General features: G+C 67.6%; 48 protein-coding genes, 1 tRNA gene and 1 riboswitch (1 of these 50 running past the window's edge). Of the genes, 22 read left to right on the top strand and 27 right to left on the bottom strand.

Annotation, left to right across the window (positions count from 1 at the left end):
* The 3 genes in view from DZC73_RS00750 to DZC73_RS00740 are tightly spaced (at most 4 nt apart) and all read right to left on the bottom strand, a layout consistent with a single transcriptional unit that may run on beyond the window.
* Positions 1 to 2,475, bottom strand: the 5' portion of a protein-coding gene (locus DZC73_RS00750) for an efflux RND transporter permease subunit (RefSeq protein WP_124538292.1). 699 nt of this gene lie to the left of the window's left edge; the window shows 2,475 of its 3,174 coding nt (coding positions 1-2,475); the start codon lies at positions 2,473 to 2,475; its stop codon lies off the left edge, out of view.
* A 4-nt stretch (positions 2,476 to 2,479) separates the two neighbouring features.
* A complete protein-coding gene (locus DZC73_RS00745; protein WP_124538291.1) occupies positions 2,480 to 3,649 on the bottom strand; it encodes an efflux RND transporter periplasmic adaptor subunit in 1,170 nt (389 codons plus the stop codon).
* Entirely contained in the window at positions 3,646 to 4,332 is a 687-nt protein-coding gene (locus DZC73_RS00740) for a TetR/AcrR family transcriptional regulator (protein ID WP_124538290.1), read from the bottom strand. The genes DZC73_RS00745 and DZC73_RS00740 overlap by 4 nt, the downstream gene beginning before the upstream one ends.
* Before the next feature lie 157 nt (positions 4,333 to 4,489).
* Between DZC73_RS00740 and DZC73_RS00735 the strand changes: the two genes are divergently transcribed.
* From DZC73_RS00735 to DZC73_RS00725, 3 genes are all read left to right on the top strand, one after another.
* Positions 4,490 to 5,053 carry a DUF1439 domain-containing protein gene (locus DZC73_RS00735; RefSeq protein WP_124538289.1) on the top strand — a complete coding sequence of 188 codons (564 nt, stop codon included), beginning with the start codon at positions 4,490 to 4,492 and terminating at the stop codon, positions 5,051 to 5,053.
* Positions 5,054 to 5,261: 208 nt separating this feature from the next.
* Entirely contained in the window at positions 5,262 to 6,782 is a 1,521-nt protein-coding gene (gene adh, locus DZC73_RS00730) for an aldehyde dehydrogenase (RefSeq protein ID WP_124538288.1), read from the top strand.
* Positions 6,783 to 6,879: 97 nt separating this feature from the next.
* Complete coding sequence (locus tag DZC73_RS00725) at positions 6,880 to 7,263, top strand: DUF779 domain-containing protein (RefSeq protein ID WP_124538287.1); 384 nt, start codon at positions 6,880 to 6,882, stop codon at positions 7,261 to 7,263.
* Between the two features lie 22 nt (positions 7,264 to 7,285).
* On the opposite strand, the gene DZC73_RS00720 is transcribed toward DZC73_RS00725, so the two are convergent.
* A complete protein-coding gene (locus DZC73_RS00720; protein WP_124538286.1) occupies positions 7,286 to 8,134 on the bottom strand; it encodes a substrate-binding periplasmic protein in 849 nt (282 codons plus the stop codon).
* Entirely contained in the window at positions 8,118 to 8,606 is a 489-nt protein-coding gene (gene pedF / locus DZC73_RS00715) for a cytochrome c-550 PedF (protein ID WP_124538285.1), read from the bottom strand. Before pedF ends, DZC73_RS00720 begins: the two co-directional genes overlap by 17 nt.
* Before the next feature lie 276 nt (positions 8,607 to 8,882).
* On the opposite strand from pedF, the gene DZC73_RS00710 reads away from it, so the two are divergent.
* The 10 genes from DZC73_RS00710 to DZC73_RS00665 all read left to right on the top strand — a co-directional run bounded on the left by DZC73_RS00710 (position 8,883) and on the right by DZC73_RS00665 (position 18,195).
* Positions 8,883 to 10,964, top strand: a complete 2,082-nt coding sequence (locus DZC73_RS00710) for a sigma-54-dependent Fis family transcriptional regulator (protein WP_124538284.1) — start codon at positions 8,883 to 8,885, stop codon at positions 10,962 to 10,964.
* Positions 10,965 to 11,228: 264 nt separating this feature from the next.
* A complete protein-coding gene (pqqA, locus tag DZC73_RS30645; RefSeq protein ID WP_124539448.1) occupies positions 11,229 to 11,303 on the top strand; it encodes a pyrroloquinoline quinone precursor peptide PqqA in 75 nt (24 codons plus the stop codon).
* Positions 11,304 to 11,357: 54 nt separating this feature from the next.
* A complete protein-coding gene (gene pqqB, locus DZC73_RS00700) occupies positions 11,358 to 12,290 on the top strand; it encodes a pyrroloquinoline quinone biosynthesis protein PqqB (RefSeq protein ID WP_124538283.1) in 933 nt (310 codons plus the stop codon).
* A 2-nt stretch (positions 12,291 to 12,292) separates the two neighbouring features.
* On the top strand, positions 12,293 to 13,048 hold the full coding sequence (gene pqqC / locus DZC73_RS00695; protein WP_124539447.1) for a pyrroloquinoline-quinone synthase PqqC: 756 nt from the start codon (positions 12,293 to 12,295) through the stop codon (positions 13,046 to 13,048).
* Positions 13,045 to 13,311, top strand: coding sequence for a pyrroloquinoline quinone biosynthesis peptide chaperone PqqD (pqqD, locus tag DZC73_RS00690; protein WP_124538282.1), 267 nt, complete (start codon positions 13,045 to 13,047; stop codon positions 13,309 to 13,311). Before pqqC ends, pqqD begins: the two co-directional genes overlap by 4 nt.
* Positions 13,295 to 14,485, top strand: coding sequence for a pyrroloquinoline quinone biosynthesis protein PqqE (gene pqqE / locus DZC73_RS00685; RefSeq protein ID WP_235834940.1), 1,191 nt, complete (start codon positions 13,295 to 13,297; stop codon positions 14,483 to 14,485). Before pqqD ends, pqqE begins: the two co-directional genes overlap by 17 nt.
* A complete protein-coding gene (locus DZC73_RS00680) occupies positions 14,479 to 15,192 on the top strand; it encodes an ATP-binding cassette domain-containing protein (protein WP_124538280.1) in 714 nt (237 codons plus the stop codon). Before pqqE ends, DZC73_RS00680 begins: the two co-directional genes overlap by 7 nt.
* A 21-nt stretch (positions 15,193 to 15,213) precedes the next feature.
* A complete protein-coding gene (locus DZC73_RS00675; RefSeq protein ID WP_124538279.1) occupies positions 15,214 to 16,188 on the top strand; it encodes a PQQ-dependent catabolism-associated beta-propeller protein in 975 nt (324 codons plus the stop codon).
* On the top strand, positions 16,181 to 17,341 hold the full coding sequence (locus DZC73_RS00670) for an ABC transporter substrate-binding protein (protein WP_124538278.1): 1,161 nt from the start codon (positions 16,181 to 16,183) through the stop codon (positions 17,339 to 17,341). The genes DZC73_RS00675 and DZC73_RS00670 overlap by 8 nt, the downstream gene beginning before the upstream one ends.
* A gap of 68 nt (positions 17,342 to 17,409) precedes the next feature.
* Positions 17,410 to 18,195, top strand: a complete 786-nt coding sequence (locus DZC73_RS00665) for an ABC transporter permease (RefSeq protein ID WP_124539446.1) — start codon at positions 17,410 to 17,412, stop codon at positions 18,193 to 18,195.
* Between the two features lie 13 nt (positions 18,196 to 18,208).
* On the opposite strand, the gene DZC73_RS00660 is transcribed toward DZC73_RS00665, so the two are convergent.
* From DZC73_RS00660 to DZC73_RS00635, 6 genes are all read right to left on the bottom strand, one after another.
* The gene (locus DZC73_RS00660) at positions 18,209 to 18,841 is read right to left on the bottom strand and encodes a hypothetical protein (RefSeq protein ID WP_124538277.1); all 633 of its coding nucleotides are present in this window, start codon (positions 18,839 to 18,841) and stop codon (positions 18,209 to 18,211) included.
* 77 nt (positions 18,842 to 18,918) lie between these two features.
* A complete protein-coding gene (locus tag DZC73_RS00655) occupies positions 18,919 to 20,718 on the bottom strand; it encodes a PQQ-dependent methanol/ethanol family dehydrogenase (protein WP_124538276.1) in 1,800 nt (599 codons plus the stop codon).
* Positions 20,719 to 20,917: 199 nt separating this feature from the next.
* Complete coding sequence (locus DZC73_RS00650) at positions 20,918 to 21,493, bottom strand: HD domain-containing protein (RefSeq protein WP_124538275.1); 576 nt, start codon at positions 21,491 to 21,493, stop codon at positions 20,918 to 20,920.
* 87 nt (positions 21,494 to 21,580) lie between these two features.
* Positions 21,581 to 22,318, bottom strand: a complete 738-nt coding sequence (locus tag DZC73_RS00645) for a hypothetical protein (RefSeq protein ID WP_124538274.1) — start codon at positions 22,316 to 22,318, stop codon at positions 21,581 to 21,583.
* A gap of 45 nt (positions 22,319 to 22,363) precedes the next feature.
* Positions 22,364 to 24,670, bottom strand: coding sequence for a hypothetical protein (locus tag DZC73_RS00640; protein ID WP_124538273.1), 2,307 nt, complete (start codon positions 24,668 to 24,670; stop codon positions 22,364 to 22,366).
* A 23-nt stretch (positions 24,671 to 24,693) separates the two neighbouring features.
* Positions 24,694 to 24,882 (bottom strand): hypothetical protein, encoded by a 189-nt coding sequence (locus tag DZC73_RS00635; protein WP_124538272.1) that lies wholly within the window; start codon positions 24,880 to 24,882, stop codon positions 24,694 to 24,696.
* Between the two features lie 299 nt (positions 24,883 to 25,181).
* On the opposite strand from DZC73_RS00635, the gene DZC73_RS00630 reads away from it, so the two are divergent.
* Entirely contained in the window at positions 25,182 to 26,006 is an 825-nt protein-coding gene (locus tag DZC73_RS00630) for an undecaprenyl-diphosphate phosphatase (RefSeq protein WP_124538271.1), read from the top strand.
* A gap of 6 nt (positions 26,007 to 26,012) precedes the next feature.
* Here DZC73_RS00630 and trmB read toward each other — a convergent pair whose 3' ends face one another.
* On the bottom strand, positions 26,013 to 26,711 hold the full coding sequence (trmB, locus tag DZC73_RS00625) for a tRNA (guanosine(46)-N7)-methyltransferase TrmB (RefSeq protein ID WP_124538270.1): 699 nt from the start codon (positions 26,709 to 26,711) through the stop codon (positions 26,013 to 26,015).
* Between the two features lie 48 nt (positions 26,712 to 26,759).
* On the opposite strand from trmB, the gene DZC73_RS00620 reads away from it, so the two are divergent.
* Together DZC73_RS00620 and DZC73_RS00615 are read left to right on the top strand one after the other, a co-directional pair.
* Positions 26,760 to 26,833: transfer RNA gene (locus DZC73_RS00620), tRNA-Gly, on the top strand.
* Positions 26,834 to 26,901: 68 nt separating this feature from the next.
* On the top strand, positions 26,902 to 27,816 hold the full coding sequence (locus DZC73_RS00615; RefSeq protein ID WP_124538269.1) for a GGDEF domain-containing protein: 915 nt from the start codon (positions 26,902 to 26,904) through the stop codon (positions 27,814 to 27,816).
* Between the two features lie 18 nt (positions 27,817 to 27,834).
* Here the strand turns inward: DZC73_RS00615 and DZC73_RS00610 are convergent, their stop codons facing one another.
* The 6 genes from DZC73_RS00610 to gabT all read right to left on the bottom strand — a co-directional run bounded on the left by DZC73_RS00610 (position 27,835) and on the right by gabT (position 35,000).
* Positions 27,835 to 29,313 carry an NAD-dependent succinate-semialdehyde dehydrogenase gene (locus DZC73_RS00610; protein WP_124538268.1) on the bottom strand — a complete coding sequence of 493 codons (1,479 nt, stop codon included), beginning with the start codon at positions 29,311 to 29,313 and terminating at the stop codon, positions 27,835 to 27,837.
* 97 nt (positions 29,314 to 29,410) lie between these two features.
* Complete coding sequence (locus tag DZC73_RS00605; protein WP_407924079.1) at positions 29,411 to 30,241, bottom strand: ABC transporter permease; 831 nt, start codon at positions 30,239 to 30,241, stop codon at positions 29,411 to 29,413.
* Positions 30,242 to 30,246: 5 nt separating this feature from the next.
* The gene (locus DZC73_RS00600; protein WP_235834939.1) at positions 30,247 to 31,488 is read right to left on the bottom strand and encodes an ABC transporter permease; all 1,242 of its coding nucleotides are present in this window, start codon (positions 31,486 to 31,488) and stop codon (positions 30,247 to 30,249) included.
* On the bottom strand, positions 31,485 to 32,516 hold the full coding sequence (locus tag DZC73_RS00595) for an ABC transporter substrate-binding protein (protein WP_124538266.1): 1,032 nt from the start codon (positions 32,514 to 32,516) through the stop codon (positions 31,485 to 31,487). The genes DZC73_RS00600 and DZC73_RS00595 overlap by 4 nt, the downstream gene beginning before the upstream one ends.
* Positions 32,517 to 32,565: 49 nt before the next feature.
* A complete protein-coding gene (locus DZC73_RS00590; protein ID WP_124539444.1) occupies positions 32,566 to 33,678 on the bottom strand; it encodes an ABC transporter ATP-binding protein in 1,113 nt (370 codons plus the stop codon).
* 29 nt (positions 33,679 to 33,707) lie between these two features.
* Complete coding sequence (gabT, locus tag DZC73_RS00585) at positions 33,708 to 35,000, bottom strand: 4-aminobutyrate--2-oxoglutarate transaminase (RefSeq protein WP_124538265.1); 1,293 nt, start codon at positions 34,998 to 35,000, stop codon at positions 33,708 to 33,710.
* Between the two features lie 155 nt (positions 35,001 to 35,155).
* Here gabT and DZC73_RS00580 point away from each other — a divergent pair, with 155 nt between their 5' ends.
* Positions 35,156 to 36,571 (top strand): aminotransferase-like domain-containing protein, encoded by a 1,416-nt coding sequence (locus tag DZC73_RS00580; RefSeq protein WP_124538264.1) that lies wholly within the window; start codon positions 35,156 to 35,158, stop codon positions 36,569 to 36,571.
* 116 nt (positions 36,572 to 36,687) lie between these two features.
* Positions 36,688 to 39,315: an alanine--tRNA ligase gene (gene alaS, locus DZC73_RS00575; protein WP_124538263.1), complete on the top strand. Its 2,628-nt coding sequence runs from the start codon at positions 36,688 to 36,690 to the stop codon at positions 39,313 to 39,315.
* Between the two features lie 63 nt (positions 39,316 to 39,378).
* Here the strand turns inward: alaS and DZC73_RS30415 are convergent, their stop codons facing one another.
* Positions 39,379 to 40,944, bottom strand: coding sequence for a methyl-accepting chemotaxis protein (locus DZC73_RS30415; protein WP_124538262.1), 1,566 nt, complete (start codon positions 40,942 to 40,944; stop codon positions 39,379 to 39,381).
* A gap of 139 nt (positions 40,945 to 41,083) precedes the next feature.
* Positions 41,084 to 42,388, bottom strand: a complete 1,305-nt coding sequence (locus tag DZC73_RS00565) for a D-amino acid dehydrogenase (protein WP_328589480.1) — start codon at positions 42,386 to 42,388, stop codon at positions 41,084 to 41,086.
* Positions 42,387 to 42,495: riboswitch (glycine riboswitch) on the bottom strand. (Overlaps the previous gene by 2 nt.)
* Positions 42,496 to 42,739: 244 nt before the next feature.
* Here DZC73_RS00565 and pal point away from each other — a divergent pair.
* The gene (gene pal / locus DZC73_RS00560; RefSeq protein WP_124538260.1) at positions 42,740 to 43,279 is read left to right on the top strand and encodes a peptidoglycan-associated lipoprotein Pal; all 540 of its coding nucleotides are present in this window, start codon (positions 42,740 to 42,742) and stop codon (positions 43,277 to 43,279) included.
* 1 nt (position 43,280) lies between these two features.
* Here pal and DZC73_RS00555 read toward each other — a convergent pair whose 3' ends face one another.
* Genes DZC73_RS00555 through DZC73_RS00545 form a run of 3 tightly spaced genes read right to left on the bottom strand, consistent with a single transcriptional unit; the run spans position 43,281 to position 49,286 of the window.
* Positions 43,281 to 44,753 carry a cellulase family glycosylhydrolase gene (locus DZC73_RS00555; RefSeq protein WP_124538259.1) on the bottom strand — a complete coding sequence of 491 codons (1,473 nt, stop codon included), beginning with the start codon at positions 44,751 to 44,753 and terminating at the stop codon, positions 43,281 to 43,283.
* Between the two features lie 30 nt (positions 44,754 to 44,783).
* Positions 44,784 to 46,556: a carbohydrate-binding protein gene (locus tag DZC73_RS00550; protein WP_124538258.1), complete on the bottom strand. Its 1,773-nt coding sequence runs from the start codon at positions 46,554 to 46,556 to the stop codon at positions 44,784 to 44,786.
* Between the two features lie 42 nt (positions 46,557 to 46,598).
* The gene (locus tag DZC73_RS00545) at positions 46,599 to 49,286 is read right to left on the bottom strand and encodes a glycoside hydrolase family 9 protein (protein ID WP_124538257.1); all 2,688 of its coding nucleotides are present in this window, start codon (positions 49,284 to 49,286) and stop codon (positions 46,599 to 46,601) included.
* 264 nt (positions 49,287 to 49,550) lie between these two features.
* Between DZC73_RS00545 and DZC73_RS00540 the strand changes: the two genes are divergently transcribed.
* From DZC73_RS00540 to DZC73_RS00530, 3 genes are all read left to right on the top strand, one after another.
* Entirely contained in the window at positions 49,551 to 50,051 is a 501-nt protein-coding gene (locus DZC73_RS00540; protein WP_124538256.1) for a MarR family winged helix-turn-helix transcriptional regulator, read from the top strand.
* A gap of 60 nt (positions 50,052 to 50,111) precedes the next feature.
* Positions 50,112 to 50,984 carry an RNA polymerase sigma-70 factor gene (locus tag DZC73_RS00535; RefSeq protein WP_124538255.1) on the top strand — a complete coding sequence of 291 codons (873 nt, stop codon included), beginning with the start codon at positions 50,112 to 50,114 and terminating at the stop codon, positions 50,982 to 50,984.
* A gap of 94 nt (positions 50,985 to 51,078) precedes the next feature.
* Positions 51,079 to 51,540, top strand: coding sequence for a carboxymuconolactone decarboxylase family protein (locus DZC73_RS00530; protein ID WP_124538254.1), 462 nt, complete (start codon positions 51,079 to 51,081; stop codon positions 51,538 to 51,540).
* Here DZC73_RS00530 and DZC73_RS00525 read toward each other — a convergent pair.
* Genes DZC73_RS00525 through DZC73_RS00510 form a run of 4 tightly spaced genes read right to left on the bottom strand, consistent with a single transcriptional unit; the run spans position 51,503 to position 56,827 of the window.
* Entirely contained in the window at positions 51,503 to 52,426 is a 924-nt protein-coding gene (locus DZC73_RS00525; RefSeq protein ID WP_124538253.1) for a ketopantoate reductase family protein, read from the bottom strand. The two genes, DZC73_RS00530 and DZC73_RS00525, sit on opposite strands and share 38 nt — an antisense overlap.
* Before the next feature lie 55 nt (positions 52,427 to 52,481).
* Positions 52,482 to 53,639: an ABC transporter substrate-binding protein gene (locus DZC73_RS00520; RefSeq protein WP_235834938.1), complete on the bottom strand. Its 1,158-nt coding sequence runs from the start codon at positions 53,637 to 53,639 to the stop codon at positions 52,482 to 52,484.
* Positions 53,636 to 54,910, bottom strand: a complete 1,275-nt coding sequence (locus tag DZC73_RS00515; RefSeq protein ID WP_124538252.1) for a YbfB/YjiJ family MFS transporter — start codon at positions 54,908 to 54,910, stop codon at positions 53,636 to 53,638. The genes DZC73_RS00520 and DZC73_RS00515 overlap by 4 nt, the downstream gene beginning before the upstream one ends.
* A gap of 6 nt (positions 54,911 to 54,916) precedes the next feature.
* Positions 54,917 to 56,827 (bottom strand): FAD/NAD(P)-binding protein, encoded by a 1,911-nt coding sequence (locus DZC73_RS00510; protein ID WP_161974404.1) that lies wholly within the window; start codon positions 56,825 to 56,827, stop codon positions 54,917 to 54,919.
* Between the last annotated feature and the right edge of the window lie 132 nt (positions 56,828 to 56,959).

Below are 56,959 nucleotides of genomic sequence, written 5' to 3'. Positions count from 1 at the left end.
ATTCGCGTCGATGTTGATCTCGCGGTTGAGGTCGCGGCGGTTGATCTGGTTCGGTCCGGTGGAGGGCGTCACCTCGGCCACCTGCGACAGGCGCACCACGCGCGGCGAGCCATCGGCCGCGGCGGCCACGTTGATGGGCAGGCGCTGCAGGTCGGCCAGCGAATCGCGGCTGTCGGGCGTGAGCCTCACGTTGACGTCATAGTTCTCGCCGTCGGGCGCGCGCCAGTTGCCGACGGTGGTGCCGGCCACCAGCGTGCGCAGCGTGCTGGCCAGGGCGTTGACGTTCAGGCCGGCGTCGGACGCGGCATCGCGCTTGACCTCGATGGACACGGTGGGCTTGTCGGGCTTGAGCGTGCTGTCCAGGTCCACGATGCCGGGGATGTCGCGCAGCCTGGCCATGATGGTGCCCGACAGCCGTGCCAGCTCATCCAGGTCGCGCCCCTGGATGGAGAACTGCAGGCTCTTGCCGCCGCCCAGGTCGGTCGGGCCGATGTTGGTGACGGTGATGCCCGGGATGCGCGACAGCCGCTCGCGCAGCGGGATGGTCATCTGGTTCAGGCTGCGCGCGCGTTCCTTGCGGTCCACCAGGCGGATGTAGGTCGAGCCGTAGATCTTGCCCTGCGCGTTGCCGCTGTTGATGGTGGTGACGGTGTGGCGCACCTCGGGCATCTCGCGCAGCACGGCGTCGATCTGCTTCGCACGCTGTTCGGTCACCTCCAGCGACGAGCCCACCGGCGTGTAGAAGTTGACCTGCGTCTCCGACAGGTCCGCCTTCGGGATGAACTCCGCGCCCAGCATCGGGATGATGAAGAAGCTGGCGATGAAGGTCGCGAAGGCGATGCCGATGGTCGCGAGCTTGTGCTTGAGCGACCAGCCGAGGATGGCCTGGTAGGCGTCAGACATCTTCTCGGTGAGCACGTCGAACAGGTGCGTCACCCGGCCGATGGTCTTGTCGTACAGCGTCACCGGTTTGCCGCGTGGGCCGCCGTGGGCCTGCGGGTCGTGCCAGACGCTGGACAGCATCGGGTCCAGCGTGAAGCTCACGAACATGGAGATGAGCACGGCCGCCACGATGGTGATGCCGAACTCGTGGAAGAACTTGCCCACGATGCCACCCATGAAGCCGATGGGCAGGAACACCGCCACGATGGACAGCGTGGTCGCCAGCACCGCCAGGCCGATCTCGTTCGTGCCGGCCAGCGCCGCGTCGTGCGCGCTCTTGCCCATCTGCACGTGGCGCACGATGTTCTCGCGCACCACGATGGCATCGTCGATCAGCAGGCCCACGCACAGGCTGAGCGCCATCATCGTGATGCCGTTGATGGTGAAGCCGAAGGCGTACATGAACAGGAAGGTGCCGATCAGCGCGATGGGCAGCGTGAGCCCCGTGATGACGGTGGAGCGCCACGAGTTCAGGAACAGGAACACGATGAGCACCGTGAGCGCCGCGCCTTCAAACAGCGTGCGCTTCACGTTGGCCACCGACACGCGGATGGAGCGCGAGTTGTCGCGGTTGACCTCCACCTTCACGCCGGGCGGCACCAGGGCCTTCACGTCGGCCAGCGCCGCCTGCAGGCCATCGACCACCGCGATGGTGTTCTCGCCTTGCGACTTCTGCACCGACAGGAGCACCGTGCGCTGGCCGTTGTAGAGCGCGAGGGTCTCCAGCTCCTGCGGGCCGTCGACCACGTCGGCCACCTGCCACAGCTTGATGGGCGTGCCGTTGCGGCGGGCGACCACGATCTCGCGGAAGTCCTCCGGGCGCTTGAGCCGGGCGTTGATCTGCACCACGGTTTCCTGCTCGCGCGAGCGCAGCGAGCCCATGGGCAGTTCCTGGTTCTCGCTCTTCACGGCCGCCACGACCTGGTCCGCGCCGATGCCCAGCGCCTCCAGCGCCGCCGGCTTGATGTAGAGGTTGACCTGGCGCGACACGCCGCCCACCACGCTCACCGAGCCCACGCCGCGCACGTTCTCCAGGCGCTTTTGCAGCACCTGCGTGGCCCAGGTTGTCAGCTCCTGCGGCGACTTCTTTCCGTCGGTGGCGAGCACCGCGACGTTGAAGATCGGCGTGCTGGCCGGGTCGAAGCGCGAGATGCGAGGTTCCTTCACTTCGTCGCGAAGGTTGGGGCGCACCAGGGCCACCTTCTCGCGCACGTCATCGGCGGCCTTGCGCCCGTCGATGTCGAGGTTGAACTCGATGATGACGACCGAGGTGCCTTCGTACGAGCGCGAGTACAGCGAGTTGATGCCCGCCACCGTGTTGACGGCTTCCTCGATCTTCTTGGTGACCTCGGCCTCGACGATTTCGGGCGAGGCGCCGGGGTAGTCCATCTGCACCACGACCGTCGGGAAGTCGACGTTCGGGAACTGGTCCACGGCCAGGCGCTGGTAGCTGAACATGCCCAGCACCACGAAGGCAAGCATGACCATCACGGCCATGACCGGGTTGGAAATGGAGACGCGGGTGAACCACATGGCGTCAGACCGCCGAGGCGCGCGATGCGGCGGGCGTGGGCACGACAGCGCCCAGCTTCACCGGCGTGCCGTCGCGCACGGCGCCCACGCTGCCGCGCAGGACGGTGGCGTTCTCCGGCAGGCCGCCGGTGATCTCGACCACCTGTTCCACCTTGCCGTCGATCAATGCATTGCCACGCGCGCCCAGCGTGACGCTGCGCTGCGAGACACGGCCGTTGTCGACCACCAGGACGTAGGGCCGTGCCTGGTCCACACGCACGGCGGTGGTGGGCACGGCCAGCGCGCGGCTGCGCTGCAGGTCGATCTGCCCCTTGGCGAAGAGGCCCTGGCGAAGCGCCGGGTTGCTTTGCAGCGCGAGGTAGACCATCACGGCACGCGTGCCGCTCTGGGTGCTCGGGTTGATGCGGGCCACCGTGGCCGCAGCCGGTTCGCGCAGGCCGTCGACGAGCAACTGCGCCGCCTGGCCCACCTTCACTTCGACCACGTCTTCAGGGGCGACAGCCGCTTCCAGCTCGATGCGCGACAAGTCCACCACCTCGATGATCTTGGTGTCCACCGCCATGCGTTCGCCCGGCTGCGCCAGGCGCTGCGACACGATGCCGGCGATGGGTGCGACCAGCACCGCATCCGCACGCGACTTCTTGGCCAGCGCCACGGCCGCTGCGGCTGCCTCGTAGTTGGCACGGGCCGCGGCCTCGTTGGAAATCGAGGTTTCCAGCCCGGTGGAGGAGATGAACCCCTGCTTCACCAGCGCCTGGTTGTTCTCCAGCGCCCGCTTGGCGATGTCCAGCTGCGCCTTGGCCGAGTCCGCCGTCTGCTCGGCCTGCCGCAGCCGCCAGTCGTATTCGGTGGTGTCGAGTTGGCCGATGACCTGGCCGGCCTTCACCGTGTCGCCTTCGCGCACCGACAGCGACTTCACCTCGGCGGCGACCTTGGCCTTGACCACGGCCGTGTTCACCGCCTTGAGCCCGCCGGAGACGGCCAGGGTGCGCGTGAGGTCCACCGGCCGCACGGCCAGCACGTCGGAGGCCGACAGTTCCAGCTGCAAGGGCACCTTGGCCGATGCCGCGGCGGCCGCGTTCTCCAGCTGCCGCGCCTTCATGGAACGGGCGGCCAGGCCGCCCACGAGCAATACCGCGACGACCGTGATCGTCCAGGGAATCCAGCGCTTCATGCGACTCTCTTCAGCTTCTTGTTCTGGGGTTCGGAAGTATCGCCTTCGGGGCGGACTGCCAGCCCACGCATCACCACATCGACGTGCGTGCGGATGAAACTGTGAGGGTCCATCATTTCCCGAATGTGTGCGCAGGCGCCGATGGAGTGCTTGTGCAGGCACATCATCAGCATCGGGAAGATGAGCACGTGCACCGCCTCGAACTGGTTCACGTCGCGCAGTTCACCGGTGTCGATGCCGCGCTGGAGCACGCGCATGAAGAGTTCCTTGCCCGGCTCGATCACTTCCTCGATGTAGAAGCGGGCGAAGTCCGGGAAGTTGCCCATCTCGGTGATGATGATCTTGAAGATGCCCGAGGCCTTGGTGTCGCCCACCCGTTCCCACCAGGTCTGCAGCAGCACCAGCAGCAGCTCGTGGGTGGTGCCCTCGAAGGCGCTGGCGATGGTGGCGCCTTCGGCGATCAGCGCGGAGAGGTTCTCACGCACCACGGCCTTGAGCAGCTCTTCCTTGCTGGGGTAGTAGAGGTACAGGGTGCCCTTGGCGACCCCGGCGCGCGAGGCGACGTCCTCGGTCTTGGTGGCCGCAAAGCCCTTCTCCACGAAGAGCTCCAGCGCCGCCCCGAGCAGTTCCTGCGGGCGGGCCTCCTTGCGGCGTTGGCGGGTGGGGGCGGGTTTGGCGCTCATCGAAGATACTGACTAACCGGTCAGTAATGTAGCGGCCCGCTTGGGAAGGGTCAAGCGCACGGACTTTGCCAGCGTGAGAAGCAACCGTTACCAGCGGTTGCGACATGGCTGGCATATCCTTGCGCCCATTCCAAGTGTCCAACAGTCCGAGGACCGAATGATCCAGACCCGCCGCTCTCTGGCCCTGCTGCTTGCCGGGGCTGTCTCCCTCTTCCTGGCTGCCTGCGCCTCCGTCATGGGGCCCAAGGTGATCACCTTCAGCGAGGCCGACCTGGCCCACGCCCTGGAAAGCCACGGGCCCTACCAGAAGCGCCTGCTCGAAGTGCTGGACGTGCGTGTCAACAAGCCCAGCGTGCACGTGATGCCGGAGGTCAACCGCCTGTCCAGCGACCTCGAGCTCGTCACCACCGAGCGTGTCAGCGGCAAGACCTACGCGGGCAGCATCAGCGTGGACTATGCGCTGCGCTATGACGAACCGTCGCAGTCCATCCGCCTGACGCAGGTGCACGTCAACCGGCTGCAGATCAACAACCTGCCGTCGCCCGAGAAGACCGGGCTGAACCGGCTGGGCGCGCTCGTGGCCGAGCAGTTGCTCAACGACGTGGCCATCTACCGCTTCAAGCCCGGCGACCTGAAGAACGCCGAAGGCTATGGCTACAAGCCGGGCGCGGTCACCGTGACCTCGCGCGGCGTGGAAGTGACGCTGTCTCCCATCCGCTGAGCGCGTCGCCCGCCATGTGGCACACGAGGTGTTCCACGGTGGAACACCTCGTGCGCCATCCGTCGGTATTCACCCTCGCAATCCGGGCCTGATCGGCCGTCTTCTCCTGCCTGCGGGCGCTGGCACGCCATTCGCGTTTGGCGTGCACGCAGCGACGCATCCGCCCCGCCGCCGCTGATGCTCGATGGGGCCCCACCAAGGAGAAGACATGGACATGCTCGAACCCGGCCGCTTCGGCTTCGCGGTCAATTTCAAGAAGCGCTACGGCAACTTCATCAACGGCGAGTGGGTTGCGCCGGCCAAGGGACAGTACTTCGAGAACATCACGCCGGTGACCGGCCGCGCCTTCTGCGAAGTGCCGCGCTCGACCGAGGACGACGTGGAGCGCGCGCTCGACGCGGCGCACGCGGCCAAGGCCACCTGGGGCAAGACCTCGCCGGCGGCCCGCGCGGTGATCCTCAACAAGATCGCCGACCGCATGGAGCAGAACCTGGAGCTGCTGGCCACCGCCGAGACCTGGGACAACGGCAAGCCCATCCGCGAAACGACCTTCGCCGACCTGCCGCTGGCCGTTGATCATTTCCGCTATTTCGCCTCGTGCGTGCGCACGCAGGAAGGCGGCATCAGCGAGATCGACGACCAGACCTACGCCTACCACTTCCACGAACCGCTGGGCGTGGTGGGGCAGATCATTCCCTGGAACTTCCCGCTGCTGATGGCGGTGTGGAAGCTGGCGCCCGCGCTGGCCGCAGGCAACTGCGTGGTGCTCAAGCCGGCGGAGCAGACGCCGGTGTCCATCCTCGTGCTGATGGAGCTCATCCAGGACCTGCTGCCCCCGGGCGTGGTCAACGTGGTCAACGGCTTCGGGCTGGAGGCGGGCAAGCCGCTCGCGTCCAGCAAGCGCATCGCCAAGATCGCCTTCACCGGCGAGACGACGACCGGCCGGCTCATCATGCAGTACGCCAGCCAGAACCTCATTCCCGTCACGCTGGAGCTGGGCGGCAAGTCGCCCAACATCTTCTTCAAGGACGTGCTCGACCGCGACGACGGCTTCCTGGACAAGGCCATCGAAGGCTTCGTGCTCTTCGCGCTGAACCAGGGCGAGGTATGCACCTGCCCCTCGCGCGCACTGGTGCATGAGTCCATCTACGACCAGTTCATGGAGCGTGCCATCAAGCGCGTGGCCGCCATCAAGCAAGGCAACCCGCTGGACATGACGACCATGATCGGCGCGCAGGCCTCCAGCGAGCAACTGGAGAAGATCCTGTCGTACCTGGATCTGGGCAAGCAGGAAGGCGCGAAGTGCCTCATCGGCGGCGAGCGCAACGTGCTGCCGGGTGACCTCGAAGGCGGCTACTACATCAAGCCCACGGTCTTCCGCGGCAACAACAAGATGCGCATCTTCCAGGAAGAGATCTTCGGCCCGGTGGTGTCGGTGACGACCTTCAAGGACGAGGACGAAGCGCTGGCCATCGCCAACGACACGCTGTACGGCCTGGGCGCCGGCGTGTGGTCGCGCGACATGAACACCGCCTTCCGCATGGGCCGCGGCATCCAGGCCGGCCGCGTGTGGACCAACTGCTACCACGCCTATCCGGCACATGCGGCTTTTGGCGGCTACAAGCAGTCGGGCATCGGCCGCGAGAACCACAAGATGATGCTGGACCACTACCAGCAGACCAAGAACCTGCTGGTGAGCTACAGCGAGAAGCCGCTGGGGTTCTTCTGAAGTCTCCAACGACACGCCGGTGACCGAACCAGCCGGCGTCTTCTGTTCGGGCCGGACCATCCCCGATGGGCTGGCCCGGACTGCTTTTTTGGGAGGCATGGCAATGGGCGTCGAACAAGTGGTGGCCACACCTGAGGCGCTGGCCTTGATCGAGCGGTTGAAGGCCCTGCACGGCGACTTGATGTTCCACCAGTCCGGCGGCTGCTGCGATGGCAGCGCACCGATGTGCTATGCGCTGGGCGAATTCCTGGTGGGCGGCAGCGACCGGCTGCTCGGGCGCATCGGCGGGATGCCGTTCTACATCAGCGAGTCGCAGTACGAGTACTGGTGTCACACGCAACTGATCATCGACGTGGTGCCGGGGCGCGGCGGCATGTTCTCGCTGGAGGGGCCGCATGGGTTGCGGTTCCTCACGCGGTCGAGGTTGTATGAGGACTCGGAGTGGGAAGCCCTCGTGGCCGAGGGCCGGGCGGGGCGCTGAGTGCGGCCCCGCCCAGGTCTGATCACGCCACCCAATGCACGCGGTGCGAGGCGAACAGGCTGTTGATCCGGGCTGAAGCCGTCAGCTCGCCCATGGCGGCCTGCAGTGCCTGTGCCAGATCGGTCGACTCCTTCTTGACCGCACATCCGATTGCCCAGCCCGACCGGTTGCCCAGGGGCATGGGCAGCGGTCCGATGCCGAAGCGCGCATCCGCTGCCAGCACCGACTCCAGTTCCGAGGCCAGCCCCGCTGCGGCCAGCACTTCGCCGCTAGCCAGCGCGCGGGCCGCTGCTGCGCCGTCACTGAACTGGGTCCGCAGGCTCTCGCGCAGCACGCCGCCTTCGGCGCCGATCATCAGCCAGCCCGGCAAGGTCTGCCCGGCGACGGCCACCGGCTTTCCGCGCAGCAGATCCATGCGTTCAAGGCGCCCCAGGGCTTCCCTGGACCATGCAATCGCGACGCGTTCGCGGTAGTAGGGCGCGAAGATCTGCACCCGCGGATTGGCATCCATCAGCGGCCGGTCCACCGGCACATGCAGCAGCACGTCCGCAGGACCCCAGCCGAGGTAGTGGCCCTTCCACACCATGTTGCGCAGGTCGTCGTTCATGTTCTCGTCGCCGTGAAAGGGCAGCAGCGTGAGCCGCACGCCCAGCGCCTGCGCGAGCTGGGCGGCGATGTCCACGTCGATGCCTTCGCCGTTCACGTGGAAGGGCGGCATGTCGTGGTACACGCCCACGATCAGGCTGCCGCGCTGGCGGATGCGGTCCAGCGCGCTGCCGCCTTGCGCATGCAGCGGCGGCGAAGCCACGGCCGCCAGGGCCGCAGCCAGCACCTGCCGTCGCGACACCCGCCCCTCAGAACGGCCGTTCACGGCGCGTCTCCAGGTAGCTCTTGATGGCCCACATCGCCTCCTGGTTCAAGGTGCCCTCGAAAGGCGGCATGTAGACCGCGCCGTTGCGCGAGCGGCCCGTGCGGACCGTCTTCACGAAGTAGTCGTCGATCTCCTTGACGCACATCACTTTCTTCTTCTCGTCCTTCTGCGTAGCGCACTCGTTGTCAAGCTTGCGCAGGTCCGGCGCGATGCCGCCGGACACTGCCTCCAGCCCATGGCAGCGCGCGCAGTTCTGGTTGTAGGCCGAGGTGCCGACGCGGATGGCCTTGTCGTTGCGGCGGAACGGGTTCTCGTTGCGCCACGGGGCGCCCAGCGTGGGCAGGTCCTTGGTGTCCACGGCCTGCGGCGTCACGTCGCCGTGTGCGCCGACCCTCTGCGCTGACATGAGGCTGACAGCCAAGGCGCCGAGGACGAATGAAGCGCGAACCAACGCGCGGTGATGAAGTTGCATGAGGTGTCTCCTGTGTCAAGCCGATCGCTCCGACAGCTCTGCGCAAGGCATGTGCCAGAAGATGCATGCAGGTCGCCAGGCCTCGTTCTTCGGCGTTGACCCTAGGACCTGGCCGAGGGCCGTGTTGCAAAGTGGAGCAATTGCGTGACTCGGGCTGCGCCAGTTGATCGGTGCTTTCGAGAACACCCCTGGCACTGTCACAGCTTTGCGCATAGCATGGGTTTCAAGGACGGCGAGTCTCGCCATGACCGTCCTGCACAGTGGACCGGAGACAGCATGACGGCCTCTCATCACGCACCGCAATCGCGGGCCTTGCGCCCGACCGAGCCCGGCATGCTGCCTGCGCCTTGCGACCCGGCGCATGTCGAATCCATCATCCGCTCGCATGAACGCTGCGCAGCATTGGGCCTCACCCGCGTTGACCGCGGCGACCACACGCCGCTCATCCGCACCGACCTCAACCTCGCACGCGAGCGCGCCCTGCGCCTGCACCTGCATGCCGCGCCGGTCATGGAGCTGTTGCTGGAGCAGACCATGGCCACGCAGAGCATGGTGCTGCTGACCGACACGCACGGCACGGTGCTGCACACGGTGGGGCATGACGGCTTCCTGCAGCGCGCGTCCAAGGTCGCGCTGGCACCGGGCGCGAACTGGTCGGAAGCGAGCAAGGGCACCAACGCCATCGGCACCACGCTCATGAACGAGGCGCCCACCGTCGTGCACGGCGAAGAGCATTTCATGCAGGCCAACGGCTTCCTCACCTGTTCGGCCGCGCCCATCTTCGATCCGCGCGGCAACATCCTCGGCGTGCTTGACGTGACGGGCGACCACCGCTCGTACCACATGCACACCATGGGCCTGGTGAAGATGTCGGCCCGCATGATCGAGAACCACTGGCTGGCCGACGACTTCCACCATGCGCTGCGCCTGCACTTCCACTCGCGGCCGGAGTTCATCGGCACGCTGATGGAAGGCATCGTGGCGGTGGGACGCGATGGCCGCTTCCTCGGCGCCAACCGCAGCGCGCTGGACCAGCTGGGCATGAGCTGCTCCGCGCTGCGCATGAACACGCTGGGCGTGCTGTTCGGCACCACGCTGGGTGCGGTGGTGGACCACTTCCGCTCGCCCATGGCCACGCCCATGCCTTTGCAGCTCACCGACGGCCGCCGCCTGCACATGCGCGCGGTGTTCAACTGGCCGACCTGGCATGCAGTGGGCAGCCTGAACGTGGTCGACAACGACGCGCCCACTGCGGCGAACGTGCCTCAGCCTGCCTCCACCGGCAGCTTCTTCGGCGCGGCCTCCGGCGCACGCCCGGCCACGGCGAGCGACGCGGCCACGGCGAGCGCATCGCTGTCGGGCCTGCGCTACCTGCAGACCGGCGACGCGCAGATGGAAGCCGTCATTGCCAAGGTCCGGCGCGTGCTCAACCGCGACATCTCGGTGCTGGTATTGGGCGAGACCGGCACGGGCAAGGAGCTGCTGGCGCGCGCCATCCATCAAGACTCCAACCGTTCGCGGCATCCGTTCGTGGCGGTGAACTGCGCCTCGATTCCCGAGAGCCTCATCGAGTCCGAACTGTTCGGCTATGAAGAGGGCGCCTTCACCGGTGCGCGCCGCAAGGGCGGCGTGGGCAAGATCGTGCAGGCGCACGGCGGCACGCTGTTCCTCGACGAGATCGGCGACATGCCCTTGCCCCTGCAGGCGCGGCTGCTGCGCGTGCTGCAGGAGCGGCAGGTCACGCCGCTGGGCTCATCGAAGTCGGTGCCGGTGGACGTGGCGGTGGTCAGTGCCACGCACCGCAACCTGCGCGACATGATCAGCGCGCAGACCTTCCGCGAAGACCTGTACTACCGCCTCAACGGCCTGGTGGTGCGCGTGCCGGCACTGCGTGAGCGCAGCGACCTCATGGTCATCGTCCACAAGATCCTGCGGGCCGAGGCCAACGGCCTGCCGCCGGAACTCACTGGTGATGTGATCAACCTGCTGCAGGACTGTCACTGGCCCGGCAACATCCGCCAGCTCGCCAACGTCCTGCGCACGGCGACGGTGATGGCCGCGGGCGAGGCCTTCATCACCCGCGAGCACCTCTCGGACGACTTCCTCGAAGACGTGCTGCGGCAGCGCGGCGAGCGCGTCGCTGTGCCGTCGGTGCCGCAGGTGCAGGCCGCTGACGAGGCGGCGCCCGTTGCAGCAGAGGCATCGCCTCCCGCGACGACGCTGGAGGCGATGGAGATCGAGACCATCCGCCGCGCCGTGGACGAAGCCGGCGGCAACATCTCGGTGGCGTCCAAGCGACTGGGCATCAGCCGCAACACCATCTACCGCAAGCTGCGCTGGCGCCAGGGCATTGCATGAGCGCTGTCCCGCGTGATGCGGGACATGCTCCAGCCCGAGACAGTCCAACGGATCAACCGGCAATCCACGCTCCCGCGTGGACCGCTGTGTGGGAAAGCCTTGCCTGCGCGAGTCCGTGAATCGAGGGGTTTCCACGAGAAAGAACGAGGGAACACGGCCTTGGCCGGCATCGGCACATGACTTGCTGAAACAGGGCATCGCCAGGTGGCGGCGCCCCCGCCGAAGCCTGTCGGTATTCCCCTCAACTCAATCGTGGAGAGAGCAATGAACTGGACCAAACCGAGCTACCAGGACTTCCGCTTCGGCTTCGAGATCACGCTGTACATCTCGGCGCGCTGAAGGCATGAAGGCCGTGCCTGGCGTTGGCGCCGCGGCACGGCCTGCCCGCACACCATGAAGATCATCGTTCTCGGATCAGGCGCCGGCGGCGGCTTCCCCCAGTGGAACTGCGACTGCGCGCAGTGTGGCGGCCTTCGGCGAGGCAGCCTGCGCGGCAGTACGCGCACGCAGAGTTCCATCGCGGTTTCCGGCAACGGACGCGACTGGGTGCTGTTCAACGCCTCGCCCGACCTCGGCCATCAACTGCGGCAGACGCCGGCGCTGCATCCGCGCCCGCACGATGGCGCACGGCGGCACAGCCCCATCCGGGCGGTGGTGCTGATGGACGCGCAGATCGACCACGTCACCGGCCTGCTCAGCCTGCGCGAAGGGCCGCCGCTGTCGTTGTACTGCACGCCCAGCGTGTTCGAGGACCTGACGACGGGGCTGCCCATCCTGCCGGTGCTGGAGCACTACTGCGGCGTGCATTGGCATGTGGTGCCGGTGGCGGGCGAGTCCGGCGAAGCGATGTTCGAGATTCCCGACTGCCCCACGCTGCGCTTTCGTGCGGTGGCGATCAACGGCAAGGCGCCGCCCTATTCACCGGCGCGGCGCGACCCGGTGGTGGGCTCCAACATCGCTGTGCTGGTGGAGGACGCGGCCACCGGCGAGCGGCTGTTCTACGCCCCCGGCCTGGCGGAGGTGGGTGATGCCGAACGCGAGTGGATGTCCGGCGCGAGCTGCGTGCTCGTGGACGGCACCTTCTGGCGCGAAGACGAGATGCCCGCAGCCGGCCTCGGCGCCAAGCTCGCGGCCGAGATGGGCCACCTGCCGCAAAGCGGCGACGGCGGAATGATCGCCGCGCTGCGCGAGGTGCAGGCGCAGCGCAAGGTGCTCATCCACATCAACAACAGCAACCCCATCCTCGATGAAGACAGCGCGCAGCGGCATGAGCTCGCGCGGCACGGCATCGAGGTGGCGCACGACGGCATGGAGATCGAACTGTGAACCTGACCATCGACACCTCGAGCGAGGCGGACACGCTCGCACCCTGGTCCCGCGAGGAATTCGACGCGAAGCTGCGGGCGAAGGAGTCGCGCTACCACATCCACCATCCGTTCAACCTGCGCTTGAATGCGGGCGAGCTCCAGCCCTTCCAGGTGCGCGGCTGGGTGGCCAACCGCTTCTACTACCAGGCCTGCATTCCGGTGAAGGATGCGGCCATCCTCTCCAACTGCCCGGACCGCGAGGTGCGGCGCGAGTGGATCGCGCGCATCCTCGACCACGATGGCCGGGGCTCCCACGAAGGTGCCGAGGCGGGGGGCATCGAAGCCTGGCTCAAGCTGGGGCAAGCCTGCGGGTTGCGCGTGCAGGACCTGTGGTCGCACAAGCACGTGGCGCCCGGTGTGCGCTTTGCCTGCAACGCCTACGTGAACTTCGCGCGCGAGGCGCCCTGGCAAGAGGCAGCCATCTCCTCGCTCACCGAGCTCTTCGCGCCGCGTATCCATGCGGACCGGCTGGCCGGCTGGCCCAGCCACTATCCGTGGATCGACGCGCAGGGGCTGGGTTACTTCCGCCAGCGCATCCCACTGGCCACGCGCGACGTGGACCACGGCCTGCGCATCGCGCACGAGTGGTGCAGCACGCGGCGCCGCCAGATGCGGGCGCTGGAGATCCTGCAGTTCAAGCTGGACGTGCTGTGGGCGATGCTCGATGCGATCGAGCGGGCGTATCCGGACGACCTGCCAGAGCAGGAACGGCCATGAGCGTCGTCACCGACTTCCACCCGGCCTTGTCGCCCATGTTCCGCCTGCAGTTCGAGCCGGCGCAGGAGGCCTGGGTGCTGCTGTACCCCGAGGGCATGGTCCGGCTCAGCGACACGGCCGCGGTGGTGCTGCGACGCTGCGACGGATCGGCCAGCGTGGGGCAGATCATCGAGGCCTTGCAGCGCGAGTTTCCCGGCGCCGAGCTCGAAGACGACGTGCGCGGCTTCATCGCCGATGCGCGGCAGCATGGCTGGGTCGCCTGACATGGCTGCGCCGCGTCCGGGGCCGCCGCTGTGGCTGCTGGCTGAACTCACCTACCGCTGCCCGCTGCATTGCGTGTTCTGCTCCAACCCGGTGGACTACGCGCGCCACGATGCCGAGCTGGACACCGGCCAGTGGCTGGACGTGCTGGCGCAGGCGCGGGCGATGGGTGCGGTGCAACTGGGCCTGTCCGGTGGCGAGCCGCTGCTGCGCGACGACCTGGAGGTCATCGTCGAGCATGCGCACCGCCTGGGCTTCTACGTCAACCTCATCACCTCGGGCATCGGGCTGACCGAGGCGCGCGCCAAGGCGCTCAAGCAGGCCGGGCTGGACCACGTGCAGCTCTCGTTCCAGGATTCGACGCGCGAGCTCAACGACTTCCTCTCGTGCACACGGACCTTCGAGCTGAAGTCGCGTGTCGCATCCATCATCAAGGCGCAAGGCTTTCCGATGGTGCTCAACTGCGTGATGCACCGGCACAACCTGCCGCACGTGGGCCGCATCATCGAGATGGCCGAGGCCATGGATGCGCAGTACCTGGAGCTGGCCAACACGCAGTACTACGGCTGGGCCTGGGTCAACCGTGAAGCGCTGATGCCCACCGCCCACGAGCTGATTCAGGCCGAGGAGGAGGTGAACCGGCACCGCGCGCGGCTGGACGGCCGCATGAAGATCCTGTGGGTGTCTCCCGACGTGGTGGAGGCCAGGCCCAAGGCCTGCATGAACGGCTGGGGCGCGGTGTTCATGCTGGTGGCGCCCGATGGCGTGGCCTTGCCCTGCCACAGCGCACGCATGCTGCCGGGGCTGGATGCGCCCTCCGTGAGGGACTTCAGCCTGCGCGAGATCTGGCATGACAGCCGCGCCTTCAACGCCTACCGCGGCGATGCATGGATGAGTGACACCTGCCGCTCCTGCGATGACAAGGGGCATGACTTCGGCGGCTGCCGCTGCCAGGCCTACCTCTTCACCGGCTCGGCCGCGGCCACCGATCCGGCATGCCGCAAGAGCCCGCACCGCGGTGCGGTCGATGCCATGCTGGAGCGGGCGCCGCAGGCCCGGGCGGCCTCGGAGCAACCGCTGCGCTTCGTGCCCAACGCGGCGCGCCAGGCCGGGCTGGTGTACCGCGGCGATGCGAACTCGCTGGCGCTGTCGAGCGAGCCGGAGGCCGCATGCTGAGCGTGCGTGGACTCGTCAAGCGCTATGGTGCGCGGACGGCGCTGGACGGCATCGACCTGGACATCCCTCGCGGCCGCTTCGTGGCACTGCTGGGGCCCAACGGCGCGGGCAAGTCCACGCTGTTCCAGGTGCTCACGGGGCTTTTCGCCTCCGACGCGGGCGAGGTGCAGGTCGATGGCATCGACCTGCGGCGTCATGCTGCACGCGCCCTCGCGCGCATCGGCGTGGTGTTCCAGCAGCCCTCGCTGGACCTGGACCTGAGCCTGGCACGCAACCTTCAACTTCATGCGGACCTGCACGGCCTGCGCTCGCGCCCCGCGCGGCAGCGCATGGCCGAGGGCTGCGAGCGCTTCGGCCTGGCAGACCGCATGCACCGGCCGGTGCGTGAACTGTCCGGCGGGCAGCGCCGCAAGGTCGAGCTCATCCGTGCCGGCCTGCATGAGCCTGGCTTGCTGCTGATGGACGAGGCGACGGCCGGGCTGGATCCGCAGTCGCGCCGCGACCTGCTGGCCGAAATGAACGGCAGCGTGACGCGGCGCGGTGCGTCGGTGCTGTGGGCCACGCACCTGGTGGACGAAGCCGAGGCGGCCGACCGGGTGATGGTGCTGCACCGCGGCCGCGTGCTGGCCGATGGCGCGCCTGCGGAAGTGGCGCAGCGCCTGGGCGGCGGATCGCTGGAGCAGGCCTTCCTGCGCGCCACGGCCTGATCAAACAAGCGGGGGACTTCCATGCGCATCGCCATCGCCCGATGGACACTCTTCATCCTTGCGTCGTGCAATGCCACCGCGCAGGCTGCCACCGGCCTAGTCTACGTCTCCAGCGAGAAGGACCATGCGATCGCCATCATCGACCCGCAGTCGCTTGCCGTGGTGGGCAGCATTCCCACCTGCAAGCGGCCTCGCCACATCCAGCGCCTGCCCGACCGCGCGCGGCTCCTGGTGGCATGCAGCGACTCGAACCGGGCGGACATCGTGGACCTGGCCACGCGCAAGTCGGTCGGCCAGGTGCCGCTGGGTGACGATCCGGAACTCTTCGACCTTTCCGCCGACGGCCGCACCGTCTACGTCTCCAGCGAGGAGGCCGGCGCGCTGCTGATGATCGACACGGCCAGCGGCAAGTTGTTGCGCAGCGTGGAGCTGGGCCAGGAACCCGAAGGCGTGAAGCTGTCTCGCGATGGGCGGACGGTGTTCGTGACCTCGGAAGTGGCCAACCTCGTGCACGTGGTGGATGCGGCCAGCGGGCGCATCGTGAAGAACATTCCCGTGGGCCGGCGGCCGCGCCGCTTTGCACTGAGCGCGGACGGCGGCGAGCTGTGGGTGACCAACGAGATGGGCAGCAGCGTGAGCATCATCTCCACGCGCGATCTCGCGGTGGCGGCGACCATCGACTTCCGCATCGCAGGCATGCGCCCCGATGACATCACGCCCGTCGGCCTGGCCATGTCGCCCGACGGCAGGACGGCCTACGTGGCGCTGGGCCGCGCGAATCACCTGGCGGTCGTCGACGTGGCCAGCCGCCAGGTCACGCGCACCGTGCTCGTGGGCAAGCGGGCATGGGGCGTGGGCCTGAACCGCGACGGCTCGCGGGTGTACGTGGCCAACGGACTGTCGGACGACCTGACGGTGATCGATGCCGTGCAGGGCCGAGCGCTGAAGACGATTCCGGTGGGCCGGGTGCCGCACACGGTGATGGTCGATGATTGATCGGATCGCTCGTTCGTGGCTGTGCATCGCGGGCCTGCTGCTCGCCGGCGCGGTACAGGCTGGTACCTTGACGCTGGGTGTGGTGGAGCGCGCCAACGATCCTCGCCTCGCGCCGGAGCATCTCGCGTCCGGCTACCTGGGCCACCCTGGCGGCCCCATCCGCGATGGTGTCGAGGTCGCGCTCAAGGAATCGAAGTTCTCGCTGGATGCGGCGGGCCTCGGATGGAAGCTCGCTGTCGAGACGCCGTCCAACGTTGCTGAAGCGCGAGAGGCGGCCAAGCGGTTGCAGAAGGCCGGTGCGCAGGCGCTCGTCGCCGACCTTCCTGCCGATGAGTTGCTGGCGCTCGCGCAAGCCACGCAGCTCCCGGTCTTCAACGTCGGCGAGGCGGCCGATGCCCTGCGGCAGCAGCACTGCGGGCCCAACATGTTCCACGTGCTGCCCAGCGAGCGCATGCGCGCCGACGCGATGGCCCAGTTCCTCGCATCGCGCCGCTGGATGCGCATCCTGCTGCTGCACGGACCCAGCGGTGATGACAAGGCGAGGCTGGCCGTGGTCCAGTCGTCGGCGCAACGCCATGGGCTCAAGCTGGCTGCGGTCCGCCCCTTCGAACTCTCCACCGATCCGCGCAAGCGCCAGGCCGGCAATGCCTTGCTGCTGACCTCCGGTGTGGACTACGACGTGGTGTGGGTGGTCGACAGCGACGGCGAGTTCGCGAGATCGCTGCCCTACCGCGCGTCGCTGCCCCGGCCGGTGGTGGGGGATGCCGGCCTCGTCGCACTGGCCTGGGCACCGTACTTCGAGCGCTACGGCGCGCCGCAGCTGGCCCACCGCTTCGAGCGTGCAGCGCACCGGCCGATGCTCGACAACGACTGGGCCGCATGGATGGCCGCGAAGACGGTGGTGCAGGCGGCGTTGTCCAGGCCGCAGTCCGCACTCTCGGTGGATGCCTTGAATGCCGAGGCGCTGGATGGGTTCAAGGGCGTGCGGGTGTCCTACCGGGCGTGGGACCGGCAACTTCGGCAGCCGCTGTTGCTCACCGATGGGCAAGGCGTGATTGCCATGGCGCCGGCGGAGGGCGTGATGCATCCCGCCAACGTGCTGGACACCCTGGGTGCTGATGCGGCGGAGGGGCTGTGCAAGACACCTCATTGAAATCCGCGGTCGATGCGCGATCGCTGCATGGCGATCGGCATCCGCCTGCCGTGCATGCGCTCCTGGCGATGAAGGCCGTGGTCGCGCGCGAGCTGCTGAAGTTCGCCCGCCAATGGACGCGGCTCGTCTCCGCGCTGGTGCGTCCGCTGCTGTGGCTGGTGGTGTTCAGCACCGGATTCCGCAACGTGTTCGGCGTGGCCATCGTCGAGCCGTACGACACCTACGTTCCCTATGACGTCTACATCGCGCCGGGCCTGGTGGGCATGGTGCTGTTGTTCAACGGCATGCAGTCCTCGCTGTCCATGGTGGTGGACCGCGAGCTGGGGGTGATGCGCCTGCTGCTCACCGCGCCGCTGCCCCGGGCGTGGCTGCTGCTGGCCAAGCTGGTGGCCACGGCGGTGCTGTCGCTGGCGCAGGCGCTGGTCTTCGTGGCGGTGGCCGTGGCGATCGGCACCGATCTTCCGTGGTGGGGCCCGCATGTGCCCATGGCCCTGCTCGCCATGGCTTGCACGGCGCTGATGCTCGGCGCGCTGGGATTGATGCTGTCGGTGAGCATCCGCCAGCTGGAGAACTTTGCCGGGGCGATGAACTTCGTCATCTTCCCGATGTACTTCCTGTCCACCGCGCTCTATCCGTTGTGGAAGTTCCAGGAGGCTGATGCGCGGTGGCTGCTGGTGGCGGCGCAGTTCAATCCGTTCACGCATGCCGTCGAGTGGATCCGATTTGCGGCCCATGGCAAGGATCCGGGGATGGCACCGTGGGTGGTCTTGGGCTGCACGCTGGTGTTCTTCGCGGTGGCTTGCGTGGGCTACGACCCGCAGCGCGGCCTGGCGCCGAAGCGGCAAGGGGCATGAGGTGCCGGCGGGATCAGAAGGACAAGTCCATCAGCGACCATCCCAGCGTGAGCAGGGTGCTGCTGCCGTCTTCGCCGCCGCGGCGTCCCACGGTGATGTCGATGGCGTGCTTGTCCCGGCGCAGCCACCAGCGCATGCCCGCATGAGCCAGGTGTTCGCGACGCTGCACGGCCGCCACCTCCGCGAGCAGATCGACGCTGCGTGACACCCGCTGCTGCGTGGCGACGGCCAGCCAGGGCCTGCTGCCGTCGCCGCTGATGTTTTCCACGCCGATGTTGACGTGCACCCACCCCTGTGCAACACGTGCAGACACCGGCACGGCCAGCGTCCACGCGCGTTGCCACATGCGCTGGTCCGCGCCCGACTGCCGCTGCGCACTGCAGGTGGCCGACAGTCCCAGGCCGATGCCGGCACGGTCGGGGTCGATCAAGCCATGCTGGATCTCGAGCTCGATGCCCCGCTCGCGCCGGGGTTCATCGCCGCCCACCCGTTCCGATGACAGGCCGAGCTGCCACGACCACGCCGGCGTGTGGTGGTACTCCAGCTCGAAATCCAGCGCGCGGGACGCACCCGCGCGCTGCCAGCTCAGCGAGGTCTCGAACACGCGCTCGTCATCGCTTTCCTGGATTGCGGTGGCGCTGAGCAAGAAGGGCCGCTCGGCGGCCCTGCAGGTCAAAGCGATCAGGCAGCACGCGGCAAGTGCCGCGTGCTGGAAGAAGGCTCTCACCGAGAGGCCTTCACCGCCGCGCCACCCATCGTCGCGGTCTTCGCCGCATGGGCCGCCGACCCCGGCAGCTTGAACACCCACACCATGCCGCCTTGCTCCAGGTAGTTCACCTTCTTGGCGACGTCTCCGCCCCACAGCGGCACCGCACCGCCCCAACCCGACACGACGGACACGTACTGCTCGCCGTCCTGCTCCCAGGTGACGGGCGGTGCCACCACGCCGGAGCCGGTCTGGTACTGCCACACCACCTTGCCGGTGCGCGCATCCGCGGCCTTCAGGTAGCCCTCGGGCGTGCCCCAGAACACGAGGTTGCCGGCGGTGGTGAGCACGCCGCCCCACAGTGGCGCGCCGTTCTTCACTTCCCACACGATCCTTCCGCTCTTCGGGTCCACGGCGCGCAAGGCACCGATGTAGTCCTCGTTGATCGTCTTGATGGTGAAGCCCGCGCCCAGGTAGGCCGCGCCCTTCTTGTAGGCAATGGGCTCGTTCCAGATCTCCATCGCCCACTCGTTGGCCGGCACGTAGAAGAGCTTCGTGTCGGGGCTGTAGGCCATGGGCATCTGGTTCTTGCCGCCGAGGAAGGACGGCGCGGAAACCACGGACTTGCCCTTGCCGGCATCGCCCGCCGCCGTGGGATCGCCGGGGCGGTTGTCGTCGATGAAGTTGGGGCGGCCCGTCTTCAGGTCGATGCCCGAGGCCCAGGTGATCTTCTTCACGAAGGGAAAGGCGTTCTTCAGCTGTCCCGTGGTCGCATCGAGCACGTAGAAGAAGCCGTTGCGGTCGGCCTTGCCGCCCAGGCGCTGGCCGCCAGCGTCGAAGGTCACGAATTCGTTCACGCCGTCGAAGTCCCAGCCGTCGTTGGGCGTGCCCTGGTAGTGCCACTTGATCTGCCCCGTCTTCACGTCGATGGCGACGGTGGAGCAGGAGTAGAGGTTGTCACCCTTGCGCAGGTGGCTGTTCCACGGCGCGGGGTTGCCGGTGCCGAAGTAGGCCAGGCCCGTCTTCGGGTCGTAGGTGCCGCCCAGCCAGGTGGCTGCGCCGCCGGTCTTCCACAGGTCGCCCGGCCAGGTCTTGCCGGGCGTGCCCGACACGCCGTTCTCGTGCTTGTTGCCGTCCTTGTCGAAGGTGTAGCCCATGTGGCCTTCGACGGTGGGGCGCACCCAGACGAGCTGCCCGGTCTTCGGGTCGCGCGCCTCGACGCGGCCCACCACGCCGAACTCGCCGCCCGAGACGCCGGTCAGCAGCAGGCCGTTGGCGATGATGGGTGCGGCGGTGCTCGAATAGCCCGCGGCGTAGTCGTCGATCCTCTCCTTCCACTCCACTTCGCCGGTGTCCTGGTTCAGGGCCACGATCTGTGCGTCGAGCGTGCTGAAGATGACGAGGTTGTCGTAGAGGGCCGCGCCGCGGTTGACCACATCGCAGCAGGGCATGATGCCGTCGGGCAGCCGGTGCTCGTACTTCCACAGCTTCTTTCCGGTGGCCGCGTCGAGCGCGAAGATGCGCGAGTACGAGGCGGTGACGAACATCTTGCCGTTGTGGATCAGCGGCTGCGATTCCTGGCCGCGCTGCTTCTCGCCGCCGAACGAGAAGGCCCACACCGGCGTGAGCTTGCCGGCGTTGGCTGCATTGACCTGCTTGAGCGGCGAGTAGCGCTGCCCCTGGGTGCCCAGGCCCCAGCTCAGCACGTCGCGGCCGGTCTTGGGGTCGTTCTGGATCATCTGGTCGGTGACGACCGCGTGTGCTGCCATCGAGGCGCCAGCCAGGGCCATGACGATGGGAATGAGCGGGTGCCGCATGGGTGTGTCTCCTGTGAATGAAGGCGTGCTGCGTCGTCAGTGACGCTGCTGCGTTTGCGCAAGCGGCGTGCCACTGGTGCAAAGCCCCTTCAACAAGGAGAAGCGAAGAGATCGGCTGCGGGTAATCCCGCCGCATCACGCCATCACGCGTGCCGGTTCGTGGCGAACTGACACAGTGGCGATGGCGCGATGGAACAGCTCAGGCGGTGACGCTCTTGTAGATGCTCTGCTTGGGCTGCGCGAACAGGCGTCGGAGCATCGGCATGAAGTGCTCGATGGGCAGGGTCTCGGCCTTCGCGTCGAAGGCCGGGTTGTCGTAGAGCGCGCAGAACTCGGCCGTGCGCTCGTGGCAGGGATGCTCGCGGAACGCGTCGCGCATGTCGCGGTCCAGGCCGATGTGGTGGAAGAAGTAGTGGCCCTGGAAGATGCCGTGGTGCTGCACCATCCAGTGGTTGTCCTCGCTCACGAAGGGCTTGAGGATGGCCGCGGCGATGTCCGGGTGGTTGAAGCTGCCTAGCGTGTCGCCGATGTCGTGCAGCAGCGCGCACACCACGTACTCCTCGTCGCGGCCGTCGCGCAGTGCACGTGTCGCGGTCTGCAGGCTGTGGGTGTAGCGGTCCACCGGGAAGCCGCCGTAGTCGCCTTCCAGCAGCTTCAGGTGCGCGACCACGCGCTCGGGCAGCCCTTTCGCGAAGTGCATGAACTCGCCGCCGATGAGCTGCCAGTCCTCGCGGGTGCTGTCCTGCATGCGGGTGAAGTGGGCGCGGTCGGTCACGGTGGTCTCCTGAGTCTGCCCCGCACTGTAGGAGCGCGTGTCAAGGCTTGACTGTCAAGCCTTTGACAAACCGAGGGAAGTCCCTGATCAGAGCCAGCGTGCTTCGTAGCGCCCGCCGACGACGGCGATGGACAGGCCTTGCGTGCCGGGCTCCATGCCACGCCAGGCATGCAGCAGGCCGATGAGCAGGCTCTCGCGCGGGGCGAGGGCGGCGGCCAGGGGCTCGCTGTCGCAGGCGAGCCTTGCATCGGGCACGGCTGCGAGGGTGCAGGCCCCTTGTGCCGTGGCCTCAGGTGCCTGCCAGCTGCCGAGCTCGCGCTGCAAGGTCTCGGCCAGCTGGGCACGTGCGGCCATCATCTGGGCCTGCATCTGCAGGAGGTGGATGGGGGGCGCAGGCGGCGGTGCCGGCCGGGAGTCGCGCGGCGTGGCCGGGGGCCCGAACGCGATGCGAGCAGGCGCGAAGGCGATGCCCTGGATCGCAGGTGCTTCGGCCTGTGCCACCACGGCGGGTGCGGCCGGTGCGATCGTCTTCTTCGTGGCGGGCCGTGCCTTGGGCGGCATCGTCCGGACCGCGGGAGTTCGCGCGACCGTTTCGACCGCAGGCCGGCTCTGGCTTGCGGAGACGAGCCGCATCGACATCGACCGGGCCCGCGGCCTGGCGGGCTCAGGCGCCGGCTTCCACGCGAATGCCACGAACGCTGCATGCGCCGCGACGATGAGCACCACGATCAGGGCAGGAACGCGATGGCCGGACAGGGGCGACACCACCCCCGCCCGGCCTTCGGCCGTGCTGCCAGACTTCCATGAGCCGGCACGGAGCCGCATGGACGGCGCCCCTTCCTCGTTATTCCTCGTGGTGCCCTCGGTCGCTCAGTACTTCACCTCGCCGTCGATCACGCGCGGCGAGTCCGTCACCGTGGGCTTGTCGCCGATGTAGATGGGCGAGGCCGGATCGGACGGGTTCTTCAGCCCCGTGGCATCGGGCAGCGTGCTGCCCGTCGGCAGGGTCAGGCCGGCGGCGCTGCACACCGACACGTCCTTGCGGGCGAAGCGGATCTCGCGGTCCAGCCACTTGGCGAGGTAGGCGCTGCTGCCGCGGGTCAGGCGGCCCAGCGTCTCGTCGAAGGGAATGACGAAGGCCGGCACATAGCGCGACTCGGGCGTGTCGCAGCTCACATGCTGGTTGGTCATGCGCGACACGCACTCGCCGGGGATGCCCCACAGGTCGCCGAAGCCGCCGTACTGCAGCATGATGTTCTTGCCCGCGTACTGGCCGTACTTCGTGCTGTCGGACGGCACGTCCCAGCCCACCTGCAGCGGCGCATCGAAGTTGACGATGGCGCCGGTGGAGTCCTTCACGGCGGCGAACTGGTTCCACTGGTTGGGGCCGGTTTCCCACTGGTAGAACACATCCAGCTCGTCGATCTTGTACTCGCACAGATGGGCGGCGTCACCGCTGCACTGCGCGCTGGCCAGGTTGGTGAACAGCCGGCCGGTGCGCACGCCCCACTGGTACTGCGGGCGGCTGGCGAGGGCATTGGCATCGGTGAAGGTCACCGCGGCGTTGGTGCCGTCACGCATCACGGCATTGCTGCCGTCCATGGTGTAGGTCACCTGCGCGCCGGCGGCCTGCGGCATCCATTGGTTGTAGGTGGAGTCCACGAAGGGCGAGTTGGCCGTCGAGCCGCTGCCGAAGTAGGCGGACAGCGTGCCGGCCGTCGGGCAGTCGCGCAGGCAGTACAGCGTGGCCGGCATCTGCGACGGGTAGACCAGGTCCTGCACGCGGTACAGCACGTTGATCTGCGTGGCGTCGATGACGTCGCCCAGGCCGGCCAGCGGAATGAAGAGCTCGCCGCCCAGCGATTGCGAGAAGCCGCGCACGCCGCCTTGCGGCACGAAGAAGCTGGCGGCCACGGTCTTCTCGCTGTCCAGGTCGCGCGTGTTGCAGCCGCGGTCGCCGCAGTCCATGATGCCGGTGACCTTGAAGGTCCTGGAGGTGTTGTCCCAGTACATCTCGTACTGGTGGTTGTTCTCCGCGCCGGTGAAGAAGTGGCTCGCGTCGTTCACCCACGCGTTGAACTTGATCTTGTCGGCCGAGGCCAGCGTGCGGCTCTGGCGGGTGTACTTCATCAGGCGGCCATCGGCCTTGACGAGCGTGTAGGGCGTCTTGGTCGGCGGGCCGTCATTCGTGTATTGCACGCGCTGCACGGTCGCGCCGTTGGCCAGCACGCCGGACGCTTCCGGCGGCACCCACAGGCCGTAGTAGCCGATCTGGCCGTGCAAGGTCTTGCCGTCGCTGCCGCTGAACTCGATGGAGAAGCCCGACATCAGGCTCACGCGGCTGCCGTCCGCGGCGTCGTACAGGCCATAGCGCCACACCGACATGCCCGTGCCGGCGTCATCGGCCAGGCGGCTGAAGCATTCATCCGAGGCGCCGTCGGAACGGCGGAAGAGGTTCGCGTTGTAGGCGAAGGAGTAGCTCACGCTGTCCGTGCCGTGCGTCATGTGCAGGGCGCCGGCACCGGTGTCGGCACCGCCGGTGGTCATGCGCAGGGCGGTGACGCTGAGCATGGGGCCGTGGTCGCCGCCGCCGTCCATGCCGGTCTCGTAGTAGCTGATGCCGCCGGCGCTGCCGTCGAGGAAGCCGTTCATCATGCAGGGGCCGGTCGCGCCCTTGCCGCAGTAGTCGATGCGGAACACGCCGTAGGGATTGGAGGCGGACGGCGCCTCGGTGGCGAGCGTGTTGAGGAAGATGGTGACCGGCTGGTCCTTCTCGCTCATGTCCACCCAGGTCTTCACGCGCATCGGGTCGCTGTTGGACGTGCGGGTGGAGTTGACGACGGCGCTGAGGTAGGACGGCGCGTTGCTGCTGGAACTGTCGGAGCCCGAGCGGCTGGAGTCAGAACGCGCGTTGGGGTCGCACTTGTTCTTGTCGACCAGGGCGATGTAGTTGCCCTTGTTCACCAGCGCGTCGGGGCGCATGTTGGTGGTGAAGCAGGTGATCATGTTCACCTGCGAGATGCCTTCGGAGGTGGCGTCCTCGACGTGGGTGTTCTGCGCGTCGGTCTTGTAGGGCGAGCTTGCGCCGGGTGCGGCGAAGGCGTTGAACGCAGCGAAAGGCAGGGCGGCGGCGATGTGAAGTGCCAGGGCCTGGCGCTTGAAGGATGAGCGGCTCATGCGTGTCTCCTCGGCTTGCGCGTTCAGTTGGCGTTCTTGGCGGTGACCACCGACACGCTGGCCGGCATGGTGACGCCGTCGACACTTTGTGCCGTCGGGCCGGGAGGCGCAGCGGCGGGTGTGGAGGTCGAACCGCCGCCGCAGGCAGCCAGGCTGAGGGTGAGGGACACAAGGGCTGCCGCGCGTGCGGTGCCGAGGGGGAGTCGATCCATTGAGGACCTCCGTGTGCGTTGTCGACCTTGAAAGACTGAAAGCAATGCGGGCGGCACGGGCCAGACGACAGCCCACCGCGGGCACTGGTGAATCGGCCTGGGGCTGGAGGTCTTGAGGGGGCTCGGTGGCCGGACGTGACGTGCTGCTCGGCCGGCGACGGCCCAGCCGACGAACGGTTTGCAATTCGTCACCAGACGGTTGGCGGGGATGGCGCCGCACGATCGTGCGTGCCTCAGCCGAGTGTCAGGGTTGACCCGGTATCATCCCGCGACTTTTTTCCACGCGAGGGAGCTTCGTTTTGGACATCATGCTGCTGGTGAAGGCCGCGATCATGGGCATCGTCGAGGGCCTGACGGAGTTCTTGCCGATCTCCTCCACCGGACACCTCATCCTCGCAGGCTCGCTCCTGAACTTCACGGGTGAAGCGGCGAAGGTCTTCGACATCGCGATCCAGTCGGGTGCCATCTTCGCGGTCGTGCTCGTGTACTGGCAGCGCGTGCGTGACACCATCACCGGCCTCGGCTCGGACGCGAAAGCCCGCAAGTTCACGCTCAACGTGCTCATCGGCTTCCTGCCGGCCGCCGTCGCCGGCGTGCTGTTCAGCAAGGCCATCAAGGCCCACCTCTTCACGCCGCAGGTCGTGGCCACCACCTTCATCCTCGGTGCGTTCGTGATCCTCTGGGCCGAGCGCCGCACCGCCCGCGCCGTGCGGGTAGAGACGGTCGATGACATGACCCCGCTGGATGCACTGAAGGTGGGCGTGGTGCAGTGCCTGGCCCTCGTGCCGGGCACCAGCCGCTCAGGCTCCACCATCATCGGCGGCATGCTGTTCGGCCTGAGCCGCAAGGCGGCCACCGACTTCAGCTTCTTCCTCGCGATCCCCATCCTCATCGGCGCGGGCATCTACAGCCTCTACAAGGAACGCCACGCCCTGTCGGCCGCCGATGCGCCGATGTTCCTCGTGGGCCTGGTGTTCTCGTTCCTCAGCGCCTGGGTCTGCGTGCGCTGGCTGCTGCGCTACGTGGCGACGCACAACTTCGTGCCGTTCGCGTGGTATCGCATCGTCTTTGGCTTGATCGTGCTGGGCACTTGGTGGACGGGCGCCGTCACCTGGGCAGAATGAAACCCGCTATCGGCGGGTGAACACCAAGTCCCAGACGCTGTGGCCCAGCTTGAGGCCACGGTTCTCGAACTTGGTCAGCGGGCGGTAAGCCGGCTTGGGCGCGTAGCCCTCGGCCGTGTTCTGCAGCAGGGGCTCGGCTGAGAGCACCTCCAGCATCTGCTCGGCATACGGCTGCCAGTCGGTGGCGCAATGCAGGTAGCCCCCGCTGGCGATGCGCGAGCACAGCTTCTGGACGAACTCGGGCTGGATCAGCCGCCGCTTGTTGTGCTTCTTCTTGTGCCACGGGTCGGGGAAGAACACGTGCACCCCGGCCAGGGAGCCGGGCGCGACCATGTGCTCCAGCACCTCCACCGCGTCGTGCTGGACGATGCGGATGTTGGGGATCTGCTGCTCTCCGATCAGCTTGAGCAAGGCGCCCACGCCGGGCGTGTGCACCTCCACGCCGATGAAGTCGGTGCCGGGCATGGCCTGGGCGATGGTGGCCGTGGCCTGGCCCATGCCGAAGCCGATCTCCAGCACCACCGGGGCGCGGCGGCCGAAGGCGGCCTCGACATCCAGCGGCTGGGCGGCATAGGGCAGCACGAAGCGCGGCCCCAGTTCTTCGAGGGCGCGCACCTGGCCCGTGCCCATGCGGCCGGCGCGAACGACGAAGCTGCGGATGCTGCGTCGCTGGGGGAAGTCGGCGGAATTGTCTTGATCACTCATGAAGGGACGCGATTGTGCCCGAGGAGGCACGGTAAACTAGCGTTCACCGCGGGTGTAGTTCAATGGTAGAACGCCAGCTTCCCAAGCTTGATACGTGGGTTCGATTCCCATCACCCGCTCCACGATTCAATCGCCGCATCAAGAGGCATGAAGAAGCCGCCGCGGCGGCTTCTTCGTTGTTGGGGTCCGAATGAGCAACGCCGCACTGCGCGTTCTGCTGGTCACTGGAGAAGGCACGACGCTGCCGGCCTTGGCGAGCGCGTCGGCGTTCGGTCCCTTCGAGATCCACGCCAGCGACGACCTCGATGCGGCCATGGTCCGCCTGGGCTCGGAGCACTACGACGCCATCGTCGTGGCCGTGAAGACGGTGGATGCCCGCAAGCTGCTGCAATGGCCGGCACTGTCGCAGGCCACGTCCGAGCCGGCGCTCATCGTGCTCACCACCGACGAGCCCGGCGCCGAGCTCGCCACGCAGCTCGTGCGCAAGGGCGTGCAGGACGTGCTGCCTACCTCCATCGATGCCGTCGACGCCCTGCCGCGCGCCGTGCGCCTGGCCATCGAGCGCAAGGGCCAGGACAAGCTCACCCGCAAGGCCTACGCCACCGACCTGATGACGGGCCTGCCCAACCAGAGCCAGCTCGTCGAGCACGTCAACCAGCTCATCGCCTTGCGCGAGCGCGAGCCCGCGCCCATGGCGCTGCTGGTGATTCGCGTGGAAGGGCTGGCGAGCGCCGAGGCGAAGTTCGGTGCCGAGTCGGCCAACGTGCTGCGGCGCAAGATCGCCGTGCGCCTGCGCGTGGGCGTGCGGGCGAGCGACGTGGTGGCTTCCGTCGGACCCGATTCCTTCGCGGTGCTGCTGCCGCGCTTCCAGGACCCGCAGGACGCCGACCGCGTGGCCGCCAAGCTGGCGGCGGCCCTGCAGCCGCCCTTCGCCATGTCCGGCGGCGAGGCGGCGGTGTCGGTGGCGCATGGCATCGCGCACTACCCGGCTGATGGCAAGGATGCGATCACGCTGCTGCGCCGCGGCTCCGGCCTGGCCGCTTCGGCGCAGGCGGTCGGCGGCACAGGCTACGCGAACCGGCCGGGGACGGCGGCAAACGACTGAGCGTTCGCCGCGGGGCCATCACTTCTGGATGTCCCCCAGGCACAGGTACTTGACCTCCACGTAGTCCTCGATGCCGTGGTGCGAGCCTTCGCGCCCGAGGCCCGACTGCTTCACGCCGCCGAAGGGCACCTCCGCCGTGGAGATCAGCCCGGTGTTGATGCCCACCATGCCGTACTCCAGCGCCTCGCCCACGCGGAAGATGCGGCCCACGTCGCGGCTGTAGAAGTAGCTGGCCAGGCCGAACTCGGTGTCGTTGGCCAGCGCAATCGCTTCGTCCTCGGTCTTGAAGCGGAACACCGGCGCCACCGGGCCGAAGGTTTCCTCGCGGGCGCACAGCATCTCGCTGGTGGCATTCGCGAGCACGGTCGGTTCGTAGAAACGGGCGCCCGACTTGTGGCCCCCGGTCACGAGCTTCGCGCCCTTGGCCAGCGCATCGGCCACGTGCTGTTCCACCTTGGCCAGGGCGTTGTCGTCGATCAGCGGGCCTTGCGTCACGCCGTCGTCGAAGCCATTGCCCACCTTGATGCTCTTCGCGCGGGCCGCGAGCTTGGCCACGAAGGCGTCGTACACGCCGTCCTGCACGTACAACCGGTTGGCGCACACGCAGGTCTGGCCGGCATTGCGGTACTTGCTGACCAGCGCGCCCTCGACGGCGCTGTCGATGTCCGCATCGTCGAACACGATGAAGGGCGCATTGCCGCCCAGCTCCAGCGACAGCTTCTTGATGGTGGGCGCGCACTGCCGCATGAGGATGCGGCCCACCTCGGTGGACCCGGTGAACGACAGGTGGCGCACGAGGTCGCTCTCGCACAGCACCTTTCCCACCTCGATGGAGTTGTCACTGTCGGCGGTGATCACGTTGAGCACGCCGGCGGGCATGCCCGCGCGCTGCGCGAGCTCGGCCACGGCCAGCGCCGACAGCGGCGTCTGCTCGGCCGGCTTGATGACCACCGGGCAGCCGGCGGCCAGCGCCGGCGCCACCTTGCGCGTGATCATGGCGATCGGGAAGTTCCACGGCGTGATGGCCGCGCACACGCCCACCGGCTGCTTGATCACCAGGAAGCGCTTGTTGTTGTCCGTGCTCGGAATGGTCTCGCCGTAGACGCGCCGCGCTTCCTCGGCGAACCATTCGATGAAGCTCGCGCCGTAGGTCACCTCGCCACGCGCCTCGGCCAGCGGCTTGCCCTGCTCGGCGGTCATGATGCGCGCCAGGTCGTCGGCGTTGGCCATGAGCAGCTGGAACCACTTCATCAGGACCGCGCTGCGCTCCTTGGCCGGCTTGCTGCGCCACGCGCCCCAGGCCTTGTTGGCGCGCTCCAGCGCCGTGCGGGCGTGTGCCGCGTCGAGGTTGGCGACCTGCGCCAGCGTCAGCCCCGTGGCCGGGTCGTTCACGGCGAAGCGCCGGGCGCTGCCGGTCCATTCGCCGCCGATGAGCGAGTCCGTCTTCAGCAGGGTCGGGTCTTTCAGTGCGGCGAGGGGGGATGTCTTCGTGTCCATGGGCAATTCCTGCATTGGCGGGGCCAGGCCCCGGTGGTGTTCTTCGACTCTATCGCCCGCCGGACATTGCGGCAGGCCCAGGGTCTTGGCGCGCGGCTCAGCGGCGGCGTCCGCGCAGCCACTCCAGCGCGAGCAGCAGGCTCGTGGTGAAGAGGATCAGCAGCGTCGCCACCGCGGCGATGGTGGGCGTGATGTTCTCGCGGATGCCGGTGAACATCTGTCGCGGCAGTGTCACTTGCTCGGGCCCGGCCAGGAACAGGGTGACGACCACCTCGTCGAACGAGGTGGCGAAGGCAAACAGCGCGCCTGATATCACCCCAGGGGCGATGACCGGCAAGGTGATGCGAAAGAAGGTGGCCACCGGCCCGGCGCCCAGGCTCAGGCTGGCACGCACGAGGTTGTGGTTGAAGCCCTGCAGCGTGGCCAGGACCGTGGTCAGCACGAAGGGCGCGCCCAGCGCGGCGTGCACGATGATGAGCCCGGCATAGCTGTCGGCCAGGCCGATGGGCGCGAAGAACAGGTAGGTGCTCACCCCCACCACGACGATGGGCACGACCATGGGGGCGATCAGCAGGCTCATCAGCGCGCCCTTGAAGGCGAAGTTCGTGCGCGACAGGCCCACGGCCGCCATGGTGCCCAGCACCGTCGCCACCAGCGTGGCGGCCGGAGCGACGATGAAGCTGTTCTTCGCCGCGCGAATCCATTCCGCCGAGGTGAAGAGGTTCTCGTACCACTTGAGCGACCAGCCCGGGATCGGATAGACGAGGAAGGACGAATCGCTGAACGACAGCGGAATGATCACGAGGATGGGCAGCAGCAGGAACACCAGCACGCCCACGCAGGCAGCGCGCAGCGCCCACCAGCCGAGCTTGTCCAGCGGCGTGGCGTAGGCGGGAAACGTGGGCAGCAGGCGGATCAGTGAATTCATGGCCATCAACCCAGGCTCAGTTCGGACTTCACGACACGCCGGTACACCGCATACAGCACCAGCGTGGCCACGAGCAGCAGGGCGCCCAGCGCACTGGCCATGCCCCAGTTCACGTTGACGTTGGCGTACTGCGCCACGTAGTAGCTCAGCATCTGGTCGTCGGCGCCGCCCAGGAGGGCCGGCGTCACGTAGTAGCCGATGCTCAGGATGAACACCAGCAACGCGCCCGCGCCGATGCCGGGATAGGTCTGCGGCACGTAGACGCGAAAGAAGGCCGCCAGCGGCGAGCTGCCCAGCGACACCGCGGCGCGAAGGTAGGTCGGCGGCACGCTTTTCATCACGCTGTACAGCGGCAGGATCATGAAGGGCAGCAGGATGTGCACCATGGCGACGATGACACCGGTGCGGTTGAAGAGCAGGGCCAGCGGTTGCTCGATGAGTCCCGCCGACATGAGCGCGCGGTTCACCAGCCCGGCCGATTGCAGGAGCACGATCCACGCGGCGATGCGCACGAGGATGGACGTCCAGAAGGGCACGAGCACAAGGATCATCAGCACGTTGGCGCGGCGCGCGCTCAGCGTGCTCAGCCAATAGGCCAGCGGGTAGCCCAGCAACAGGCACCACAGCGTGACGACGGCGCTGATGCCGAAGGTGCGCATGAGGATGCGGCCGAACACGCGCTGGTCTTCGGGCATGCGCTCGACCTGGCCTTGCGCGTCGCGCCGGAGGTCCACCGAGGCCAGCAGGTAGCCGCCCGTCCAGCGCGACCCGTTTCGGGCGATGGCCTGCCAGTAGCGCACGTCGGTCCAGCGCTCGTCCAGCGCGACGAGGCGTGCCTTCACGTCGGCGGGTGTCGTCGCGCCTTCCAGCGGCAAGGCCTTGTACGTCCCCAGCACCAGCGAGCGGGCGCCGGCCACCTCCGAATTGAGCCGTCGCGCGAGGTTGGCGGCATCGGCCCGGTCGGGCAGGGCGCCGAGGTCGGCCGCCACCGCGGCGAAGGCCGCCGGTGGCGGCGTGTCCTGCCGGTTCCACGTCTGCAGGGCGCCCACGGTTCGCGGCAGTGCCTTGGCGACCTCCGGGTTCTCGACCGCCCGCATGAGCAGCGCGGCGATGGGCACCATGAAGGTCGCGAGCAGGAACACCAGCAGCGGCAGCGTCAGCGAGAACGCGCGCAGCTTGCGCCGCCGCTCCGCCCGCGTGAGCGAGCGTTGCAGGGCGCGCGGATCGGCGAGGACGGCGGTGGTCACTGCGCGGCCCAGGAGGCGAAGCGCTTCTCCAGTTCCTCGCCCTGGTCGGCCCAGAACTTGAGGTTGAACTGCAGCGCATCCTTGGCATTGGCCGGCGACGTGGGCAGGTTGCCCAGCGTCTTCGCATCCAGCTTGGCCAGGGCCTTGTTGTTGGTCGGGCCGTAGGCGATGTTCTTCGCGTACTCGGCCTGCGCATCGGCCGTGCTGGCGAAGGCGATGTACTTCATCGCCGCTTCCTTGTTGGGCGTGCCCTTGGGAATGACCCAGTAGTCGAGGTCATAGATGCCGCCGGTCCAGGTGATCTTCAGGTTCTTGCCTTCGCGGTTGGCGGCGTCGATGCGGCCGTTGAACGCTGTGCTCATCACCACGTCGCCGGCCACGAGGAACTGCGGCGGCTGCGCGCCGGCTTCCCACCACTGGATGTTCGGCTTGAGCTCGCCGAGCTTCTTGAACGCACGGTCGGCGCCTTCCTTGGTGGACAGCACCTTGTACACGTCGGCTGGCTTCACGCCATCGGCCATGAGCGCGAACTCGACGTTGTAGCGGGCGCCCTTGCGCATGGCGCGCTTGCCCGGAAACTTCTTCACGTCCCAGAAGTCGGCCCAGGTGGTGGGGGCGGACTTGAGCTTGTCGCCGTTGTAGGCCATGACGGTGGACCACACGAAGATGCCCACGCCGCACTCGGTTACCGCGGCAGGTACGAAGTCGCCCTTGGGGCCGATGCGGGCGTAGTCCAGCTTCTCGAACAGGCCTTCGTCGCAGCCCCGTGCCACATCGGGCGACTCGACCTCGACCACGTCCCAGGTCACCTTCTTGGTTTCCACCATGGCCTTGATCTTGGCCTGCTCGCCGTTGTATTCGACGGTCACGATCTTCGTTCCCGTCTTCTCGAAGGGCTCGTAGAAGGCCTTCTTCTGTGCGTTCGCGTTCGCCCCGCCGAAGTTGACGATGGTGATCTGCTGCTGCGCCAGGGAAGGCAATGCGGTGGCTGCGGCGAGAACTGCGACTGCCAAGATGCTCTTGTTCATGGTGAAGGCTCCTTTTTGGGAGGGATGGGAGTGATGGAAGGGGAACAACTCAGAGATAGATCCGCGTGAGTTCCTGTGGAAACTCCAGCCACACGCTGTCGCCGGCCTGCGGCACGGCGCCTGCCGACAGCGGCAGCTTGACGGTGGCCGTCGCCTGGCCTTCGCCCACGGCGCACAGCAGCCGCAGGTGGTCGCCGAAGTACACGGCGCCGCTCACGCTGGCCTGCAGCACGTTGCCTCGCGCCGCCGGCTGGGTGTGCAGCACGATGCGTTCGGGCCGGATGCAGGCATCGACCTGCGCGCCGACAGCCGCGCCGTTGACGTTCACGCCGGCCAGCACTCTGCCGTCGGTCAGCACGATGCCGCAGCGCTCGTCGTCGGCCGCGCGCACCGTGCCCTTGAGCACCGTGCTGTCGCCGATGAAGCCGGCCACGAAGCGGTTGGACGGCGCCTCGTACATGCGGTCCACCACGTCCAACTGCTGGATCTCGCCATCGTTGAACACCGCCACGCGGTCGCTCATGGTGAGGGCCTCGCCCTGGTCGTGGGTGACGTAGACGAAGGTCACGCCCAGCTGCCGGTGCAGCTCCTTCAGCTCGATCTGCATGTGCTCGCGCAACTGCTTGTCCAGCGCGCCCAGCGGCTCGTCCATCAGCACGAGCTGCGGCTCGAAGACCAGGGCGCGTGCCAGCGCCACGCGCTGTTGCTGGCCGCCTGACAGCTGTCCGGGCAGCCGGTCGGCCAGGCCCTCCAGCCGCACCATGCCCAGGGCACGGGCGACCCGGCTGGCCTGCTCGGCCTTGGGCACGCGGCGCACGGTGAGCGGGTAGGCCACGTTCTGCCCCACCGTGAGGTGCGGGAACAGCGCGTAGTTCTGGAACACCATGCCGAAGTTGCGCTTGTGCGGCGGCGTGCGGGTGATGGGCTTGCCGTCCAGCAGGATGTCTCCCGCGGTGGGCGACTCGAAGCCTGCCAGCATCATCAGCGTGGTCGTCTTGCCCGAGCCCGACGGGCCCAGCAGCGTGAGGAACTCGCCGCGGCGGATGTCCAGGTCCAGGCTGCGCACGACGAGGTGCGCGCCGTCGTAGGTCTTCTGCACGCCACGAAAGCTCACCAGCGCGTCGGCGGGCGCCGGCGTGGGCTCGGCCGCTGCCGCGGCCATGCGTTCGGGCGAGGAGGGCGTGCCTTGCATCACCGCACCGCCGCGAAGCTGTCGGCCATGATCTGCAGGCCTTCGTCGACGAGTGCGTCCGGCGCGGTCAGCGGCACCAGGATGCGGATCACGTTGCCGTAGGTGCCGCACGACAGCAGGATGAGCCCGCGCCGGGCCGCTTCGGCCACCACCCGCCGCGTGAGGTCGGCGTCGGGCCGGGCCAGGTTGCCGCCTTCGAACAGCTCGATGGCCACCATCGCGCCCAGGCCGCGCACGTCGCCGATCGACGGCGCGGACTGCGCCATGTGCCGCAGTCCGGCGATGAGCCGCTCGCCCAGCGCCTGGCTGCGCGCGAGCAGGTGCTCGTCCTCGAAGGCCTTGATGACTGCCAGCGCCGCGGCGCAGCCGATGGGGCTGCCGGCATAGGTGCCGCCCAGGCCGCCGGGACCGGGTGCGTCCATCACGTCCGCGCGGCCGACCACGCCGGAGATGGGAAAGCCGCCGGCCATGGACTTGGCCGTGGCGATCAGGTCCGGCGCCACCGGCCACTGCTCGCTGGCGAACCAGGTGCCGCAGCGGCCCGCGCCCGTCTGCACCTCGTCAGCGATGAGGAGGATGCCGTGCTTGTCGGCGATGGCCTTCAAGCCTTCGACGAAGGCCGCAGGCGCCACGTAGAAACCGCCTTCGCCTTGCACCGGCTCCAGGATGAATGCCGCCACGCGGCTGGCCTCGATGTCGTTCTTCAGCACCGTCTCGACCGAGTGCAGTGCATCCGCCACGCTCACGCCGTGCAGCTCGTTCGGAAAGAGCGCATGGAAGATCTCGCCCGGGAAGGGGCCGAAGCCGGTCTTGTACGGCGCCACCTTGCCCGTGAGGCCCAGGGTCATCATGGTGCGGCCGTGGTAGCCGCCGGTGAAGGCCACGATGCCCGAGCGCCCGGTGAAGGCGCGTGCGATCTTCACCGCGTTCTCGATGGCCTCGGCGCCGGTGGACAGGAACAGCGACTTCTTTGCGAAGTTCCCGGGCGCCAGTGCGTTGAGGCGTTCGGCCAGCTCGACGTAGGGCTCGTAGGCCAGCACCTGGAAGCAGGTGTGCGTATAGCGGTCGAGCTGCTCCTTGACCGCGGCGATGACCTGCGGGTGGCAGTGGCCGGTGTTGAGCACGGCGATGCCGCCGGCGAAGTCGATGTAGCGGCGGCCCTCCACGTCCCACAGCTCGGCGTTGCTGGCGCGCTCGACGAAGATCGGGTGGGCCTGGCCGACGCCGCGCGCGACGGCGTGCTGGCGGCGAGCCATGAGGGCGGCGTTGGTGAGCTGCGGATCGCGGTGCATGCTTGTCTTTCCTCAAGTTCCGGGGCTGCGGGCACTGTAGGACGGTGGGCACGGAGATACCATGTACAGGCACGTTGCCGACGCGGTGTACTGTGCAGGGCCGCCGTCCTGTACATGGAAGCACTGATGCGGTGCGGCGCAGATTCGTGGACCCCATGCTCGCCCTCAACCCGGAATCGCCGACTCCCCTCGTCAGCCAGATCGTCGACGGCTACCGGCGGCTCATCGGCGACCAGACGCTCAAGCCCGGCGCCAAGCTGCCGTCGATCCGCGCCTTCGCGGCTTCGCACGGCGTGAGCGTGTTCACCGTGGTCGAGGCCTATGACCGCCTGGTGGCGCAAGGCTGGGTGGTGTCGCGCGCCACGGCCGGCTTCTTCGTCAAGCATCGCCCCGGCGACACGGCGGTTCGGACCGAGCGCGCCCGCGAAGACCTGCGCTTCGACGCCCGCTGGTACCTCAAGCAGATCTTCGAGAACCGCAACCTGCCGCTGAAGGCCGGCTGCGGCTGGATGCCCAACGACTGGCTGTTCGAGGACGGCGTGCGCCGCAGCCTGCGCCAGCTCTCCGGAGACGGCGCCGAGCTGGGCGGCTACGGCCTGCCGCATGGGCATGCGGGCTTGCGCATCCTCATCGCCGAATCTCTGGCCGAGCACCAGATCACCGCCACGGCCGAGCACGTGCTGCTCACGCAGGGATCCAGCCAGGGCCTGGACCTGGCCGCCCGCCGCGTGGTCAAGCCCGGCGACGTGGTGCTGGTGGACGACCCCGGCTATCCGAACCTGATGTTCATGCTGCGCTTCCTGGGCGCACGCCTGGTGGGTGTACCGCGCACGCCCGGGGGCTACGACCTGCCCGCGCTGGAGGCGCTGATTGCCGAGCATCGGCCGCGTGCCTTCTTCACCCAGCCGCGGCTGCAAAGCCCCACCAACTCGGTGGCGCCGCTGGCCCAGCTGTTCCGCGTGCTGCAGCTGGCCGAGGCCCACGACATCATGCTCGTGGAGAACGACATCTGCGCCGACCTCGATCCGCAGGCGCGGCCGTCGCTGGCCAGCCTCGACCAGCTCAAGCGCGTTGTCTACGTGGGCAGCTATTCCAAGACCATCTCGCCCAATGTCCGCGTGGGCTACGTCGTGGCCTCGCCGGACGTGCTGGACGAGCTGGCACAGCTCAAGATGGTCTCGGGGCTGACCTCGTCGGACCTCACCGAGCGCATCGTCTTCGGCGCTCTCACCGAGGGCCGCTGGCGCAAGCACCTGAAGTCGCTGCGCGACCGCCTGGCCCAGGCTCACGGCGCGGTGGCCCAGCGCCTGGGGGACCTGGGCTTCGAGCTGTTCCACGAACCCAAGGCCGGCATGTACCTGTGGGCGAGGCACCCGGACCTGACCGACGGCGCCGAGCTGTCGCGGCAGGCGGTGCCCGAGGGCATCATGCTCGGGCCGGGGCAGCTCTTCCTGGTCGAGCCGCGTCCCACCGGCTGGCTGCGCTTCAACGTGGCCTTCAGCGACGACCGCCGCCTGTACGAATTCCTGGCCCGCCAGATCGCCCAGCAGGCCCACAGCGCCGCGGCTTGACGCGGTGCTCGCCCTGGAGCACCCGCCCCAGGCGTCGGGCGGGGCCGCCTTCCTATAATCCAGGGTTTCGCCGAACGCGTCCGCTCGGCCTGTCCACAGATTCACCAGAGCACCGGATGAAAGCCTCCGAAATCCGCCAGTCGTTCCTGAAGTTCTTCGAATCGAAGGGCCACACCATCGTTGCCTCCAGCCCCGTGGTGCCGGGCGACGATCCGACGCTGCTGTTCACCAACGCCGGCATGAACCAGTTCAAGGACGTGTTCCTCGGCTTCGACAAGCGGCCCTACACCCGCGCCGCCACCTCGCAGAAGTGCATCCGTGCCGGCGGCAAGCACAACGACCTCGACAACGTGGGCTACACCGCTCGCCACCACACGTTCTTCGAGATGCTGGGCAACTTCAGCTTCGGCGACTACTTCAAGCACGACGCCATCCAGTACGCCTGGGAGCTGCTGACGGACGTCTTCAAGCTGCCCAAGGAAAAGCTCTGGGTCACCGTCTACGCGGAAGACGACGAGGCCTACGACATCTGGAACAAGGTGGTCGGCGTTCCGGCCGAGCGCATCGTGCGCATCGGAAACAACAAGGGCAAGCGCTACGCCTCGGACAATTTCTGGATGATGGGCGACACGGGCCCCTGCGGCCCCTGCACCGAGATCTTCTACGACCACGGCCCGGAGATCCCCGGCGGCCCCCCGGGCTCGCCCGACGAAGACGGCGACCGCTACATCGAGATCTGGAATAACGTCTTCATGCAGTTCAACCGCACCGAAGACGGCGTGATGCACAAGCTGCCCAAGCCGAGCGTGGACACCGGCATGGGCCTGGAGCGCATCACCGCGGTGCTGCAGCACGTGCATTCGAACTACGAGATCGACTTGTTCGTCGCCTTGCTGGCGGCCGCGAAGAAGGCCGTCGATGCCGCAGGCGGCGGCGACTGCGACAAGGACTCGCCAAGCCTGAAGGTGATTGCCGATCACATTCGCGCCTGCACGTTCACGGTGGTGGACGGCGTGATCCCGGGCAACGCGGGCCGCGGCTACGTGCTGCGCCGCATCGCGCGCCGGGCGATCCGCCACGGCTACAAGCTCGGTGCCCGCAAGCCCTTCTTCTACACGCTGGTGCCGGCGCTGGTCGAGCAGATGGGCGAGGCCTACCCCGAGCTGCGCGCCGGGGCTGCTCGCGCAACCGAGGTGCTCAAGCAGGAAGAAGAACGTTTCTTCCAGACCATCGAGCGGGGCATGGAAATCCTCGAGAGCGCGCTGGCGGCCAAGCCTGCCGTGCTCGATGGCGACACCGCGTTCAAGCTCCATGACACCTACGGCTTCCCGGTCGACCTGACGGCGGATGTGTGCCGCGAGCGCGGCCTGACTGTGGACAAGGCACGTTTCGACGAGCTTCTGGAGCAGCAGAAGAAGGGCGGCCGCGAGGCGGGCAAGTTCAAGATGGCGCAGGGCTTGGCCTACGAAGGTGCGCCGACCACCTTCCACGGCTACGACGAGTTGGTGCGCGAAGGCGCCAAGGTCACGGCTGTCTACGTCGACGGCAGCCCCGTCGACTTCGCGCGTGCCGGCGACGACGTGGTGGTCGTGCTCGACCACACGCCGTTCTATGCCGAGAGCGGCGGCCAGGCCGGCGATGCCGGTGAGTTCCGCAATGCCACCACGCGCGTGATCGTCGACGACACGCTGAAGATCCAGGCCGACGTGTTCGGCCACCACGGCACCGTGGCCGAAGGCGAGGTCAGGGTGGGTGACATGTTCATCGCCAAGGTCGATGCCGAGCGCCGCGCCAGGACCGTGCGCAACCACAGCGCGACTCACCTGATGCACAAGGCGCTGCGCGAAGTGCTGGGCGCTCACGTGCAGCAAAAGGGCTCGCTGGTCAACGCCGAGCGCACCCGCTTCGACTTCGCGCACACCGGCCCGATGACCGACGAGCAGATTGCCAAGGTGGAAGCCATCGTCAATGCCGAAATCCTGGCCAACGCGGGCGCCAAGGCCGAAGTGATGGCGCTGGACGATGCCCAGAAGAGCGGCGCGATGATGCTCTTCGGCGAGAAGTACGGCGACACCGTGCGGGTGTTGAGCATCGGCTCCAGCAAGGAGCTCTGCGGCGGCACGCACGTCGGGCGCACGGGGGACATCGGCCTGTTCAAGATCGTCGCCGAAGGCGGCGTGGCCGCGGGCATTCGCCGGGTGGAAGCGGTGACCGGCGAGAACGCGCTGGACTACTTGCGCAGCCTCGAGCAGACCGTGAACGGCCTGGCGGGTTCGCTGAAGGTGGCGCCGGCCGAAGTGCCGGCTCGGGTGGCCAACGTGCTCGAACAGGTCCGTGCGCTGGAGAAGGAACTCACCGCGCTCAAGGGCAAGCTCGCATCCGCCCAAGGCGACGAACTGCTCGCCAAGGCCGTGGACGTGAAGGGCCTGAAGGTGCTGGCTGCCATGCTCGAAGGCGCGGATGCCAAGGCGCTGCGCGAGACCATGGACAAGCTCAAGGACAAGCTCAAGACCGCGGCCATCGTGCTGGCGGCGGTGGAGGGCGGCAAGGTGCAGCTCGCTGCGGGCGTCACCAACGACAGCATCGGCAAGGTCAAGGCCGGTGAGCTGGTGAACTTCGTGGCGCAGCAGGTCGGCGGCAAGGGCGGCGGCAAGCCGGACCTGGCCATGGCCGGTGGCACCGATCCTTCGAAGCTGGCCGCGGCGCTGGAGTCCGTGCAGGGCTGGGTGGCACAGAAGGTCTGATCCACCGTCACGCCGCGAAAGGAACAAGGCGGGCCATCACGGCCCGCTTTGTTTTTTGGCGGATCACGCGGCCGCGTTCACCTTGAACACGGCCACCGTGCTGGTGAGCGCGACGGCCTGGTGCTTGAGGCTCTCGGCCGCGGCGGCCGACTCTTCCACCAACGCGGCGTTCTGCTGCGTCACCTCGTCGAGCTGGTTCACGGCCGTGCCGATCTGCCCGATGCCCGTGGTCTGCTCCTCGCTGGCGTAGGCGATCTCGTTGATCAGGTCGCTCACGCGGCGCACCTGGTTCACGATGTCCCCCATGGTGCTGCCGGCGGTGGCCACGAGCGAGGTGCCCGCTTCCACCTTGCTCACGCTGTCGCCGATGAGGCTCTTGATCTCGCGCGCCGCCTGGGCCGAGCGCTGGGCCAGCGAGCGCACTTCGCCCGCCACCACCGCGAAGCCTCGGCCCTGTTCGCCGGCACGCGCCGCTTCCACCGCCGCATTCAGCGCGAGGATGTTGGTCTGGAACGCGATGCCGTCGATCACGCCGATGATGTCGGAGATCTTGCGCGACGCGGTGGCAATGCCTTCCATGGTCTGCACCACCTGGCCCACCACCTCGCCGCCTTGCGCGGCCACCTGCGTGGCGCTGGTGGCCAGCTGCGTGGCCTGCCGAGCGGTGTCGCAGTTCTGCTTGACCGTGGCGGTGATCTGCTCCATTGACGCCGCCGTCTGCTGAAGGTTGCTGGCCTGTTCCTCGGTGCGCTGGCTCAGGTCCGCGTTGCCCACCGAGATCTGTGAGGTGCCGGTGGCGATGCAGTCCGAGGCGTCGCGCACCTCGCCGACGATGCGCACCAGACTGTCGTTCATGCGCTTGAGCGCGGCCATGAGCTGGCCGGTCTCGTCCTTGCTGTGCACCTCGATGGTCGAGGTGAGGTCGCCGGAAGCCACGGTTTCCGCCACCTTCACGGCCTCGGCCAGGGGATGGGTGATGGAGCGCGTGACCAGCACGCAGAACACCACCGCCAGCACGATGCCGAGGCCCGCCAGCGCCAGCTGCATGGTCTGTGCCTGCGAGCGCACGCCTTCGACCACCGCCGTGGCCTGGGCGGCGCGCTTGGCGGCGCGGTCGCTCATTGCGTCGCTCGTTGTCTCCATGCCGTGCACCGAGGCCTTGACCTTGGCCAGGTCGGCATTGGCGTCCTGCGTGGTCTTGATGTCGCCGGAGGCGATGCGCGACATCGTCCCTTCGAAGCCGCCGGCATACACCTTGAGGTGGCTGGCAATGTCTTCCAGCCCCTGCCGGTCGGTGCCGTCCAGCTTCAGCTTGCCGGCCTCGCCGATGGTCTGGTCCAGCGTGCCGCGGGCCGCCTGCCACTTCTTCACGTACGAGGCCATCTTGTCGGCATCGGCCATGTTGATGAAGGCATCCTTCTCGAAGCGGCGCTCCTGCAGCACCAGGTTCTGGATGTCGCCCGCCAACTGGGCCAGGCGCACGTCCTGGGTCAGCACGTGGTCCGTCATTCGATAGAGGGTTCCGATGCCCCAGATGCCGACACCCGCCACGCCGCACAACATCACCAGCACGCAGGCCAGCACCAGGGACAGTCTCGTTCCGATCCGGAGGTTTTTGAACAGGGTCATGTTGAGAGGTCCGTAGGTCTGGTTTCTACGGTATCGACTCTGCCGCAGATCTCTTGAATATGAACAAAATACAAATTAGGAATAAATCGTCCAATTCGAGGGATTGGCGGCTCGACCCTGTGTCTGGTTGGTGAAAACCCTAGATTCGAAGGAAGGCGAAATCCACCTCCGGGCGGCGGCCGGACACCAGGTCGGCCAGTGCCTGGGCAGACCCGCAGGCATGTGTCCAACCCAGCGTGCCGTGGCCGGTGTTGAGGAACAGGCGCTTCAGCCGCGACGGGCCGATCAGCGGCACGTTGCCCGGGGTTGCCGGGCGCAGGCCCGCCCAGAAGCTGGCCAGCTCAGGACGGCTGCAGCCAGGGAAGACTTCCAGCGCCCGCTTGACGATGGCTTCGCAGCGCGTGCGGTTCAACGCCAGGCTGTGCCCACTGAGCTCTGCCGTGCCGGCCACGCGCAGGCGATTGCCCAGGCGCGAGAAGACGAGCTTGTACTCGTCGTCGGTGAGCGAAACGCTGGGCGCCCGGGACTCATCGATCACTGGCAGCGTGGCGGAGTAGCCCTTGGCGGGGTACACCGGCACGTCGATGCCCGCGCTGCGCAGCAAGGCCGTGCTGTGGCTGCCCATCGCCACGACGAAGGCATCGGCGTGCAGCGTCTCGTAGCCGCCGTCCTCGCGTGCGACCTCGACGCCATCGGCCTGGCCGGCGCGAGTGTGCAGGGCCTGCACGCGCACGCCGTGGCGGAACACCACCCCGGCCTTGGCGGCATGCTCGGCCAGCGCCGTGGTGAAGCGATGCACGTCGCCGGATTCGTCCTCGCTGGTGTAGGTCGCGCCCACGATGCGCGAGGCGATCGCCGCCATCGCCGGCTCGATGCGCAGCACCTCGTCGCGGTCGATCACTCGTCGCTCGCAGCCCAGCTCGCGCATCACACGCGCCGGCTCGATGGCGGCGTCGAACTCGCGGGCATCGGTGTAGAAGTGCAGGATGCCTTGCGTGCGCTGGTCGTAGTCGATGGACAGCTCGCGGCGCAGCTGCTGCAGGCAAGTCCGGCTGTGCGTGCCCAGCCGCAGCAGCTGGATCATGTTGGCGCGCGAGCGGCCGGCGGCGCATTCGAGCAGGAAGCGCAGCATCCAGCGCCATTGCGCCGGATCGGCGCGCAGTCGGAACAGCAGCGGGGCGTCGTCCCGGCCCAGCCACTTCAGCACTTTCCAGGGGGCCGATGGGTTGGCCCAAGGCTCGGCATGGCTGACCGAGATCTGCCCGCCGTTGGCGAAGCTGGTCTCGCAGGCGGCGGCCGCGTTGCGCTCCAGCACGGTGACTTCATGACCGGCGCGGTTGAGGTACCAGGCCGTGGTGACGCCGATCACACCGGCTCCGAGAACGATGACTTTCATGGCAAGAGGACTCCGCGACCAAGGCCCCCCACCGGCATGACCGGTGATGGGCCCCGCTGTCCTTTTGCCTGAGAGATTCGACCGCTGCGCACCCGCGCCACGGCTTGCCCCTTCGGCGGCCGTCTGTTGCAACGGCGCTCTCCAGCTCGATTCAATGGTGTGCCAGTACGGGACCTGAGCGTTTCGGGGTTGCGCCTTCGGTAGCCGGCCGCGGCCGGACTTCTCCTGACCGGCGCAGTGTAGCCAACTTGTTCTCGATCTGGCGAGGCCGTTCGTCGGGAAGCGGACGGCACACGGCTGGTGAAAGCGATAATATTTGGACAAATGTATTTTGACGAAGATGCATTTGCGGACCGCGCCGCAACGAGCGCGGCTTGTTCACCACTGAGGAAAGTTCACATGCGTCGTTTGACTGTCGTTGGGGCATCGCTTCTCGTCCCCGTTCTCATGTCGGCCTGCTCCAGCACGCCGGTGGCTCCGGCTGCGGCTCCGGTCGCACAGGCGGCGCCGGCCAAAGCTGCCCAGCCCGCGACCAGCACGCCCGCGGTGGCGGCACCGGCCCAGTCGTCCCAGGTGGCTTTGCACCTGGACCCCAACAGCGCGCTCAACCGCGAGCACAGCGTGTTCTTCGAGTTCGACGATTCGGTCATCGCCAAGGAATGGCAGCCGGTGGTGCAGCGCCACGGCGAATACCTCTCGCATGCGTCGTCGCTGAAGGTCGTCGTGCAGGGCAACGCCGACGAGCGCGGCAGTGCCGAATACAACCTGGCGCTGGGCCAGCGTCGTGCCGAGGCGGTGAAGAAGGCGCTGCAACTGATGGGCGTGAAGGACACGCAGGTCGAAGCCGTGAGCTTCGGCGAAGAGAAGCCCATGGCCACCGCGCATGACGAAGCGGCCTGGCACCAGAACCGCCGCGCCGACATCGTCTACGTGAAATGAATTAGCGGTTGGAGCAGAAGCCGAACTGGGCCGTCGCACCCGGCGCGAGCGTGGCGTTCCAGCTCACGCCGCTGCCCTTGAGCTGATTGCCCGACTGCGTCCACACCACGTTCCAGGCCTGCGACACAGTGCCCTGGATGGTCACGTTCACGTTCCACGTCCACGCCGCGGTGCCGTTGTTGTGGACGTCCACGTTGGCGCAATAGCCCGCGCCCCAATCGCTGGTGGTGGTCACCTTCACATCAGGTGACGGCGGAGGCGGGGGAGGGGGCGGCGGTGGTGGAGGGGGAGGTGGTGGCGGCGGTGGCGGCGGTGGCGGCGGTGGCGGCGGTGGCGGCGTGTTGCCAGACCAGTAGTCGCGCAGCAAGGCCATCTTGTCTTCGCGCACCGTGGTCCAGTCGTCGTTCAGGATCCCGCCCGTGTCGCCGCTGTTCGGATTCCACGACCAGTAGAAGAGGTCGAGGATGCCGCGCTGCTTGAGGTACTTGAACAAGGCCTGCTGGAAGACCTTGTCCTTCGGATCACCCGTGCCGTACTTGCCGCCGGTCTCGCCGACGGCGACCGCGTATCCGCTGGCGGCCTGCGAGCCGAAGTGCGCATCCCAGATCGCCGGCATGTTGGACGGGAAGTCGCCGGCGGAGAAATAGGGCTGCGCATAGACGTCCGGCCCGTAGACGTGCGGCGACAGCACGAGCCGGTTGGCCGGCAGGTTCAGCGGCCTGCACGACTGCGGCCCGATGTTGCCGCCCCACCAGGTGTTGGCGGTGTTGCTGGTGCAGTAGCCCGTCTGCCCGATGCCTTCGACGAAGACGAGCGCATTCGGCGCCTTGGCCAGCACCGCGCGGCCGGCTTTCTCCGCGGCGGTGTTCCAGTCGGTCGATGCATTGCCGCTGCCCCAGGTGGCCGCGCCATGCGGCTCGTTCTTCAAGTCCATGCCGAGGAAGTGCGGCCGGTCCTTGTAGCGGGCGGACATGAACTCCAGGTCCGCGATCCACTGCGCTTCGGAGTAGCCGGAGGTGTACCAGAGCTCGGAGATGGCCTGGCAATCGGGACGGTGATGGTCCAGCAGGTAGTGCATGCCGCGGGTTTCCATGGCGGCGATCACGGCGTCGAGCACCTGCAGGCTGTTCAGTCCCTGCAGCGTCGGGTTGCGCGCGTAGTCGATGCCGCTCACCGGCGAGCCGCGAAGCGTGGCCGGGCACACCGGCAGGCGCACGGCGTTGAAGCCCAGGCCCTTCATCTGGTCGAGCATGTCGCCCAGGTTGCGGGACCACAGGCCGTGGGGCGCGAGCACGTCGGTCTCGAAGCCGAACCAGTTCACGCCACGCAAGGTGACGATGGCCCCCGCGTCGTCGTGAATGCGCCCGGCCGAGACGCTGTAGGCCTGTGCGGCCGCGCTCAGGCTCAAGGCGAGCGCAGTGAGCGTCGCGCGCAGGGCGCGTGAACCTGTCGATGATGGAGAAGGTGTTGCCATGAGAGTGTCTCCTGGTGAATGCGGCGAGGTCTACGAGGCTCGGCTGATGCGGAACCAGTTCAGGTTCCATCCGCCGTTTCGAATGGCGATGCCGAACTTGTGGTTGCCTGCGGTGAGTTGGACGGTGTGGCGGATGGTCACCCAGTTCTGCCACCCACCCGTGCTGGGAACGTTGATCGAGCCATAGGCCACGCTCCCGCCGGCTTCCTCCAGGGTGAGGTTGCCGCCTCCGTTCAGGCTGGCCACGCGGTATTCGACGACATAGCTGCCCGAGGCCGGGATGTTGACGCTCGGGTAGGACAGCCAGTCGCCCGCATCCAGGTAGCCGACGTTCAATCCGCCACCGGCGTCGGAGGTGGTTTCAGTCTGCACGCCATGCATCGCATCAAAAGACTCCGCCTGGATCGTCACCACTGAAGGATCGTTGCCGTCCACGGAGCGGATGTCGAGCCAGTTGACGTTGAAGCCTCCCGCCTTGGCGACGATCGCGATGCTCTGCTTGCCGGCCGGCAAGGTCACGCGATGCGACACGTCCGTCCAGGTCTGCCATCCGCCCGTCTGCGGAACCGATACCGTGCCGTAGACCGGCTGCCCGCCTGCCTTTTCGAGTTGGATGACACCACCTGAGCCGAGGCTGGCCACCCGGTACTTGACTTCGTAGGTGCCGGCCGCCGGCACGTCAATGTCGTAGGTCATCCAGTCGCCGGTGTCGATGTACCCGACGTTCAGTCCGCCGCCGGCGTCGGTGGTGGGTTCCGTCTGCACGCCGGACATGTTGCAGTAGGCCTCGGCCTGCACGGTGCCCGGCACGGGGACGGTGGTGCACCCCGGCCCCGGATTGCCCGGCCAGGTGCTCACGATCTGCTTGGCCAGCGTGCCCGAGGTCGTCAGCTGGGAGCTGGGCCACCCGCCCTGCGTGCTGGCGCCCGGCACCAGGGCGGACGCACCCTCGGCCTTGTCATTCAAGGCCCAGTTGGCGTTGCTGATGCCGCGGGCCTTCATGAAGTCGACCCAGGCCCAGGTCTCGGCACTGTTGACGGCACCATCGCCGCTCGCGGACACGGAGCCCCACTCCGTGACGAACAGCGCCGCGCCGTTGTTCAAGGCGGCCTGCGCCTTGTCGCGCAAGGACTGGCCGTGGGTGCCGGCGTAGAAGTGGAGCGTGTAGGCGATGTTCGATCCGGCGATGGGGTCGCGCGAGGCGACATCCACATCCTGCGACCAGGTCGGCGTGCCGACGATGATGAGGTTGTCCGGGTCGATCGCACGGATGGCGTTGACGACCGCCTGGGCGTACGGCTTGATGGTGCCGCTCCACGAGATCTGCAGCGGCTCGTTGTAGATCTCGTAGATGACGTGGTTCTTCCCGCCGTAGCTGCGCGCCATCTCTTCGAAGAAGGCGACGGCTTGCCACTGGTATTGCTCGGCGTGGTGCGTGTGCCAGTCGATGATCACGTACATGTCGTTGGCGATGGCGGCATCGACCACGGCCTTGACGCGCGCCTTGTTCGCGGCGGGATCCTGCAGGTAGCCGCCGGCCTCGTCCACGCCCATGGCGGCGCGGACCACCTTGGATTTCCAGTCGGTCTTCAGCCAGCGCACGACATCGGCGTTGTAGTACTTGTCGCCGCCCCAGTTGGTGTTGCTCCAGAAGAGGCTGTTGCCGGAAAAGCTGGCCGGCTGTCCGCCGGCGAGCACCTTGTTGCCGCTGACGGACAACGGGGCTACGTCTGCCGTCGCGGCGCTCCAGGGGCTGAGAAGGAACACGCCAAGGACAAGGGCGTGCAAGGGGTTGGTCTTCATGGGGTTGCCTTTGCTGTCTGGTGTCATGGGTAGTTCCGACATTCAGCGTGAGCTGATGACGGAGACGGTGCAGCTGCGGCCTTGCACGGCCGCGTTGGTCGGCAGCGGCCGGCTGCCGCTGTAGCTGATCTGCATGCCGAGTTCAATGGCGCCCGCCGGCGCGATGCTGCTGTTCCAGCTCGCCGGTTTGACGGTGACCGTGCGGCCGCTCGTGCTCACGCTGCCGCTCCAGCTGTTTTGCACCGTGAAGTCGCTCGACTCGGTCCACGAGATCTGCCAATTGCTCAAGGGCTGCGTGCCGCTGTTGGCAAGCTTGACGACGAGCACCTGGCCGGCGCCCCAGTCGTTGCTCGCATCGAGCGTCAATGTGCAGTCGCCGTTTCCACCGCCGCCTGTGCTGGTGGTGGCGGACACGTCGGCACTCGGCGGCCCGTCGCCTTGCGCATTCGTCGCGATGACGACGTAGTGGTAGGTGGTGGCGGCGGCCAGCCCGCTGTCGGTGAAGCGCGGCGATGCGGCCACGCCGACCTGTGCGTACGTTCCGGCCGCGCCGGTGGCCGATCGCAGGATGCGGTAGCCCGTGGCATTGGCGACGGCACCCCAGGTGAGCGCGATGCTGCCGGAGCCGCCGGTGGCCGTGACGCCCTCGGGCGCGGTGGGCACGCCCACCGACACGCCGCCGCAAGCCGCCGGCTCCTGCCCGAACACGCGTTCGCCGTTCGAGTAGACGGGGATCGCGAGCGACTTCACCGTGCCCGCGGCCGAGAGCCCCGCATACGACGGGTCGTTGGCGGGGTTCCAATAGCTGGTGCCGGCGGGCACGGAGAAGCGGAACTGGATCTCGTGGCGGAAGGCGGATTGGCCGCCGGGATAGATGTCTGTGCCGGTGAAGTCGAGCACCGCGTAGTACAGGTTGCTCGTGCCGCAGCGGACGAGGCCGCTCACCGTGCCGCCTTGCGAATAGTTGCTGCTCAGCGTGACGTCCGACGCTGAATGCCCGGCGGCGATCACTTCGCCCAGGTCGACGTAGTAGCGCAAGGACAGCTTGTCGCCGTGACGCGCCGGCCATCCGGAGCGGTTGTTGAGCAGCGCCTTGATCTCGGTGTAGTTGCTGCCGGAGCTGTTGATGCCGGCCTCCACGAAGATCTCGTCCTCCGACGGTTGCTCCCGCTGCGGGAAGTTCGCCAGCGGCACGTTGCCAGGGAACAGCTCGTTCATCTTGGCCAGCACACCCGTGAGCGAGGCGTTGTAGTCGGTTGCGACTTCGTTGGTAACGTAGTTGCCGATCTCGTCCGCATAGGAATCGTCAGAGCCCGGCCCGCCCACCATGGCGCCGTACAGCACGTGGCGGTGCTGCGCCGGCGTGGTCTGGCTGTCCATCCACGAGCCGTGCGAGGTGCGGTGGTGCGGATGCTGCGGCGAGCCGCTGCCGAAGCCGACCATGTAGCTGCCACGCCGCGGGTTGTCGCCCAGCACGTAGTTCACCTGCCGCACGGCGAAGTCGCGGTAGCGCTGCTTCTTGGCCTCGTCGCTCACCACATCGGCATAGGCCAGCGCGATGAAGGCCTCGTTCATCGCGTAGCGCAGCGAGCCCCACTGCGACAGCCACGCCAGTCCGCCCGGCGTGTAGCTCACGCGCTCGCCGGTGCTGGTGCCGGTGGTCCAGTAGTCGAGGTTGCGCTCGATGGCATCCTTGTAGACCGCCTTGCCGGTGGTCTCGGCCAGCAGCACATACACGCCATAGTGCTTGCTGTCCCAGTCGTGCGTCCACTTGTAGGGCAGGAAGCTGCTCTGGCCTTCGGTGCCGAAGCCGCTGCTGCTGGTGTTCACGAAGGACTCCGCCTTGGCGAGGTAGGCGGAGTCACCAGTCGCGCGATGCAGCCATGCAGCGGCCCACGCCAGTTCGTCGTTGTAGCCCGACCAGGACTTGTAGTAGTTGGCCGCGTCGGTCACGCAGTCGGAGTACTTGGCGCGCACGGTGTCGGCGAAGGTGTAGAGCTGCTTCGCATGCGTGAGCAGTTGCGTCGCATAAGCCGCATCGCTGGCCTTGAAGACCATCGATGCGGATGCCAGTGACGCGGCCGTTTCCGCGGCCACGTCCGAGCCTCCGCAGCTCGCGCTGATCTTGAAGCTGGGGGCGGCCAGCGGATAGACCTCCACCGGGCCCCACCAGCTGTGGTCCGTGCTGCCCTGTCCGACCTGCACGTACAGCTCGTTCGGTGCGGTGTGGGCGCGCATGAAGTAGTCGGTGACGAAGCGCAGGTTGTTCAGCAACGCGTCGTACTGCCCGGCCGCCTTGTAGCCTGCCTCGAAGCGCAGTGCACCCCACGCGAGCTGCGTCGCGGTGAACGCCATGGGAAAGCCGAACTTCACATGGTCGCCGGCGTCGTACCAGCCGCCGGTGAGGTCGTGGCCCACATCGGCGCCGTCGCTCAGGCGCGAGTCGCCGCGCCAGCTCACGCGGTTCCAGCTCGGCAGCTTGCCCGACTGCTGGGCCTCGTAGAAGAGGACGGACTTCTGCAGTGCCTCGGCATAGTTGTGGGCCGGTGTTGCAGCGGCGCTTGCAGGCGCCGTGTGCGAGGCATCGGCGCGACCGGTGGTCGTCGACGCAGGGTCGCCGCCGCCGCACGCCAGCAGCGCGGCGGATGTGGCGAGGGCCGTGAGCCACGATGTCCATCGTGGTCCACGGGACGTGGGTGTGCGCAAACGCGAACCATGGCGGATGGTCATGGGCGCTGTCTCCTGTTGAACGTCGGGCCGATGGATGAGGCCCGCATGCGGATGTCGGGCCTGCGAAGGCGGGCCCGGTCGGTTCAAAGGCGTGGCGCTGTCCACTTCATCGAGCGGCCTCTTGTGAAGGCATCCGACGAAAGCGTCATGACCTGAGGGGCGCACGATATGGATCGGCGCAAGCGTTTTCAAGATGTAGGGTTAGCCGTTCTTGCGATTCTTTCGACGGGCTGTAACCGCGAGCTGCCGACTTATGATGAGCCGATGCCTCGCAAGTCCGCCTCCGGTCCCGCCGTCGAGTTCAGCCAGGAGCCATCGGCCCGTGTGCTGCGCCAGTTCCGCCAGGTCTTCAACGCCGTCAAGACCCACTTCCAGCAAGTGGAGAAGAAGGTCGGCCTGGGCGGCTCGCTGGTGTGGGCGCTCAGCGTGCTGCGCGACACGCCCGACATCGGCATGGGCGACCTTGCGCGGGCCATGCAGATCCATCAATCGACGGCCAGCAATCTCGTGAAGACCCTGATCGAGCGCGAACTCGTGGTCGCCACCAAGGACGAGGCCGATCGCCGCGCGGTGCGCCTGCGCCTGACCGCGCTCGGCGCCCGGCAGCTCAGGAAGAGCCCCGGCCCGTTTGCCGGCGTGCTGCCTGCGGCGCTCGCGAGCCTGGACGAGAAGACGCTCAAGCGCATGGAGAAGGACCTCGCCCAGCTGATCGAGGTGCTGCAGGTGGACGAGGAGGCCGGCGGCATTCCCCTGTCGGACATGTAGCCGCTGTCACAAACCGCCCGGCTCGCACGTCTAGCCAGAACGTCCACTTCCAGCACGACCATGCCCGACGCGACCGATACGTTTCAGAAACACCGTTCACGCCTGTTCGGCATCGCCTACCGCATGCTCGGCGTGCGTGCCGATGCCGAAGACGTGCTGCAGGACGCCTGGCTGCGATGGGGCCAGGCGGACCGTTCTGGGCTGCAGTCGGAAGAGGCCTGGCTGGTCACGGTGGTGACGCGCCTGGCCATCGACAAGCTGCGTGCGGCCAAGGCCGAGCGCGAGGCCTACGTGGGCTGGTGGCTGCCTGAGCCGCTGGTGGAAATCGAAGACCGCACGCCCGAGGCGGTGGCGGAGTTCGCGAGCGATCTGTCACTGGCCTTCCTGTACGTGCTCGAACGGCTCAGCCCGGACGAGCGCGCCGCCTTCTTGCTGCGCCAGGTCTTCGACCAGGACTATGGCGACATCGCCACCACGCTCGGAAAGACCGAGGCCGCCTGCCGGCAGATGGTGCACCGGGCCAGCGAGCGCGTGCAGCAGGAGCGTCCGCGCTACGAGGTGTCGCGCGATGCGCATCGCCGCCTGCTGGAGCGCTTCGTGGAAGCCGCCCGCACCGGAAAACGCGAAGCGCTCAAGGCACTGCTCGCCGACGACGTGCAAGCCATCGGCGACGGCGGCGGCAAGGTGCCGGCCTTCGACAAGGTGCTGGGCGGCGCCGACCGCATTGCCAACCTGTACTGGGCGATGTTCCTGCGCCTGGGGCCTCAGGTGGTCTACCGTATCGCGTCCATCAACGGCGAGCCGGGCATCCTGCGCTACGTCGAAGGCAGGCTCGAATCGGCGCAGAGCTTCATCACCGACGGCGAACGCATCATCGCCATCTACGCGGTGCGAAATCCGGACAAGCTCGCGGGCATTGCGCAGATTCTTTGAGGCGGGCTGTCACAAGGCGGACGGGCCGTGCGTCTTGTAGGGCATGGAGCGCCGCACAGGGTGGCGCTCCGATCCAGCCCTCGAAGGAACCGTCATGTCCCACGCTCCCCGCATCGCCTATTACCAGCTCGCGCGCAAGGCCTTCAACAGCCTGCTGGCCTTGTCCAACGTCACCCACAACGGCAAGCTCGACCGCCGCCTGGTAGACATCGTGCTGCTGCGCGTCTCGCAGATCAACGGCTGCGGCTACTGCATCGACATGCACTGGCGCGACCTGATCAAGAACGACATGGACCCGCGCCACGCCAACGCCGTGGCCGGCTGGCGCGAGGCGCCGTTCTTCAGCGAGCGTGAGCGCGCCGCGCTGCGCTGGGCCGAGATCGTCACCGCCACGCCCCACAGCGATGCGAGTGACGAGGAGTTCGCGAGGCTCAAGGCCGTGTTCACCGACGAGGAGATCGCCGAACTGGGCTTCACCATCGTCACCATCAACGCCTGGAACCTGCTGAACGTGAGCTTCAGGAACCCGATTCCGGAGCAGGCGCCGTCGGCGTGAGCTTGCCCTCCAGCAGCTTCACCAGGGTGTGCAGCACGCGGTTCACCGGCGTGGGCACACCCAGGGCCTGGCCTTTGCGCACGACGAAGCCGTTGAGGTGATCGATCTCGCTGGGCTTGCCGCGTGCGAGGTCCTGCGCGGTAGAGGAGAACTGCGTGGGCATGGTGGCGGCGATGCGTTCGACAGCGGCCCACGGGTCGCCGGGAACAGTGACGCCTTCGGCACGGGCCACCGCAAGGCATTCGTTCGCTGCGTCGCGCATCACGTCCCACACACCCTGGCCTTGCACCAGCGCGCCGTACGGGATCTGCGTGATGGCCGACATGGCGTTGTAGGCGCAGTTGAGGATGAGCTTGGCCCACAGCGTGCCGGCCACGTTGTCCGAGACCTGCACCGGCACGCCGGCCTGGCCGAACATCGCGACGAGTTCATCGCTGCGCGCCGATGGGCCGATGACCAGTTCACCGCGCCCATGGTGCTGCACGTGCCCGGGGCCGGCCATTTCGGTGGCGACGTACACGACGGCCGCACCGACCTCCTGCTTCAACGAGGCGCGCAGGCGCTCGGTGTTGTCCACGCCGTTCTGCAGGCTGAGCACCAGGGCATCGTCGGCCAGGTGGGGCGCCATCTGCGCCGCGCCGGTCTCGGTGTCGGTGGACTTCACGCAGAACAGCACGAGCGACGCACCGGCAATGTCGCGGGCATCGGTGCTCGCCGCCATCGCCACGTGCTCCTTGAAGCTGAGCGTGTCCAGCACGAGCCCGCGGCGGCGCACCGCGTCCACATGCCGCGCGCGGCCGATCAGCACCACCTCATGTCCCGCCCGCGCCAGCATGCCGCCGTAGTAGCAGCCCACTGCACCCGCACCCATCACTGCGATCTTCATGAAAGAGGCTCCGCAAACGTGCGGAGCCGATGGTAGGGGAGCGCGGGGCGGATGTTCAGCGACGGAATGATCCGTCCGCCGTGATGTAGGAGAGGTCCACGTAGTCCAGGCCGGAGTGGTCGGTCGGGCTGTAGGTGAGCTCGATGCCGCCCACGCCGCCGCCGATGTCCACACGGCTCATGGACTCCAGCGCGCGCTTGAAGGCCACGCGCGTGATGGGCCCTTTGCCTTCGGCCACGGCGGCGCGCTTGAGTCCGAGGACCAGCACCTTCGCGGCGGCAAAGCCTTCGATCATCGCGGGCGTCAGGCTCTTGATGCCCTTGGCCTGCGCGAGACGGTCGGCCTCCGCGATCATCGGCGTGGCCAGGCGCCGCTCGGACGGAAACACCTGGCTCACGATCACGCCGGCGGCATTGGTGCCCAGCTCTTTCACGAAGCCGGCTGCTGCGTTGTTCGACAGCGTGGCGACGGTGACGGTGGTGCCACCGGCCGCACGCAGCGCCTTCACGCCGGCGGCCACCGACACCGGCGTGCCGACCATCACGACACCCAGCTGCTTGTTCGCGATCAGCTTCTGCACGCAGGCGGTGTAGTCGGGCTTGGCCTTGTCGATGGCTTCCTTGACCAGCGGTTCCTTGCCGGCCTGCTTGAAGACTTTCAAGGCGCCCTGGATGGCATCGGAGCCGAAGGTGTCGTCCACGTAGCACAGGCCGACCTTGTCCAGGCCGGCCATGCCCAGGTGGCGCGTGAGGTGTTCGGTCTCGGCCTGGTAGGTCGTGCGGACGTTGAAGACCCAGGGGTTCACGGGGTTGTGCAAGGCCATGGCGCCGGTGGACGGCGCCAGCAACGCGATCTTCGATTCGGCGAGCAGGGGCAGCAGGATCTGCGTGTGCGGCGTGCCCCGGTTGAGGAACAGCGTGATGACCTTCGGATCAGCCACCAGCTTCTTGGCGTTCTCCAGCGCCAGCGGCGGCTGGTTCTTGTCGTCCAGCGTGACCAGCTCGATGGACTGTCCGCCAATGCCCCCTTCGGCATTGATGTGATCCAGGTAGAGCTTGGCGCCCACGTTGATCTCGGCCACCGATGTGGCGACCGGTCCGGTGACGCCCGTGGTCTGGCCGATGCGGATCTGCGCGGCGGCGGGAGAACATGCGAAAGCGATCAGTGCGCTGGCGAAGACGGCGGCGGCTCGTTCGAGAATCATGGTGCTCATGGGTTTTGCGCTGTTTCCACGGGAGGTGAAAGGTTGAAGTCCTGGGCGGCGGCGCGGTGTTCCTCGCTCCTGTCCCGGATGAGGAGGATGCTGCCTACCGAGCCGATCAGCGCCAAGGCACTCACGACAAAGAGGGGATGGTAGGAGTGCAGCATGCTGGCTGCAAATGCCATGAGTGCGCCGCCGCCCGCCTGGGCCACGGCGAAGCTCGAAGTGGCCATGCCCCACGCCTTGCGGTGATGCTCTTGTCCCACGGTGGCGAGCGAATACGCCGACACCAGGGCCACGATGCCCGGGGTGAAGATACCCATGAGGACGGAAGAGGCAATCAAGGCCGGCGCGGAACTGTTCAGTACCGGCAGCAGCGCGCTGAAGGCCTTGATGACGAAACCTGCGATGAGGCAAGGCTTGAGGCCGAAGCGGTCGGCCAGTGAGCCAGTGAGCATGGGGCCGATGGCGGCTCCGAGCCCGAACAGCGCCCAGTACATGCCGCCGGTCGCCAGCGGCATGCCCAGTTCGCGCACGACGTAGTCCACCCAGAACATGGTGTGGGTGAGGTAGCCGATGGCGTTCAGGCCGTGCGCGGCCATGATGAGCCACACGGTCATGCGCAGGTCATCGGGCAGCCGGTGGCTGGCCGGAGCGGGCGAGTCCGCCGTGGGCTCGGGCCGAGCGGCTTCCACAGGCCATTGCCGCCAGGCGAACAGCGTGAGCGCGAGGCAGACGGCCCCCATGCCCAGCCACGCGCCTGTCACGCCCTGCAGCGCAAAGACCGTGAAGGGGATGCCGATGCCGGCGATGAGCAGTGGGACCAGCGAGCCCGACAAGGCCGCGCCCAGTCCGATGCCGGAAAAGACCACGCCACTCGCGCGGCCTCTGACCGAGGGGTCGTGCTGCGGCAGCACGACGGGTGCGGGCAGCACCATCAGCACCGCGCCGCAGGCGCCGGCGGCGGTGCGCCACAGGTAATACCAAGGCAGCCCGGCGCCTTCGATGGCGCAGGCGAAGAAGCTGAGCGAACACACCAGCATGGAGATGCGCAGCAGCGTGGCGCTGGAGAAGCGCCGGGCCAGCGCATCGGAGAAGGCCGCGCCGGCCACGTAGCCCACGAGCGTGGCCACGCCGAGGTAGGACGCATCGGCCTTGCTGAACCAGCCGGCCTGGATGAGCGCCGGCATCATCGCGATGAAGGCAAAGCGGCCGATGCCGTTGCCGATCAGCGTGGCGCACAGCCCCGCCAGGCTGAGCCGGTTGAAGGCGCGTTCGAGCATGTTGCGTCAGAGGCCGCCGTACAGCGAGGCGTAGGCGGATGCTTCTTCCTCGGTCGGCAGGAACACTGGCGTCGGGCGCCCCGACTTGCCGCTGCCGATGGCGCCCAGCAGGCGTCCCACCGCACGGCCGGCATCGACGAGGGCGGTGGAGTTCACGCCCGGCCTCGGAATGACGAAGGTGCAGAACTTGATGCCTTCGGTCGGGATGCCCAAAGCCCAGGCGTTCTCGACCACGGCACCCTTGGCGTCGATCCAGTTGTAGTTGCGGTCGATCTCGATGCCGCCCGGATGGAAGCCGCCGTTGTGGAACAGCCGCGCATGGCCGTCGCTGAGCAGGCCGCGCAGCAGCGGCGACGCATCGTCGAGCGGGCTGTGCATGGAAATGCGTGCCTTCACGCAGACGTCGATCGGCTCGGACTGCGACGCCCAGCGCACGGAGCGCACGCGCATCTTCTCGCCCGGCCCGTTGCTGGCGACCGAGGCACCGGGGCCGAAGTCGGCGCGCAGTATCCCCGCTTCCATCAGGGCCAGCATCTCGCCGATGCGTGACAGCGGCGGCCCCACGGCCAGGCGGTTCATGATGGGCAGGAACTCCGACAGCACCCAGCGGTGCGACTCTTCGGTGAGCCCGCCGAAGTCGATGGCGGCGCGCAGGTTGTCGCGCAGGTCGCGCAGCACGTCGCAGGCGGCCTTCAGCGGGCTGTTGAGGTTGCCGCGGCGGGCTTCCTTCACGTCGTTGTGCAGGTGTGCAGTCAGCCAAGCTGAAAAGGCGGCCTGGTCGGCGAGGGCAGGGGTGGGAATGGGCGCTGCGAGCAAATCCCAGGAGAAGCGGTCTTGCTTGGGCACATGGCGTTCGATGAGCGCCTGCCGCTGCGGTGCATCCGCCCGCGAGAACTGGTTGCAGAACAGGACGGCGGTCACCGCATCCTTTTGCCGCAGGTAGGCGTCGTAGTAGGCGTACTCCATGTCCGCCACGAGCAGGGGCAGCACGTCGGTGGCGAAGTCCAGCTTGCGGGTCGCACGCAGGTCGCGCAGCGTCTGCGCGTGCAGGAAGCGCGACTTGTACTGGCCGGACACGCCCTTCTGGTTGATGGCGCGTGCCGACAGCGGAAGGCCCGAACGCGAGAACAGGACGATCTTCGGTTCCATGCCGGAGGGCAGGTAGCGCGTGTTGCCCGTGCTCGGGCACACCGTGAAGCGGCCGCCGCGGCCCACGGTGAGGTCGGCCACCACGTCGAAGGTGGTGAGGCCCATGCCTTCGACGGCCACCTTCACCCCGGGCGCGATCGCCGCGAGCTTGGAGCGCATCGGGTAAGGGTCCTCGATGACCAGCGTTTCCTTGGGCGACCTGGGCGCAGCAGGAATCTCCGACGATGCCGGCTTGGTGTGGCCGGTGGTCAGGAAGAGATAGTTGACGAGGACCTTGGCCTCCGGGGTCTCCAGGATCCAGGTGTCATCGTCGCAGCGATGGGCGCGCGTGACGGAGGTCTTCTTGCAGTGGATGCGCACGTGCGGCGGAGCCATGCCGCAGACATAGCGGAATGCCCACAGCAGGTAGCGTCCAAACAGGCCGCGCGAGTAATACGCATCCGGCGAGATCAATTCATGGTCGTCGACCTCGCCCGTGCGCATGCCGCTTTGCTCATGCAGCCACTGGGCGAAGGACGGGCCGTTCATCACCGGGCCTGCATTGAGGACCGATGCATCGGAGAACAGAGTGAGCTGGCCGGCGACGGTGTTGACCAGGTGGAAATCTGCCTGCTCAGGGTCGTGGCAGCCGGCGCCGGGCGGGCTGGGATCGAACAGGAAGATTTCCAGGTCGCCGGAGCGGCTTTGCCGTTCGTGGGCGACGATGCGCTCAAGGACCGTGAGTCCTCTTGGCCCGACGCCGATGATGCCGATGCGCGATGTAGTCACCCTTCCGCACTCCCAAATGTTGGTTACCGGAATGAGGAACAAGGCGTTCTTTTCTGGCTTCCGGTATTCCGTCAGAGATAACCCCCGAACTTTGGGGGTTGCGTGTTGCGAAAAGATGATGCTGTTAGATAT

The organism is Rhizobacter terrae (assembly GCF_003852895.1).
GTDB lineage: Bacteria > Pseudomonadota > Gammaproteobacteria > Burkholderiales > Burkholderiaceae_C > Albitalea > Albitalea terrae.
This window is presented reverse-complemented; position numbering and strand designations above follow the sequence as displayed.

Excerpts from the sequence above, each read along its gene's own strand:
- DZC73_RS00515 (WP_124538252.1), bottom strand. The coding sequence starts at position 54,910 with ATGCTCGAACGCGCCTTCAACCGGCTCAGCCTGGCGGGGCTGTGCGCC.
- alaS (WP_124538263.1), top strand. The coding sequence starts at position 36,688 with ATGAAAGCCTCCGAAATCCGCCAGTCGTTCCTGAAGTTCTTCGAATCG.
- gabT (WP_124538265.1), bottom strand. The coding sequence starts at position 35,000 with ATGCACCGCGATCCGCAGCTCACCAACGCCGCCCTCATGGCTCGCCGC.
- DZC73_RS00665 (WP_124539446.1), top strand. The coding sequence starts at position 17,410 with ATGAAGGCCGTGGTCGCGCGCGAGCTGCTGAAGTTCGCCCGCCAATGG.
- DZC73_RS00740 (WP_124538290.1), bottom strand. The coding sequence starts at position 4,332 with ATGAGCGCCAAACCCGCCCCCACCCGCCAACGCCGCAAGGAGGCCCGC.
- DZC73_RS00615 (WP_124538269.1), top strand. The coding sequence starts at position 26,902 with ATGAGCAACGCCGCACTGCGCGTTCTGCTGGTCACTGGAGAAGGCACG.
- DZC73_RS00670 (WP_124538278.1), top strand. The coding sequence starts at position 16,181 with ATGATTGATCGGATCGCTCGTTCGTGGCTGTGCATCGCGGGCCTGCTG.
- DZC73_RS00725 (WP_124538287.1), top strand. The coding sequence starts at position 6,880 with ATGGCAATGGGCGTCGAACAAGTGGTGGCCACACCTGAGGCGCTGGCC.
- DZC73_RS00555 (WP_124538259.1), bottom strand. The coding sequence starts at position 44,753 with ATGGCAACACCTTCTCCATCATCGACAGGTTCACGCGCCCTGCGCGCG.
- DZC73_RS00655 (WP_124538276.1), bottom strand. The coding sequence starts at position 20,718 with ATGCGGCACCCGCTCATTCCCATCGTCATGGCCCTGGCTGGCGCCTCG.
- DZC73_RS00640 (WP_124538273.1), bottom strand. The coding sequence starts at position 24,670 with ATGAGCCGCTCATCCTTCAAGCGCCAGGCCCTGGCACTTCACATCGCC.
- pedF (WP_124538285.1), bottom strand. The coding sequence starts at position 8,606 with ATGCAACTTCATCACCGCGCGTTGGTTCGCGCTTCATTCGTCCTCGGC.
- DZC73_RS00550 (WP_124538258.1), bottom strand. The coding sequence starts at position 46,556 with ATGAAGACCAACCCCTTGCACGCCCTTGTCCTTGGCGTGTTCCTTCTC.
- DZC73_RS30415 (WP_124538262.1), bottom strand. The coding sequence starts at position 40,944 with ATGACCCTGTTCAAAAACCTCCGGATCGGAACGAGACTGTCCCTGGTG.
- DZC73_RS00645 (WP_124538274.1), bottom strand. The coding sequence starts at position 22,318 with ATGCGGCTCCGTGCCGGCTCATGGAAGTCTGGCAGCACGGCCGAAGGC.
- DZC73_RS00610 (WP_124538268.1), bottom strand. The coding sequence starts at position 29,313 with ATGGACACGAAGACATCCCCCCTCGCCGCACTGAAAGACCCGACCCTG.
- DZC73_RS00525 (WP_124538253.1), bottom strand. The coding sequence starts at position 52,426 with ATGAAGATCGCAGTGATGGGTGCGGGTGCAGTGGGCTGCTACTACGGC.
- DZC73_RS00520 (WP_235834938.1), bottom strand. The coding sequence starts at position 53,639 with ATGAGCACCATGATTCTCGAACGAGCCGCCGCCGTCTTCGCCAGCGCA.
- DZC73_RS00680 (WP_124538280.1), top strand. The coding sequence starts at position 14,479 with ATGCTGAGCGTGCGTGGACTCGTCAAGCGCTATGGTGCGCGGACGGCG.
- DZC73_RS00735 (WP_124538289.1), top strand. The coding sequence starts at position 4,490 with ATGATCCAGACCCGCCGCTCTCTGGCCCTGCTGCTTGCCGGGGCTGTC.
- pqqE (WP_235834940.1), top strand. The coding sequence starts at position 13,295 with ATGGCTGGGTCGCCTGACATGGCTGCGCCGCGTCCGGGGCCGCCGCTG.
- DZC73_RS00595 (WP_124538266.1), bottom strand. The coding sequence starts at position 32,516 with ATGAACAAGAGCATCTTGGCAGTCGCAGTTCTCGCCGCAGCCACCGCA.
- DZC73_RS00605 (WP_407924079.1), bottom strand. The coding sequence starts at position 30,241 with ATGAATTCACTGATCCGCCTGCTGCCCACGTTTCCCGCCTACGCCACG.
- pqqB (WP_124538283.1), top strand. The coding sequence starts at position 11,358 with ATGAAGATCATCGTTCTCGGATCAGGCGCCGGCGGCGGCTTCCCCCAG.
- DZC73_RS00590 (WP_124539444.1), bottom strand. The coding sequence starts at position 33,678 with ATGGCCGCGGCAGCGGCCGAGCCCACGCCGGCGCCCGCCGACGCGCTG.
- trmB (WP_124538270.1), bottom strand. The coding sequence starts at position 26,711 with ATGAGTGATCAAGACAATTCCGCCGACTTCCCCCAGCGACGCAGCATC.
- DZC73_RS00535 (WP_124538255.1), top strand. The coding sequence starts at position 50,112 with ATGCCCGACGCGACCGATACGTTTCAGAAACACCGTTCACGCCTGTTC.
- adh (WP_124538288.1), top strand. The coding sequence starts at position 5,262 with ATGGACATGCTCGAACCCGGCCGCTTCGGCTTCGCGGTCAATTTCAAG.
- DZC73_RS00675 (WP_124538279.1), top strand. The coding sequence starts at position 15,214 with ATGCGCATCGCCATCGCCCGATGGACACTCTTCATCCTTGCGTCGTGC.
- pqqD (WP_124538282.1), top strand. The coding sequence starts at position 13,045 with ATGAGCGTCGTCACCGACTTCCACCCGGCCTTGTCGCCCATGTTCCGC.
- DZC73_RS00540 (WP_124538256.1), top strand. The coding sequence starts at position 49,551 with ATGCCTCGCAAGTCCGCCTCCGGTCCCGCCGTCGAGTTCAGCCAGGAG.
- pal (WP_124538260.1), top strand. The coding sequence starts at position 42,740 with ATGCGTCGTTTGACTGTCGTTGGGGCATCGCTTCTCGTCCCCGTTCTC.
- DZC73_RS00545 (WP_124538257.1), bottom strand. The coding sequence starts at position 49,286 with ATGACCATCCGCCATGGTTCGCGTTTGCGCACACCCACGTCCCGTGGA.
- DZC73_RS00710 (WP_124538284.1), top strand. The coding sequence starts at position 8,883 with ATGACGGCCTCTCATCACGCACCGCAATCGCGGGCCTTGCGCCCGACC.
- DZC73_RS00530 (WP_124538254.1), top strand. The coding sequence starts at position 51,079 with ATGTCCCACGCTCCCCGCATCGCCTATTACCAGCTCGCGCGCAAGGCC.
- DZC73_RS00745 (WP_124538291.1), bottom strand. The coding sequence starts at position 3,649 with ATGAAGCGCTGGATTCCCTGGACGATCACGGTCGTCGCGGTATTGCTC.
- DZC73_RS00635 (WP_124538272.1), bottom strand. The coding sequence starts at position 24,882 with ATGGATCGACTCCCCCTCGGCACCGCACGCGCGGCAGCCCTTGTGTCC.
- DZC73_RS00580 (WP_124538264.1), top strand. The coding sequence starts at position 35,156 with ATGCTCGCCCTCAACCCGGAATCGCCGACTCCCCTCGTCAGCCAGATC.